At 55.3% G+C, this 57,671-nt stretch carries 52 protein-coding genes (2 of these 52 cut by a window edge); 32 read left to right on the top strand and 20 right to left on the bottom strand.

The features are described 5' to 3' along the window. From ftsW to dnaE, 12 genes are all read left to right on the top strand, one after another. Positions 1 to 1,261 carry the 3' portion of a putative lipid II flippase FtsW gene (ftsW, locus tag CQ018_RS00825; protein WP_105548087.1) on the top strand. Its footprint begins 44 nt before the window's first position, so the window shows 1,261 of its 1,305 coding nt (coding positions 45-1,305); its start codon lies off the left edge, out of view; the stop codon is at positions 1,259 to 1,261. Positions 1,262 to 1,356: 95 nt separating this feature from the next. Then, positions 1,357 to 2,487, top strand: coding sequence for an undecaprenyldiphospho-muramoylpentapeptide beta-N-acetylglucosaminyltransferase (murG, locus tag CQ018_RS00820; RefSeq protein WP_105548086.1), 1,131 nt, complete (start codon positions 1,357 to 1,359; stop codon positions 2,485 to 2,487). A gap of 4 nt (positions 2,488 to 2,491) precedes the next feature. After that, on the top strand, positions 2,492 to 3,892 hold the full coding sequence (gene murC / locus CQ018_RS00815; protein ID WP_105548085.1) for a UDP-N-acetylmuramate--L-alanine ligase: 1,401 nt from the start codon (positions 2,492 to 2,494) through the stop codon (positions 3,890 to 3,892). Further along, positions 3,893 to 4,645, top strand: coding sequence for a cell division protein FtsQ/DivIB (locus CQ018_RS00810; RefSeq protein ID WP_105548084.1), 753 nt, complete (start codon positions 3,893 to 3,895; stop codon positions 4,643 to 4,645). It begins immediately after the preceding gene. A 200-nt stretch (positions 4,646 to 4,845) separates the two neighbouring features. Then, positions 4,846 to 6,006 (top strand): cell division protein FtsZ, encoded by a 1,161-nt coding sequence (gene ftsZ, locus CQ018_RS00805; RefSeq protein WP_105548083.1) that lies wholly within the window; start codon positions 4,846 to 4,848, stop codon positions 6,004 to 6,006. A 40-nt stretch (positions 6,007 to 6,046) separates the two neighbouring features. Beyond that, positions 6,047 to 6,751 carry a polyphenol oxidase family protein gene (locus tag CQ018_RS00800; RefSeq protein ID WP_105548082.1) on the top strand — a complete coding sequence of 235 codons (705 nt, stop codon included), beginning with the start codon at positions 6,047 to 6,049 and terminating at the stop codon, positions 6,749 to 6,751. 194 nt (positions 6,752 to 6,945) lie between these two features. Then, positions 6,946 to 7,479, top strand: a complete 534-nt coding sequence (locus tag CQ018_RS00795) for a cell division protein SepF (RefSeq protein ID WP_105548081.1) — start codon at positions 6,946 to 6,948, stop codon at positions 7,477 to 7,479. A 21-nt stretch (positions 7,480 to 7,500) separates the two neighbouring features. Continuing rightward, positions 7,501 to 7,794 (top strand): YggT family protein, encoded by a 294-nt coding sequence (locus CQ018_RS00790; protein ID WP_105548080.1) that lies wholly within the window; start codon positions 7,501 to 7,503, stop codon positions 7,792 to 7,794. Between the two features lie 226 nt (positions 7,795 to 8,020). Then, positions 8,021 to 8,698 carry a DivIVA domain-containing protein gene (locus CQ018_RS00785; protein ID WP_105548079.1) on the top strand — a complete coding sequence of 226 codons (678 nt, stop codon included), beginning with the start codon at positions 8,021 to 8,023 and terminating at the stop codon, positions 8,696 to 8,698. Between the two features lie 87 nt (positions 8,699 to 8,785). Further along, positions 8,786 to 9,394: a signal peptidase II gene (lspA, locus tag CQ018_RS00780; protein WP_105548078.1), complete on the top strand. Its 609-nt coding sequence runs from the start codon at positions 8,786 to 8,788 to the stop codon at positions 9,392 to 9,394. Next, positions 9,391 to 10,329 carry an RluA family pseudouridine synthase gene (locus tag CQ018_RS00775; RefSeq protein WP_105548077.1) on the top strand — a complete coding sequence of 313 codons (939 nt, stop codon included), beginning with the start codon at positions 9,391 to 9,393 and terminating at the stop codon, positions 10,327 to 10,329. The genes lspA and CQ018_RS00775 overlap by 4 nt, the downstream gene beginning before the upstream one ends. Before the next feature lie 101 nt (positions 10,330 to 10,430). Next, on the top strand, positions 10,431 to 13,997 hold the full coding sequence (gene dnaE, locus CQ018_RS00770; RefSeq protein ID WP_105548076.1) for a DNA polymerase III subunit alpha: 3,567 nt from the start codon (positions 10,431 to 10,433) through the stop codon (positions 13,995 to 13,997). A gap of 106 nt (positions 13,998 to 14,103) precedes the next feature. On the opposite strand, the gene CQ018_RS00765 is transcribed toward dnaE, so the two are convergent. Further along, on the bottom strand, positions 14,104 to 14,607 hold the full coding sequence (locus CQ018_RS00765; protein WP_105548075.1) for an SRPBCC domain-containing protein: 504 nt from the start codon (positions 14,605 to 14,607) through the stop codon (positions 14,104 to 14,106). Between the two features lie 164 nt (positions 14,608 to 14,771). Between CQ018_RS00765 and hisD the strand changes: the two genes are divergently transcribed. After that, positions 14,772 to 16,130: a histidinol dehydrogenase gene (gene hisD, locus CQ018_RS00760; RefSeq protein WP_105548074.1), complete on the top strand. Its 1,359-nt coding sequence runs from the start codon at positions 14,772 to 14,774 to the stop codon at positions 16,128 to 16,130. A 147-nt stretch (positions 16,131 to 16,277) separates the two neighbouring features. Continuing rightward, a complete protein-coding gene (gene nrdR, locus CQ018_RS00755; protein WP_105548073.1) occupies positions 16,278 to 16,766 on the top strand; it encodes a transcriptional regulator NrdR in 489 nt (162 codons plus the stop codon). A gap of 91 nt (positions 16,767 to 16,857) precedes the next feature. On the opposite strand, the gene ppgK is transcribed toward nrdR, so the two are convergent. Beyond that, positions 16,858 to 17,652: a polyphosphate--glucose phosphotransferase gene (ppgK, locus tag CQ018_RS00750; protein ID WP_105548072.1), complete on the bottom strand. Its 795-nt coding sequence runs from the start codon at positions 17,650 to 17,652 to the stop codon at positions 16,858 to 16,860. 40 nt (positions 17,653 to 17,692) lie between these two features. Next, the gene (gene map / locus CQ018_RS00745; protein ID WP_105548071.1) at positions 17,693 to 18,568 is read right to left on the bottom strand and encodes a type I methionyl aminopeptidase; all 876 of its coding nucleotides are present in this window, start codon (positions 18,566 to 18,568) and stop codon (positions 17,693 to 17,695) included. Between the two features lie 130 nt (positions 18,569 to 18,698). Here map and CQ018_RS00740 point away from each other — a divergent pair, with 130 nt between their 5' ends. Further along, positions 18,699 to 18,890: a hypothetical protein gene (locus CQ018_RS00740; protein WP_105548648.1), complete on the top strand. Its 192-nt coding sequence runs from the start codon at positions 18,699 to 18,701 to the stop codon at positions 18,888 to 18,890. Between the two features lie 15 nt (positions 18,891 to 18,905). Here CQ018_RS00740 and panB read toward each other — a convergent pair whose 3' ends face one another. Next, entirely contained in the window at positions 18,906 to 19,760 is an 855-nt protein-coding gene (panB, locus tag CQ018_RS00735; protein ID WP_105548070.1) for a 3-methyl-2-oxobutanoate hydroxymethyltransferase, read from the bottom strand. A gap of 124 nt (positions 19,761 to 19,884) precedes the next feature. On the opposite strand from panB, the gene CQ018_RS00730 reads away from it, so the two are divergent. The 4 genes from CQ018_RS00730 to CQ018_RS00715 all read left to right on the top strand — a co-directional run bounded on the left by CQ018_RS00730 (position 19,885) and on the right by CQ018_RS00715 (position 24,955). Beyond that, positions 19,885 to 21,225: a glutamine synthetase family protein gene (locus CQ018_RS00730; protein ID WP_105548069.1), complete on the top strand. Its 1,341-nt coding sequence runs from the start codon at positions 19,885 to 19,887 to the stop codon at positions 21,223 to 21,225. A 10-nt stretch (positions 21,226 to 21,235) separates the two neighbouring features. Next, the gene (locus tag CQ018_RS00725; RefSeq protein WP_105548068.1) at positions 21,236 to 24,274 is read left to right on the top strand and encodes a bifunctional [glutamine synthetase] adenylyltransferase/[glutamine synthetase]-adenylyl-L-tyrosine phosphorylase; all 3,039 of its coding nucleotides are present in this window, start codon (positions 21,236 to 21,238) and stop codon (positions 24,272 to 24,274) included. Positions 24,275 to 24,328: 54 nt separating this feature from the next. Further along, a complete protein-coding gene (locus CQ018_RS00720) occupies positions 24,329 to 24,658 on the top strand; it encodes a hypothetical protein (protein WP_105548067.1) in 330 nt (109 codons plus the stop codon). A gap of 93 nt (positions 24,659 to 24,751) precedes the next feature. Continuing rightward, positions 24,752 to 24,955, top strand: coding sequence for a transcriptional regulator (locus CQ018_RS00715; protein ID WP_105548066.1), 204 nt, complete (start codon positions 24,752 to 24,754; stop codon positions 24,953 to 24,955). A 114-nt stretch (positions 24,956 to 25,069) separates the two neighbouring features. On the opposite strand, the gene glnA is transcribed toward CQ018_RS00715, so the two are convergent. Further along, positions 25,070 to 26,494 carry a type I glutamate--ammonia ligase gene (gene glnA, locus CQ018_RS00710; protein WP_105548065.1) on the bottom strand — a complete coding sequence of 475 codons (1,425 nt, stop codon included), beginning with the start codon at positions 26,492 to 26,494 and terminating at the stop codon, positions 25,070 to 25,072. Between the two features lie 259 nt (positions 26,495 to 26,753). Here glnA and CQ018_RS00705 point away from each other — a divergent pair, with 259 nt between their 5' ends. Continuing rightward, the gene (locus tag CQ018_RS00705) at positions 26,754 to 27,188 is read left to right on the top strand and encodes a hypothetical protein (protein ID WP_105548064.1); all 435 of its coding nucleotides are present in this window, start codon (positions 26,754 to 26,756) and stop codon (positions 27,186 to 27,188) included. A gap of 96 nt (positions 27,189 to 27,284) precedes the next feature. Here the strand turns inward: CQ018_RS00705 and CQ018_RS00700 are convergent, their stop codons facing one another. From CQ018_RS00700 to lipB, 3 genes are all read right to left on the bottom strand, one after another. Next, entirely contained in the window at positions 27,285 to 28,046 is a 762-nt protein-coding gene (locus CQ018_RS00700) for a DUF4191 domain-containing protein (protein ID WP_105548063.1), read from the bottom strand. 389 nt (positions 28,047 to 28,435) lie between these two features. Next, entirely contained in the window at positions 28,436 to 29,437 is a 1,002-nt protein-coding gene (gene lipA, locus CQ018_RS00695; protein ID WP_105548062.1) for a lipoyl synthase, read from the bottom strand. Then, positions 29,434 to 30,114 carry a lipoyl(octanoyl) transferase LipB gene (lipB, locus tag CQ018_RS00690; protein WP_105548061.1) on the bottom strand — a complete coding sequence of 227 codons (681 nt, stop codon included), beginning with the start codon at positions 30,112 to 30,114 and terminating at the stop codon, positions 29,434 to 29,436. The genes lipA and lipB overlap by 4 nt, the downstream gene beginning before the upstream one ends. A gap of 103 nt (positions 30,115 to 30,217) precedes the next feature. On the opposite strand from lipB, the gene CQ018_RS00685 reads away from it, so the two are divergent. Next, positions 30,218 to 31,810: a protein kinase gene (locus CQ018_RS00685; RefSeq protein WP_105548060.1), complete on the top strand. Its 1,593-nt coding sequence runs from the start codon at positions 30,218 to 30,220 to the stop codon at positions 31,808 to 31,810. 84 nt (positions 31,811 to 31,894) lie between these two features. On the opposite strand, the gene CQ018_RS00680 is transcribed toward CQ018_RS00685, so the two are convergent. The 5 genes from CQ018_RS00680 to CQ018_RS00660 all read right to left on the bottom strand — a co-directional run bounded on the left by CQ018_RS00680 (position 31,895) and on the right by CQ018_RS00660 (position 38,058). Continuing rightward, the gene (locus CQ018_RS00680) at positions 31,895 to 32,329 is read right to left on the bottom strand and encodes an OsmC family peroxiredoxin (protein ID WP_105548059.1); all 435 of its coding nucleotides are present in this window, start codon (positions 32,327 to 32,329) and stop codon (positions 31,895 to 31,897) included. Between the two features lie 190 nt (positions 32,330 to 32,519). Then, a complete protein-coding gene (locus CQ018_RS00675; protein WP_105548058.1) occupies positions 32,520 to 32,882 on the bottom strand; it encodes a hypothetical protein in 363 nt (120 codons plus the stop codon). Positions 32,883 to 33,033: 151 nt separating this feature from the next. After that, complete coding sequence (gene sucB / locus CQ018_RS00670) at positions 33,034 to 34,713, bottom strand: 2-oxoglutarate dehydrogenase, E2 component, dihydrolipoamide succinyltransferase (RefSeq protein WP_105548057.1); 1,680 nt, start codon at positions 34,711 to 34,713, stop codon at positions 33,034 to 33,036. Positions 34,714 to 34,860: 147 nt separating this feature from the next. Continuing rightward, positions 34,861 to 36,240, bottom strand: coding sequence for a dihydrolipoyl dehydrogenase (gene lpdA, locus CQ018_RS00665; protein WP_105548056.1), 1,380 nt, complete (start codon positions 36,238 to 36,240; stop codon positions 34,861 to 34,863). A gap of 303 nt (positions 36,241 to 36,543) precedes the next feature. Next, positions 36,544 to 38,058 (bottom strand): leucyl aminopeptidase, encoded by a 1,515-nt coding sequence (locus tag CQ018_RS00660; protein WP_105548647.1) that lies wholly within the window; start codon positions 38,056 to 38,058, stop codon positions 36,544 to 36,546. A gap of 379 nt (positions 38,059 to 38,437) precedes the next feature. Between CQ018_RS00660 and CQ018_RS00655 the strand changes: the two genes are divergently transcribed. The 4 genes from CQ018_RS00655 (at position 38,438) to CQ018_RS00640 (ending at position 43,492) form a co-directional block, all read left to right on the top strand. After that, positions 38,438 to 39,373: a proteasome assembly chaperone family protein gene (locus CQ018_RS00655; RefSeq protein WP_105548055.1), complete on the top strand. Its 936-nt coding sequence runs from the start codon at positions 38,438 to 38,440 to the stop codon at positions 39,371 to 39,373. Continuing rightward, positions 39,373 to 40,716, top strand: coding sequence for a nitrate/nitrite transporter (locus CQ018_RS00650; protein WP_258142350.1), 1,344 nt, complete (start codon positions 39,373 to 39,375; stop codon positions 40,714 to 40,716). Before CQ018_RS00655 ends, CQ018_RS00650 begins: the two co-directional genes overlap by 1 nt. Before the next feature lie 122 nt (positions 40,717 to 40,838). After that, entirely contained in the window at positions 40,839 to 41,996 is a 1,158-nt protein-coding gene (locus CQ018_RS00645; RefSeq protein ID WP_181149675.1) for a DUF4192 domain-containing protein, read from the top strand. 296 nt (positions 41,997 to 42,292) lie between these two features. Further along, on the top strand, positions 42,293 to 43,492 hold the full coding sequence (locus CQ018_RS00640; protein WP_105548053.1) for an RNA polymerase sigma factor: 1,200 nt from the start codon (positions 42,293 to 42,295) through the stop codon (positions 43,490 to 43,492). 194 nt (positions 43,493 to 43,686) lie between these two features. Here CQ018_RS00640 and CQ018_RS00635 read toward each other — a convergent pair whose 3' ends face one another. Then, on the bottom strand, positions 43,687 to 43,911 hold the full coding sequence (locus CQ018_RS00635) for a hypothetical protein (protein WP_105548052.1): 225 nt from the start codon (positions 43,909 to 43,911) through the stop codon (positions 43,687 to 43,689). 200 nt (positions 43,912 to 44,111) lie between these two features. Here CQ018_RS00635 and CQ018_RS00630 point away from each other — a divergent pair, with 200 nt between their 5' ends. Both CQ018_RS00630 and CQ018_RS20400 read left to right on the top strand, forming a co-directional pair. Beyond that, positions 44,112 to 46,217: a type IIA DNA topoisomerase subunit B gene (locus CQ018_RS00630; protein ID WP_105548051.1), complete on the top strand. Its 2,106-nt coding sequence runs from the start codon at positions 44,112 to 44,114 to the stop codon at positions 46,215 to 46,217. Between the two features lie 269 nt (positions 46,218 to 46,486). Next, a complete protein-coding gene (locus tag CQ018_RS20400; RefSeq protein WP_258142349.1) occupies positions 46,487 to 46,609 on the top strand; it encodes a hypothetical protein in 123 nt (40 codons plus the stop codon). Between the two features lie 65 nt (positions 46,610 to 46,674). Here the strand turns inward: CQ018_RS20400 and CQ018_RS00625 are convergent, their stop codons facing one another. Continuing rightward, a complete protein-coding gene (locus tag CQ018_RS00625) occupies positions 46,675 to 47,634 on the bottom strand; it encodes a M56 family metallopeptidase (RefSeq protein WP_105548050.1) in 960 nt (319 codons plus the stop codon). Between the two features lie 24 nt (positions 47,635 to 47,658). Further along, complete coding sequence (locus CQ018_RS00620) at positions 47,659 to 48,033, bottom strand: BlaI/MecI/CopY family transcriptional regulator (RefSeq protein ID WP_105548049.1); 375 nt, start codon at positions 48,031 to 48,033, stop codon at positions 47,659 to 47,661. A 201-nt stretch (positions 48,034 to 48,234) separates the two neighbouring features. On the opposite strand from CQ018_RS00620, the gene CQ018_RS00615 reads away from it, so the two are divergent. The 3 genes from CQ018_RS00615 to cydD all read left to right on the top strand — a co-directional run bounded on the left by CQ018_RS00615 (position 48,235) and on the right by cydD (position 54,282). Beyond that, positions 48,235 to 49,812, top strand: coding sequence for a cytochrome ubiquinol oxidase subunit I (locus tag CQ018_RS00615; protein WP_105548645.1), 1,578 nt, complete (start codon positions 48,235 to 48,237; stop codon positions 49,810 to 49,812). A gap of 27 nt (positions 49,813 to 49,839) precedes the next feature. After that, positions 49,840 to 50,862, top strand: coding sequence for a cytochrome d ubiquinol oxidase subunit II (cydB, locus tag CQ018_RS00610; RefSeq protein WP_105548048.1), 1,023 nt, complete (start codon positions 49,840 to 49,842; stop codon positions 50,860 to 50,862). A gap of 87 nt (positions 50,863 to 50,949) precedes the next feature. Beyond that, the gene (gene cydD / locus CQ018_RS00605; RefSeq protein ID WP_105548047.1) at positions 50,950 to 54,282 is read left to right on the top strand and encodes a thiol reductant ABC exporter subunit CydD; all 3,333 of its coding nucleotides are present in this window, start codon (positions 50,950 to 50,952) and stop codon (positions 54,280 to 54,282) included. 69 nt (positions 54,283 to 54,351) lie between these two features. Here cydD and CQ018_RS00600 read toward each other — a convergent pair whose 3' ends face one another. Next, on the bottom strand, positions 54,352 to 54,825 hold the full coding sequence (locus CQ018_RS00600) for a DUF1990 family protein (RefSeq protein WP_105548046.1): 474 nt from the start codon (positions 54,823 to 54,825) through the stop codon (positions 54,352 to 54,354). A gap of 268 nt (positions 54,826 to 55,093) precedes the next feature. Next, the gene (locus CQ018_RS00595) at positions 55,094 to 55,591 is read right to left on the bottom strand and encodes a GrpB family protein (protein ID WP_181149674.1); all 498 of its coding nucleotides are present in this window, start codon (positions 55,589 to 55,591) and stop codon (positions 55,094 to 55,096) included. A gap of 148 nt (positions 55,592 to 55,739) precedes the next feature. Here CQ018_RS00595 and CQ018_RS00590 point away from each other — a divergent pair, with 148 nt between their 5' ends. Both CQ018_RS00590 and CQ018_RS00585 read left to right on the top strand, forming a co-directional pair. Next, on the top strand, positions 55,740 to 56,405 hold the full coding sequence (locus CQ018_RS00590) for a phosphotransferase (RefSeq protein WP_181149673.1): 666 nt from the start codon (positions 55,740 to 55,742) through the stop codon (positions 56,403 to 56,405). Between the two features lie 48 nt (positions 56,406 to 56,453). Then, entirely contained in the window at positions 56,454 to 56,675 is a 222-nt protein-coding gene (locus tag CQ018_RS00585) for a hypothetical protein (protein WP_105548044.1), read from the top strand. A 135-nt stretch (positions 56,676 to 56,810) separates the two neighbouring features. Here the strand turns inward: CQ018_RS00585 and CQ018_RS00580 are convergent, their stop codons facing one another. Continuing rightward, a complete protein-coding gene (locus CQ018_RS00580; protein WP_105548043.1) occupies positions 56,811 to 57,299 on the bottom strand; it encodes a GNAT family N-acetyltransferase in 489 nt (162 codons plus the stop codon). A gap of 167 nt (positions 57,300 to 57,466) precedes the next feature. Further along, positions 57,467 to 57,671 carry the 3' end of a DNA topoisomerase (ATP-hydrolyzing) subunit A gene (locus CQ018_RS00575; protein ID WP_105548042.1) on the bottom strand. Its footprint extends 2,438 nt past the window's final position, so only the last 205 of its 2,643 coding nucleotides appear in the window; its start codon lies off the right edge, out of view; its stop codon occupies positions 57,467 to 57,469.

The raw sequence follows: 57,671 nt of genomic DNA, 5'->3' as shown, positions 1-57,671 counted from the left end.
CGATAAAGCGGCAAAGCCCGGCCGGGGCTCTGCGCCGCGCGGATTAGCTAAGTGGTTTTCAAATATTGAAGACCCAACACTTCGTGGTGCCCAGATCAACTACTACGTTGTTCTTGGCACCACACTGGCCCTGACATTCATGGGTCTGATCATGGTGCTCTCTTCGTCTTCTGTTGAAGCAATTGCCGCAAATAAGTCTCCCTTTGCTGATTTCCAAAAACAAGCAATGTGGGCGGTAGTCGGGCTAGCGTTCATGGTTGGATTGCAGATTCTGCCCACCGGAAAGCTGAAGGCACTTGCCTGGCCGGCCCTGGTAATTGCAAGTGGCCTTTTGGCCGCTGTGCTGGTTTTCGGTAGTGAAACCCTGGGAAATACAAACTGGATTTATATCGGTGGATTTTCCATGCAGCCTTCCGAATTTGCGAAAGCCGCTTTGGTGTTGTGGAGCGCTGCAATAGTTGAGCGCAAGGCTCACCTGATGAATGACTGGAAACATGCGGTAGTCCCTTTGGCAATACCCGGCGGTCTGGTCATCATCGGATTGGTGATGGGCGGCAAAGACCTCGGTACCGCATTGGTCTTGATGTTAATTCTCGTCGTCGTGATGTTCGTTGGCGGCGCACCCCTGAAACTCTTTGCCATTGGTGGCGGAGCAGTCCTCGTTGGTCTGGTTGTTGCGGTGTGGGTAGCACCGACCCGACTAGGTCGTGTGACCGCCTGGCTCTTTGGCTGTGCTGAGGGGCCGCCAGCAGCCGGCACACTTGACTTTTGCTATCAGTCACAACAAGGCCTCTACGCGCTGGCCTCCGGTGGCTGGATTGGCGTGGGGCTTGGACAATCGCGCCAAAAATGGTCACACATTCCCGAAGCACAGAACGACTTCATTTTTGCTGTATTGGGCGAAGAAATGGGTCTGCTTGGAACACTCTTTATTGTCTTGCTTTACACCATGCTGGCCATCGCCATGTTCCGCATCGCGGTTCGATCCAAAACCTTCTTCGGACGAGCCGCAGTAGCCGGGGTCATGGCATGGATTATCGGCCAAGCGTTCGTAAACATCGGAATGGTCATTGGCCTACTTCCGGTCATCGGCGTTCCGCTACCCTTTATTTCCTCCGGTGGCTCTGCCTTGCTTGCCACTTACCTCGGTATTGGCGTGGTGCTTGCCTTTGCTAGGGAACAACGTATGGGCAAGAAGAGCGCGGCTCCGCGCGGCTTGCGTCAGGTCTTTAAGAATGCCAAGGCAGCCCAAACAAAGTAGTCACTAACAATTTATGCAGCCCCTTTTACCGCTGCATCGCATAGAAATGGCAGCAATGCCACAATCCTCAAGAATTGAAAGTAGTACACGGCGACATGTCTGAAGAATTACGTGTGGTGATCGCTGGTGGCGGTACCGCCGGCCATATTTCACCGATGATTGCCATTGCCGATGCCTTGGCGCTCCGCGCGCCCGGAACAAAGATTACTGCCATAGGCACCCAATCGGGGCTTGAGACTCGTTTGGTTCCCGAGGCTGGCTACGAGCTGCGCACCATTGCCAAGGTTCCCATGCCCCGACGCCCATCAATTGATTTGATCAAGCTTCCATTCCGCTTTGCTGCGGCGATCAAGGATGCAGGGAAAATTCTTGATGATGCACGTGCCCAGGCAGTGTTGGGTGTCGGTGGGTATGTGTGCACCCCCGTCTATTTAGCCGCTAAAAAACGGAAACTACCAATTTTTGTCCATGAGGCAAATGCTCGGGCAGGGCTAGCTAATAAGGTTGGTGCAAAGCACGCGGCAGGAGTTGGCGCAGCATTTAGTGGTACCGGGTTACCAGGTGCCAAGGTAGTTGGTATGCCAATGCGTGGAAACGTGGCAAGCATGAACCGTAGCGAGCAAAACGAGCAAGCTCGTGCCGCCCTGGGATTCACCCCCGGGGTGCCGGCTCTCGTGGTCACGGGTGGTTCTTCCGGCGCTGCATCACTCAACGCAACGATTGCCGTGAGCCTTCCGGCGCTTCAAGAAGCAGGAATCGAGATCCTACACATCACCGGCCGCGACAAGATCGTTCTAGATGATGCTGGTGCACCATTGGTTGCCTCTGGTTACCGCCAGATTGAATACGTAGATTCCATGGAACAGGCATACGCTGCTGCGGATCTAATGGTTGCGCGTTCCGGAGCAGGAACCGTGTGTGAACTTGCTGTTGCCGGTACCCCAGCGGTATTGGTTCCGCTTCCGATCGGAAACGGTGAGCAGCGTCTGAATGCAGCGGATCTTGTTGTCGCGGGAGGCGCGTTGCTGGTGTCAGATGACCAATTCACCCCCGAATTCGTAAGTACCACGGTGATTCCGCTACTTAAGGACAGCACGGCACTTGAAACAATGAGTGCTGCCGCATTGGGCCAGGGACGCAATGATGCTGCCGAGGTCATGGCGGCAATGATCATTGACTCACTGGGACACCAAGTCCATCCGCACGCTACCGACATGGGAAACTAGTCACATGCAGGAATTACATACTCTTGACCAGCTCGGTAAAGTCCACCTGATGGGCATTGGCGGTGTTGGTGTCTCGGCAGTTGCACGGTTACTGTTGGCGCGTGGAATCACCGTCTCGGGCACCGATGCTAAGGAACTGCCTGTCCTTGATGATTTGCGGGCAGCAGGCGCACGGATCAATGTCGGCTACGCGGCGCAGAACCTTGGCGATGCCAACACCGTGGTGATCTCCTCAATCATCAAACCGGGGAACCCAGAGTACGACGAGGCGGTCTCCCGCGGCCTGCGCATTCTGCACCGCTCACAAGGCCTCGCGGCAACCATGGAAGGTCACCACGTCATCACCGTGGCAGGCACTCACGGGAAGACCACTACCACTTCGCTCATTGCCTTTATGCTCCGTGAAGCCGGAATGTCACCAACGTTCGCCATTGGTGCGAATATCGCGAGCCTTGGCGTGAATGCCGAATATGGCGAAGGTCGAGTATTTGTTGCCGAGGCCGATGAATCAGACGCCTCATTTTTGAACTATGAGCCAGATGTCGTTGTCATTACCAACATTGAAGCCGATCATCTTGATCACTATGGTTCGGTGGAGGCGGTGCATCAGGCGTTTTATGAATTTGCCTCGCTGTTGCCGGAAGATGGTTTGCTGATCTGCTGCGCGGACGATGCAGGTTCACGTGCACTAGCACAACGAATTCGGCGTGAACGTCCCGATCTACGCGTGCAGACCTATGGTTTTGCCGAGGATGCAGATCGCCGCCTGAACGATCCGCATCCACGCGGTCACCGCTTCGCCTGCACCCTGGAATGGGGTAACGGCCAGGAAATTGAGCTTGAAATAGCTCTTCCCGGAAACCACAACCTACTTAATGCTGCTGCGGCGTTTGCCATCGGCTTAGATTCTGGTTTGGAGCCAGAAGCGGCAGTTGCGGGCCTGAATGCCTTCACCGGTGCTGCTCGTCGCTTTGATTTTCGTGGGGAAGTTGGGGGAGTGAAGGTGTATGACGACTACGCTCATCACCCCACCGAAGTCTTGGCAGCGTTACGTGCAGCACGTGCAGTAGCGGGCAGTGGCGCAGTTCACGTGCTCTTCCAGCCACACCTCTTTAGCCGCACCAAGGAATTCCACAGGGAGTTTGGTCAGGCTCTGTCACTTGCCGATACAGCGCATGTCTTGGAGATCTACCCCGCTCGCGAAACTCCGATTCCAGGGGTCACCAGTGAACTTGTTGTAAAAGCCCTTGAAACCGCCGGTGGGCTTGTCTCGACGGGGCAGGCCGCACACGTTGTCGCGGCAACAGCTGAGTCGGGAGATGTCATTATGACAATTGGTGCAGGCGATGTGACCGAACAGGGCGAGGCAATTCTTCGTGCGCTGGGCGAACGCTTAGGTAAGTAGATGACCCCAGCAGAAGCCAGCCAAAGTAAATCTAATGTTCTAGACTTGCCACCCGATCCACGTAAGCGAAACCGAAAACGCTGGATCATTGGCCTGTCGACGTTTGTTGCGCTGATCATTACGCTGGTGCTTGTATTGAGTTTTTCGCCGATTCTTGCCATCAAGAATATTCAGGTGGAGGGAAATTCCTTGGTGAAAGACAAGGAACTTGATTCGGCTTTGGAGCCTTTGCATGGGGTTCCCTTAGCCCGGGTTGGCACGGGTACTGTGATGGAACTTCTGCAGGATCTTCCGGCGGTTAAGGATGCGATTGTCCAGACGGAAATACCTAGCACGCTGAACATTAAGATCGTTGAGCATCAGCCTGTTGCCATCCTTATTGATGGTTCGAAACGGTCTCTTGTTGGAGCGGAGGGACAGACGCTTGTCACTCTTGGAGCCAAAGATAAGCCCAAGCTTCCAGAGGTGAAGGCAACGAAGGCAATTAAGGATCCAAAGGTTTTTTCGATGCTCACCCGGGTTCTCTCAGGACTACCAGATAAGCTATTGGCCAGCGTGGATCATGCAACGGCAACTAGCAAGGATTTCGTTGAGTTGAATCTCAAAAATGGAGTCAAGGTTATTTGGGGAAATGATCAAGAAATAGCATTGAAAACCAAGGTCCTCGAGGCTCTACTCGGGGCCGAAAAGGATAAAGAGTCACCGATCAAGGTGTACGACATTTCTTCTCCACAACACCCGGTGGCCCGATAATGGACCATCAAACGTACTAAACACGTAAAAATCAGCGACTTTGACGCGACACGCGGGCTTGGTCGTTGCATGTGTGGGGTACGAAACATAGCGTTTTAATAGCGGTTGCTTGACATAACTATAACCTTCGAGTTGAGGGTTAACGTTGGTCTGGTTGAGCTTCCTCGGTCAGCAGCACATCGAACAAGGGAATCAAGGACGTGGCAGCTCCACAGAACTACCTCGCCGTCATCAAGGTCGTCGGCATCGGCGGTGGCGGCGTAAACGCCGTCAACCGCATGATTGAAGTTGGCCTGCGAGGCGTCGAATTTATTGCAATTAACACGGATGCGCAGGCGCTGCTCATGAGTGATGCGGACGTCAAACTTGACGTTGGCCGCGAACTTACGCGTGGGCTTGGCGCAGGCGCAAACCCAGATGTGGGACGCCAAGCGGCAGAGGACCACGCCGAGGAGATTGAAGAAGTTCTCCGTGGCGCAGACATGGTCTTCGTTACCGCTGGTGAAGGCGGTGGCACCGGTACCGGTGGCGCACCGGTTATCGCCCGAATTGCTCGTGGTCTTGGCGCACTGACCATTGGTGTTGTCACTCGTCCGTTCACCTTCGAAGGTCGCCGCCGCGCAACCAGCGCCGATAACGGCATTGAAGCGCTACGCGACGAGGTCGACACCCTGATTGTCATCCCAAACGATCGCTTGCTTTCGATCTCCGACCGCAACGTATCGGTTCTTGACGCATTCCGTCAGGCGGATCAGGTTCTGCTCCAGGGCGTTCAGGGTATTACCGATTTGATCACCACCCCGGGTCTGATCAACTTGGACTTCGCCGACGTAAAGTCGGTTATGCAGGGTGCCGGTTCGGCACTCATGGGTATTGGCTCGGCGCGCGGTGAAGACCGTGCTGTCAAGGCAGCCGAGCTGGCAATTGCCTCACCACTGCTCGAGGCCTCGATTGACGGAGCCCACGGCGTGCTGCTCTCGATTCAGGGCGGCTCGGATCTGGGACTGTTCGAAATCAACGAGGCGGCTCGCCTGGTGCAAGAAGTCGCACACCCGGAGGCTAACATCATCTTCGGTGCCGTCATTGACGATGCCCTCGGTGATGAAGCACGCGTCACGGTGATCGCAGCAGGTTTCGATCAGGTCGATGCCACAAGTGCACCTCAGGTGGCAGCACCTGCTCGGAGCATTCCAGCAGCGCCATCTGCAGCACCGGTGGCGCCGCCGGTAGCTCCGATGCGCGAGGAGCCACGCGTTGCAATTGCTACTGTCGAACCAGGCTTTGAAGAACTTCCAGCAATCGTTGAACCCGATCTTTCGGCTACCAACGACGATCTGGACGTTCCGGATTTCCTGAAGTAAAAAGTAGGCCCAAAGCCTAGAAGAGGGTAACCAAAATTCCATGCTGAGATATCAATCGTTAGTGGCCCCGGCCCTACGCATTGCTTTCACTTCGGTGGACCAAGGAAACCTTGCCCTCCACGTTTTGGATGATCGCGACGCCGTGCTGCTGCGGCGTCGCGATCTGGAACGTGGATTAGGTCTTGGCACTGCCGAATTCACCTATATGAATCAGGTGCATTCGGCAGATGTCATAACACTTGCAGAGCATCCTAGCCCCAAAAAGATATATACCGGGGACGCTTTACTTTCCCCGGATGCCTCGATTCCCCTAGCAGTCATGGTTGCTGACTGTGTCCCAGTGGTTTTTGCTGGAAAAACAAGTGCGGGCCCTATAAGTGCTGTTGCACATGCGGGGCGGCGCGGGCTACTCGACGGCATCCTCTCGGGCACCGTTACTGCAATGCGAGAGCATGGCGCACAAAGCATTGAAGCTTGGATCGGCCCCTCAATATGCGGATCATGCTACGAGGTTCCGCCGGCGATGGCCGAAGAGTCCGAGAAGATCCGACCCGGAATTAGCTGCGAAACCAGGTGGGGGACTCCCGGACTGAACCTGCCGGAAGCCGCGCGCGTTGAACTAAGCGCACTTAATGTCACAGTCAGCGACAGCAATAAGTGCACCATGGAAGACGAGAAATACTTTTCCTACCGTCAGGATCCGCAAACCGGGCGACTGGCCGGACTTATCTGGACAGATGGCTAGGAACTTTTCGTGATCGTACTGGAATACAGAACAAGAAGTATTACTTGACCGATGCCGTGAGCGAGCCCCTATGAGCGACACACCCGGGCAAAATAACAGATGTACTCCGGTGCCATCGAATGGTGCTGTAGCGTCGAACTAGCGGAGACTTGCGGCCGGTAATGCCGACCGCGCACGACAATAAGGAGAAGACCATGGCTGGCGCACTGCGCAAGACAATGATCTACCTCGGACTCGCCGAAGGCGACGAGAACTTCGAGACGGAACGGCGTGACATCGAAGAACGCGAAGAAGTGCGCCTTGTCGAGCCTCTTCACGACGAGCCGGTTGCCGTTCAGCCGGCACCGGTGGCACCAGTTGCCCCACGACCTGTCATCGAAAACGAATACCGGGCACCGGTAACACCCATCAAGCGCGCGCCTTCAGCACGGGACGAGGACGATTCATTGCGTCAGATCACCACCGTTCACCCACGGTCATACAATGATGCGAAAATCATTGGTGAAAACTTCCGTGATGGCATCCCTGTCATCATGAACGTCACGGACATGGGCGAAGCAGATGCCAAGCGCCTTGTCGACTTCTCGGCTGGCCTCGTTTTTGCACTCCACGGAAGCATTGAACGCGTCACTAACAAGGTTTTCCTGCTTTCTCCGTCAACCGTTGAGGTTTTGGGCGAGGACAAAAAGCAGTCGGAAGATCAAGCCACCTTCTTCAACCAAAGCTAAGCATAAAGGTTCGAATTTCACGTGGATCTAATCTTCGCACCGATCTATATGGTGCTAACAGTGCTACAAGTCATGCTCATCATGCGCATCGTGCTGGATATCACCGAATCGTTTGCTCGCTCATGGCGACCGCGCGGTATCTCACTTGTGGCGGTATCGCTGATTGTACGCACCACTGACCCACCTATGCGTTGGCTCCGTTCGCGTATTAAACCGCTAGAAATAGGTGGACTCCGCCTAGATCTGGCATTCATTATCTTGTTCTTGGCGGTCATGCTTTTAAAGTTCATCGTCATCAAACTAGCTGCTGCGTAAAAGTTTTGTAAACGCTTCTTTTGAAGCACAGTTGCTCGCTGGAACTAGAAACTAATGACATTCACCGCGTTACACCGCCTTGAATTTAGCCATTAGTGCGATAGTCGTTATAGTGTTGTCACATTAGGCGCAATGACTATAGTTGTCAGCGTGTCAATGTAACGGTAAGTGTACTCGGGCCGCACATAGGCGGTTCGAGGAGAGAACCAAGTATCGAGGTGACCAGATGGCTCTCACGCCAGAAGATGTAGTCAACAAACGATTTCAGCCAACTAAGTTCCGCGAAGGCTATGACCAGGATGAAGTTGACGATTTCTTAGACGAGATCGTTGTCGAGCTACGTCGTCTGACGCAGGAGAACGAAGAACTGCGTCGCCGTCTCGGCGAAGCCGGTAGCAGCGCGGGTGAGCAGGCAGTGCCCGCTCCAGTTGCAGCAGCTCCGGCAGCTAAGACAGCAGAAGCTGAAAAGCCCAAGGCTAAGGAAGCAGAGGTCAAGAAGGAAGAGACCCCAGCTGCCGCAGCCCCGAAGGCAGCAGAACCAGCCAAGGTCGTCGCAGCAGCTCCTGCAGCAACGACGTCAACTGCCGAATCGGCAGCCGGCGTTCTCGCCATGGCACAGCGCCTACACGACGAATACGTCTCAGCAGGTGTTGAACAGCGCGACAAGATTATTGCCGAGGCACAGGTCGAGGCCAACAGCCTTGTATCCGACGCCGAGGAAAAGAGCCGCAAGACCCTTTCGGCACTCGAGCAGCAGAAGACTGTTCTCGAGCGCAAGGTCGAGCAGCTGCGTGGTTTCGAGCGCGATTACCGTGCTCGCCTGAAGACCTACATTGAAGGTCAGCTACGCGATCTTGAGGCCAAGGGTTCCATGGATACTGCAGAATCCAAGGACAACGGCTAATCTGCCGCTACTTGCCTCACAAATTGATGGCTTAGGATTGTTGGCGGTCGGGATTTCCCGGCCGCCAACAATGTGTTAAAGGACATGATGGAAAACAGCTCCGTATCACCAGTACCGCAGGACACCCCGGCGGTAACACCTAAGGTCCGTAATACGAGGGTCTTGGTTCTGGTGACCATCAGCTTGGCTATATTTGCCTTGCTGATGGACCAAATTACCAAACGCATCGTTGAAACACAGATGTTTGAGGGCCAAGTCATTGACGTGTGGCCCCCACTCTTGCGCTGGTTTTACATCAAGAACTCCGGTGCGGCATTTTCCATGGGTGAGTCGGTCACCTGGATCTTTACAATCATCCAAGCAGCAGTGCTACTTTACGTAGCCATCTTCTTGGTCCGCAAAATTGCTTCGTGGCGTTGGGCACTTGCGCTGGGTGGACTCATGGGTGGAGTCGCAGGAAACCTCACCGATAGGCTTTTCCGCCCCCCTGCCTTTGGCCACGGTCACGTCGTTGACTTCATTGCGCTACCAAACTTTGCGATATTCAATGTTGCGGACATTTTCATCGTCAGTTCGATGATCGGGATCTGCTTATTGCTCTTTACCGGCCATGAAGTTGATGGAACAAAAGTAGTGCACAGCAAAACCCCAAAAAATATTCAGAAGAATCACACCGAAGACCCGGAGCAAGATTGAACCAGGGACGCAGCGAATCATTAGTCGTTCTCTTAGATGAAGCAAAGCAGCGTACCGATGCGTTTCTTGCCGACCGTCTTGAACTATCCCGTGCGCAAGCCGCTTTGCTGTGTACCGAAGGCAATGTAACAAGTGCCGGAAAACCACTGGGCAAATCGCGCAAGGTGCTGGCCGGGGAACAGATCGATGTTTATCTTCCGGTTCGTCCGGATCCATTAGAGATCAGGGTGGAACTCGTGGAAGACCTCAAAATTATTGCCGACGATGACGAATATGTTGTTATCGACAAACCGGTGGGCGTGGCAGCACATCCATCCCCGGGCTGGGTAGGGCCAACCGTAGTTGGTGCATTGATCGCAGCAGGCTACCGGATCTCAACTTCGGGTTCTGCTGAACGACAGGGAATCGTGCACAGGCTCGATGTAGGAACCAGCGGGCTGATGGTGGTGGCAAAGACCGAGCGCGCCTATACGGCGCTGAAGCGTGCGTTCAAGGAACGTACTCCGAAGAAGATTTACCACGCCGTCATCCAGGGTCTTCCCGATCCGCTCGAGGGAACCATCGATGCCCCACTGGGTAGGCACCCGGGGCACGACTGGAAATTTGCCGTCATCGAAGACGGCCGCCCCTCCGTCACTCATTACAAGGTCATCGAAGCGTTCGGACGTGCCTCCCTGGTTGAAGTGAATCTTGAAACCGGGCGCACACACCAAATTCGAGTGCACTTCTCCGCTCTACGACACCCCTGCGTGGGAGATCAGACCTATGGTGCTGACCCGAAGCTCGCTGCGGCACTGGGCTTAACACGCCAATGGTTGCACGCCCAACGCCTTGGGTTTTTCCACCCGGTCAGTGGCGAATGGGTCGAATACACCAGTAGCTACCCGATTGACCTGAATAATGCATTAGAAATGTTGCGTGACGGACAGTTCTAATAATGGCAAGAAGCGGCACCCACCCTCGCAGGGTAGGTGCCGCTTTTCACATCCCCAACGGACTTCCGGCAACACTCATAAAAACCGCCTAGACTGGGTCGGTGGCTAGCTCTAATCGCGATGGATTCGTACACCTTCATACGCACACCGAATACTCAATGCTTGACGGTGCTGCACGTCTAACCGAACTCTTTGAAGAGACAAACCGCCTGGGCATGAATGCCTTGGCAACAACAGATCATGGTTATCTTTTTGGTGCCTTCGATTTCTGGAACAAGGCAACCCAAGCAGGCGTCAAGCCCATCATTGGAATTGAAGCCTATGTAACTCCGGGTACAGCACGCGATGATAAGACCCGCGTGAAATGGCGAACCGAAGAATCGCAACGCCGCGACGATGTCTCGGGTGGTGGGCTATATACCCACATGACGTTGCTGAGCTACAACAACACCGGCATGAAAAACCTGTTCAAGGCATCCTCCCTGGCCTCCCTAGATTCTGTATTTGGAAAGTACCCACGCCTAGATCGGGACCTGCTAAACACGTATCACGAGGGGATCATTGCAACCACCGGTTGTCCCTCAGGTGAAGTACAAACCAAGCTTCGACTAGGCCAGTACAACGAAGCCAAGGCAGCCGCAGCGGAATTCCAGGATCTCTTTGGTAAGGAAAACTATTACTGCGAGATTATGGACCACGGCCTGGAAATTGAACGTCGGGTTACCCATGACCTATTGCGTATTTCCAAGGAGCTCAATATTCCGTTGGTTGCCACCAACGACCTGCACTACACCCACGAGCATGACGCCTCAGCACACGAAGCCTTGCTTGCCATCAACTCCGGCTCCACACTTGATGAACCAACCTATGATCAGGGCGGTTCACGCTTTGCTTTCTCCGGCTCCGGCTATTACCTAAAATCCCCACAGGAAATGCGCCATCTTTTCCGTGAGATGCCAGAAGCCTGCGATAACACTCTTGTCATTGCCGAACGTGCTGAGGTTTCCTTTGATACAAACGCCAACTACATGCCACGCTTCCCCTGCCCGGAGGGTGAAGACGAGACAAGCTGGCTGATCAAGGAAGTCAACTCGGGACTTCACTACCGTTACCCCAACGGCATCTCCGATGCTGTACGCAAGCAAGCCGACTATGAACTTGATGTCATCATCAAGATGGGCTTCCCCGGCTACTTCCTAGTGGTTGCCGACTTTATTAACTGGTCAAAGGATAACGGTATCCGCGTTGGACCGGGACGTGGCTCGGGTGCCGGTTCCATGGTCGCCTACGCCATGCGCATTACCGACCTGGACCCACTGCACCACGGACTGATCTTTGAACGCTTCCTGAACCCGGAACGTGTTTCAATGCCCGACTTCGACGTGGACTTCGATGATAGGCGCCGCTCGGAAGTCATTAGATATGTGACCGAGAAATACGGTGATGAACGTGTCTCAATGATCGTGACCTATGGCTCGATCAAGACCAAGCAAGCGCTCAAAGACTCCTCGCGTGTGCTTGGCTACCCATACTCTATGGGTGAATCCCTCACTAAAGCGCTCCCACCTGCAGTGATGGCCAAGGATATCGAGCTTAACGACATTGAAAACCCCAAATCCAAGCGTTATTCAGAAGCAGGGGACTTCCGTCAGCTGGTTGCCACCGACCCGGAAGCCGCACGAGTCTTTGAGACTGCCAAGGGCCTAGAAGGCCTGAAACGCCAGTGGGGCGTGCACGCCGCAGGTGTGATCATGAGTTCTGACCCGATCATTGATGTCATCCCGATCATGCGACGCATTCAGGATGGACAGGTCATCACCCAGTTCGATTACCCAACCTGTGAAGGCCTGGGGCTAATCAAGATGGACTTTTTGGGGTTGCGCAACCTGACGATCATTTCCGATGCCCTAGAGAATATGAAAGCCAACCAGGGAGTCGACCTGGACCTAGAGCGCCTAGATCTGGACGATCCGGGCGCCTACGAACTGATGGCCCGCGGCGACACCCTTGGCGTGTTCCAGCTTGATGGCGGGCCCATGCGCTCGCTGCTCAAGCTCATGCGCCCGGATAACTTCGAGGACATCTCCGCGGTGCTGGCGCTCTACCGCCCGGGGCCAATGGGCGCGAACTCGCACAACAACTATGCGTTGCGCAAGAACAAGCTTCAGGAAGAAACACCGATTCACCCGACCCTGGAGGAACCTCTACAGGAAATCCTCGGCGGCACCTACGGCCTGATCGTGTACCAGGAGCAGGTCATGTCCATTGCTCAGAAGCTTGCAGGCTTCTCGTTGGGCCAGGCAGATATCCTGCGCCGCGCCATGGGCAAGAAGAAGAAATCCGAGCTGGACAAGCAGTTCGCCGGCTTCTCTCAGGGCATGATCGATAACGGGTACACCATGGAGGCCGTCAAGGCCCTTTGGGATATCTTGCTTCCGTTCTCCGACTATGCCTTTAACAAGGCTCACTCGGCAGCCTATGGAGTCATCTCCTACTGGACCGCTTACCTCAAGAACCACTACCCGTCCGAATACATGGCCGCGTTGCTCACCTCGGTGGCGGACGACAAGGACAAGACGGCCATGTACCTTAACGAATGTCGACACATGGGAATCACCGTGTTGGCCCCGGATGTGAACGAATCATCACTGAACTTCACACCTGTGGGGACAGATATTCGTTTCGGTATGGGTGCCATTCGAAACGTGGGTGCCAATGTCGTTAACGCCTTGGTTGATGCGCGCGCGGAAAAGGGGAAGTTTGAAAACTTTGCTGATTTCTTGCAAAAGGTTCCGGCGGTGGTCTGCAACAAGCGAACCATCGAATCCCTGATCAAGGCGGGTGCCTTTGACTCGATGGGTCATGCTCGACGCGCTCTGGTAGCGATTCACGAAGAGGCAGTTGACTCGGTCATTGCGGTAAAGCGCAATGAGGCAGCCAACCAATTTGACCTGTTCAGTGCCATTGAAGATCCAGACGCGGCATCTAGTATGACCGTTGCAGTTCCTGACATGCCCGACTGGGAGAAGAAAGACAAGCTCGCTTTCGAGCGAGACATGCTCGGCCTTTATGTTTCGGACCACCCGCTCAAGGGGCTTGGTGGGATGCTGGAACAAAACGCAGATATGTCAGTGACCCAGGTGCTCTCGGATGATGGGCCGCAAGACGGACATACCGTCACCATTTGCGGAATGATCACTTCCTTGCAACGACGCATCGCCAAAAAATCTGGTAACCCCTATGCGCGCTGTGAGATCGAAGATCTTTCCGGTTCCATGGAAACGATGTTCTTCGGTAATGCCTATGCACCAATTGCCAACGTGCTGGCCGAGGACTTGATTGTCGTGGTCAAGGGGCGCGTACAGAAGCGCGATGATGGTTCAATTACCCTCAACGCGCAGGAGCTCACGGTTCCGGAAATCAGTGAAGATGGAGTCAGCGGCCCGGTGGTCATATCCATGCAGCACCACAAGGCTACCGAAGACGTGATCTCGGCCCTGGGCGATGTGCTGCGTGTGCATCAGGGAACCACCGAAGTGCGAGTGAAGCTATCAGGCCCGCGCGGCATGACATTAATGGGTTTGGGTTTGAACTATCGAGTGACACCAAACTCCGCTCTCTTTGGTGACCTGAAGGTACTTTTGGGTCCAACCTGCCTTGATGGCTAAGGGCATTTGAAGCATAGTCAATGGGATGGCAGCGATTTTCTCTCAAGAGAAATACCGACGGCCACCCCATTGGCTATCTCAGCGTTGAAAGAGAAGTATGCGGAAGTTACTTCTCAGGTGATTTCGGCGTGTAATGCCCGGCAAGAGCCGGGTAGAAATCATCCCATACCAGTGCATCAACACTCTTGTTTCCTAGCGCCAAGATGACTCGTTCCATATAGTATTCCCAGCCGGGTCCAATATTGCGTGGATCATCGGACGCACCCAAATCATGGAAAAATTTAAGGGAACTTTCCTCGCCGCGGCGGGAAAGCTGGATACCGAGATGCCAATTCCCGTACTCGCTCTCGGTACTCAGCGAGAGGTCATAAGGCGCGCGACAGCGATGAATGTTCACAGTTGCTGGATTGGCTTCCTTCCCCTGATCAACCATGGCAAAGCTTAAGTTTGCTGACGCTTGGCTGCCACGTAAAATACCAATCCACTTCTTGAGGCCTGCCGGGGTAGTGAATGCCGCCCAGATTTCCTCAACGCTGTAGGGAAGAGTGCGCTCAACAACAACACGCAGTCCCGACTCGAGTTCTTCGATGTGTCCATACGCCTGTGCCATAGAGGAGTGTTTCCCTTCACAATATTTTCCGGTTGCCACTTGTAGAGTACTGGACCGAGTCGAAACCTGGAATGGGCCACCGGAACTGCTCTGAGAACAATATATTAAGTGCCGGCGACTTCACCGATCATCGCGTGGGGCGGGCCTACCTATAAACTAGGACTGTGACTAGCAATGCCAGCCCCCAGACCTTTTCCGAGCTACAAACCCTTGACCTGCGGGGTGCAGCTCTAGACCATGCCGGTCTCAAAGCCGTCTTACCGCGTCCGGAACTCAACTTTGCCACGGCAGCAGAAACAGTTGAGGAGATTATCTCCCGAGTGCGCACCGAAGGCTTTGCTGCACTGTGCGATCTTGCCGCACGTTTTGATGGCGTCACCCAGACTCATACGCGAGTTCCCGCCCAAGCCATGACCGACGCACTGGCAAATCTTGACCCCGAGATTAGGGCAGGGCTTGAAGAATCAATTGCGCGGGCACGCAAATTTGCTGCAGCACAGGTGCCGGCGGCAACCGAGGTCAGCTATGGGGTCGGTGCTACGGTAACCCAGCGCTGGGTTCCTGTGCGCCGAGTAGGTCTATATGTTCCCGGTGGCCTTGCCGTCTACCCAAGCTCGGTTATCATGAATGCTGTTCCTGCTCTTGCCGCTGGCGTTGGCTCTCTGGCTATTGCCTCACCACCGCAAAAAGAATTTGGTGGGTTACCGCACCCAACCATCCTCGCCGCGGCGCAGCTGCTCGGCGTGGAAGAAGTCCACGCCATGGGCGGTGCCCAGGCGATTGCCGCATTCGCATACGGAGTGCCGGTGGCACCGGGTGAAGACATCGCGTTGGCCATCGAACCCGTTGATGTAGTGACAGGTCCCGGCAACCTTTTTGTTGCAACAGCCAAGCGTCTGGTCAAAGGCGTTGTCGGAATCGATGCAGAGGCCGGCCCCACCGAAATCGCTATCCTGGCGGACGGGAGTGCAAACCCGGACTTTATTGCGGCGGATATGATCTCTCAGGCCGAGCACGATCCCAATGCCGCGGCGGTGCTGATCACTGATTCCCCCGAGTTGGCACAGCTGGTTCGTGAGGCACTTGAAAACCAGTGCAATACAACAAAGCACTCGGAGCGGGTGCGTATAGCTCTTTCCGGAAAACAGTCGGCTATCATCCTTGTTGATGGGCTCGAAGCAGGAATTTCAGTGTGCAATGTTTACGCGGCCGAGCACCTAGAAATTCACACAGAAGAAGCGGCCGAGGTGGCTTCCCTGATCACCGCCGCAGGTGCCATCTTTGTTGGCTCAAATGCACCGGTGAGTCTGGGGGACTACTGCGCAGGATCCAACCACGTGCTTCCCACCAGTGGAACTGCGGCATTTGCATCCGGCTTGAATGTCAACACGTTCCTCAAGGCCATCCAGATCATTGATTATGACCGCACGGCGCTCAATGAAGTTGCTGGACACGTGATTGCCCTTGCAAACGCCGAAGATCTTCCGGCGCACGGAGACGCTGTAGCAATACGCTTCAACTAAAGAGCTCGCTAACATATCACCCAAGCGCCGCAACGTGTTGCAAACCACAACATATGGTAATGACAATGTTGTGATTAGGCCATATGTAGTTCTAAACTGAACCGGAGCACTATTGTGCTCCGGTCAATTTTCCGAGGAAGGAGTGCCGTGTACTGTCCTTATTGCAGGCACACCGATTCGCGTGTGGTGGATAGCCGGCTGACAGATGATGGCACAGCGATTCGACGTCGACGCCAGTGCTCAGCCTGTGGGCGCCGCTTCACCACTGCAGAAACCGCAAGCCTGAACGTGCTCAAACGTTCAGGTGCTGCCGAACCATTTAGCCGAACCAAGGTCATCAATGGTGTGCGCAAAGCCTGCCAAGGCCGCCCCGTCACAGATGATGATCTTGCAATGCTTGCGCAAGAGGTTGAAGAGGCAGTACGTTCATCGGGTAGCGCCGAAATTGATGCGCACCAGGTAGGGCTGGCCATTTTGGCTCCGCTACAGCGTCTGGACGAGGTTGCTTACCTGCGTTTTGCCAGTGTTTATCAGGACTTTGAGTCACTTGAAGATTTTGAGCTAGCAATCGACACGCTACGCAGGGAACGTGAAACACGTCCGGTTGGTAAACAGCGACCTCTGGGTGCGATCTAGAGGACCATAGAAATACGCATCAAAGAATGGTGGGGTTGGTTGGACCGAGCGTGAGCTCAGTCCAACCAACCCCACCATTTTGCTTTGAAGCTTACTCGGCCAATTGCTCGGAAATTAGTGATTGAAGGGCCGAGCCAACGATTCCCGCATTGTTCTTTGACGATGCAGTAATCATTGGGGTGTTGACTGAAATCTTTGGCAGAAAGTCATCTGCACGCTTTGAAATGCCGCCACCAATGACAAAGAGTGATGGTGACATCAGAAATTCGACATGTGAGAAGAAACGCTGAAGGCGTGCGGCATACTCATCCCATGAAAGATCATCGCGTTCACGCGCCGAAGCGGAGGCCTTAGTCTCGGCAACAGCGGAATCGATTTCAAGGTGGCCAAGTTCAATATTGGGAACCAACACACCATTATGGATCAGTGCCGAGCCAATTCCAGTGCCTAGGGTAATCACCAAAACAGTTCCATCAACACCCTTGCCTGCACCGTAACGAACCTCTGCCAAACCAGCGGCATCTGCATCATTCATGACGTGAACTGGTCGACCCAAGCGTTCGGTCAACAGCCCATCAACATCGGTGCCAATCCATGACTTATCAACGTTGGCCGCCGAACGGGCAACACCGCGGTGAATGATCGCCGGGAAGGTCACTCCCACCGGGCTATTGGCTTCCGGAGCTTCGGGGCGGGCCGAGAGTCCTTCGACGATCTGGGCTACAACTTCTGCCACCGCGGCCGGGGTTGCCGGCTTTGGAGTGTCAATGCGGAGGCGTTCGCCGAGCAGGGTGCCGGTGTCAAGATCGACAATGCCGCCCTTGATGCCCGTGCCACCAATGTCGATACCAATGGCAATATTGGGCTGCTGCGATGTTTTAGACATGTTGATCGAAGGTTCTCTCTCGTGCGTAATATTTCCTGCCCTATGGCAAGGTGAGGATTTCGGCGCCGTCCTCATTGACGAGCAGAGTATGTTCAAACTGTGCGGTGCGTTTGCGGTCCTTCGTGGTGGCTGTCCACCCGTCATCCCACATGTCCCATTCGATGCTGCCAAGAGTTAGCATCGGCTCGATGGTAAAGGTCATACCCGGTTCGATGAGCCTGTTGTAAGCAGGAGCCGCATCATAATGAGGGATGATCAAACCCGTGTGGAATGATTCGCCGACACCATGGCCGGTAAAGTCCCGCACAACACCATAACCGAATCTTTTCGCGTAAGCAGAAATTGTTCGCCCTATGACGTTTATTTCCCGACCTGGCATGACCGATTTGATGGCGCGACGCAACGATTCCTCGGTGCGTTCAACGAGCAGACGTGATTCCTCATCAACGTCACCACAGAGGAACATCGCGTTGGTATCCCCGTGGACCCCACCGATGTAGGCGGTGATATCAATGTTGATGATGTCGCCATCCTCAACCACAGTGCTATCCGGAATTCCATGGCATATGACCTCGTTGATTGAGGCACACAGTGACTTGGGGAAACCCCTGTAACCCAAAGTTGATGGGTATGCGTTGTGATCAAGAAGGAATTCATGCCCAACTCGGTCCAACTCATCGGTTGTCACCCCCGGTACCACGGCCTTGCCAACCTCGGCCAGCGCCTGAGCAGCAATCTTGGAGGCAATACGCATTTTATCAATGACTTCGGCGCTGCGGACCTCCGAAGCATCGGATTTGCGTGGCGCCGGGCGCCCCACATACTCTGGGCGCACTATCGATGCGGGGACTGGACGTTCTGGGGACTGGATACCGGGTTTCAGGGACCCGACTGGTGCAGTTGAAGCAAGAGGCATAAGCCCTAGTCTAGCGGTGCACCCCGGTCTGCCGACACCTGCCGCAGCTGGAATTTGGTCGTACAACAAGCTACGCGCTGTAGTGTTGACACTGTCTAACGAAGATGAGCTGCGGAAGGTGGGCAAACAAATGAGTGAAGCACTCCCAGGCGAGGGCGAGTATTGGTTCAACATCGTCACCGGTACCGTAGAGTCCGGTCCACAATCGGATTGGTCCCAATTGCTAGGCCCCTATAATTCACGTGCTGAGGCCGAAGCGGCAATGACAAAGGTTCGTGAACGGAACGAGCAGTGGGACGCCGAAGACGAAGACGACGACTAATACCGAGAAGATCGGCTAGTTTTCAAATTCGTGTTCGTGAGCAGGGAACGATCCATTGAGCACGTCACTGTGATAATCGCTAGCAGCCCGCGCAACAACCGAGCGTAGGTCTGCATATTTCTTGACAAAGCGTGCGCTTTTACCGGATCCCAATCCCAGCATGTCCTGCCAGACCAGTACCTGGCCAGTGGTCACCGCGCCGGCACCAATGCCCACAGTCGGTACATGCAGCGTTTCATCGACGCGCTGGGCAGCGGCTGTGGGAACCATTTCCATGAGCACGGCAAATGCGCCGGCTGCCTCAAGTGCCTGAGCGTCCGTAATCAAAAGTTCCGCCCCGTCACCTCGACCCTGCACCCGGTATCCACCCAGTGCATGTTCTGACTGCGGAGTGAACCCAATGTGCGCCATGACGGGAACGCCGGCAGCTACCAACGCACGAACATGGGGGACAAAGAACTCACCGCCCTCAAGCTTCACCGCTTGGGCACCACCCTCCTTCATCAAACGCACAGCGGAGGCCACGGCCTGTTGCGGGGAAACTTCATAGGAACCAAACGGAAGGTCGCACACCACAAGCGCGCGTTTAGCTCCGGAGGTTACCGCCTTGGAAAACATAATCATTTCATCCAGGGTGATCGGGAGGGTTGAGGTGTAACCGAGCACAGTATTGGCTGCGGAATCACCCACGAGTAATAATTCGATCCCCGACTCATCAAAGATGTTAGCCATCATGGTGTCGTAGGCGGTGAGCATCGCAAACTTGCGACCCTCATCCTTAGCCTTTTGAAGATGATGGATGCGCACGCGTGCGACACTGACGGGGGTTGAAGCATTAGTTTCTGGTGTTGGTGAAGGATGAGCACTCATGGGCAAGAGACTAATGCACAATGCTCCAACACGTAGCACCGTGTCATGTGGGCAAAAGCGTATAAAGTGAGTAAAGCGGAACTTACCGCCGACAAAAATGTAGTTGTTGTGGAAGGAACCCGCAGTGGATCGCCAGCAGGAATTCGTCCTCAGGACCATCGAAGAGCGCGATGTACGATTCGTTCGCCTATGGTTTACCGACGTTGTCGGTTCGCTAAAATCCGTTGCCCTGGCGCCGGCAGAGGTCGAGGGGGCCTTCGATGAAGGCCTGGGCTTTGACGGTTCCTCCATTGAGGGGCTCTCGAGGATCTATGAATCGGATATGCTCCTGCAACCGGATCCCTCAACATTCCAAATTCTGCCGTGGCGCGGTGAAACAGAACCCACCTCAAGAATGTTTTGTGACATCCTCACACCCGATGGGCTCCCTGCGGCTGCCGACCCTCGCCACGTGCTCAAACGACAGTTAGCCGTTGCCTCGGAGATGGGATTCACCTGTTACACCCACCCGGAAATCGAATTCTATTTGCTCAAGTCCAGTGAACTTGGACCAGAAGGCTATCCGGTACCCGTGGATCGTGCGGGATACTTTGACCACGTCACAGGCGGTGTGGCCCAAGATTTCCGGCGTACTGCGGTAACCATGCTCGAATCAGTGGGCATTTCGGTTGAATTTTCACATCACGAAAATGGGCCGGGACAAAACGAAATTGACCTGCGTTACGCAGATGCACTGCAGACAGCAGATAACGTGATGACCTTCCGCACGGTGATCAAGGAAGTGGCAATCCAACAGGGGATCTACGCCACCTTCATGCCCAAGCCGTTCTCCGATGAGCCCGGCTCGGGAATGCACACCCACTTCTCCCTCTTTGAAGGGGACACCAACGCATTCTTCGAAGCAGGACGAGAGTTCCAGCTTTCGGATACCGCGCGTCAATTCATTGCCGGAATCTTGCGCCACGCACCGGAATTCACCGCAGTGACAAACCAGTTCGTGAACTCCTACAAGCGTCTGTGGGGTGGCGGGGAAGCCCCGAGCCACAGGTCTTGGGGGCACAACAACCGTTCGGCCCTGGTGCGCGTTCCGCTGTATAAGCCCGGCAAGGGACAAAGCGCACGTGTTGAATACCGTGGCATCGACTCGGCAACCAACCCATACCTCGCCTACGCATGCCTCTTGGGTGCCGGACTGAAGGGCATCCAAGAAGGTTACGAACTCGAGCCACACGCAGAAGACGACGTCTGGGGTTTGAGCAGCGCCGAACGCCGAGCCTCGGGACACGACCCCCTGCCAGGGTCCTTGCATGATGCAATCCGAGCCATGGAAGAATCCGAGCTGATGCCCGAAATCCTTGGCGAACAGGTATTCAACTCATTCTTACGCAACAAGCGAGATGAATGGGAAGCCTACCGGCAGAACGTGAGCCCCTTTGAGCTACGCCGTTACCTCGGGATTCTTTAGGGGTAGCTAAGTGAATCCCACGCGGCGACTGATCTCCGCAGGTTTTGATGATCTTGAACGTGCCCGACGGTTCCTAGCTGCCGAGGAGCTGAGCGGAATAGACCTCGGCGCGCTGATCGAAGATCTCGCAAATGCCGCTGACCCGGACATGGCCTTACTCTCGCTGATACGCCTGATTCCACACGCACCAGCTGCCAAAACACTTGTCGCTAATCCGCTGGTAGCTCCGGGATTCCTGCGAGTTCTTGGTGCATCCGATGCATTGGCAACCTTCATGATCCGAGAACCTGAAGCGTTGAGCGTGTTTGAAACCCCACCGGCCGCGCGGATGCAAGCGGTTGCACCCCAGATACTTCGTGCGACCCTGCTCAATGCGGTGGGTGCCGACCCGCAGGGCACCGCAGCTCCAGTTGCTGCATGCGGTGGACCCGAGGCATACCGTGCCTTACGTGCAAGCTATCGGTTTGCCCTACTCTCGTTGGCACACCGGGACTTGGGTGCTACCAATGCAGTTGATGCAATGCCAGCGGTGGGCCGGGAACTTGCCGACCTAGCCGCGGCGGCGATCGAGGCGGCCCTTGCCATCAGCCGTTTCGAAGCTGCCGAACGATTTGATCCACGTGAGATTGCCGCGGTTCGTTTGGCAGTTATTGGGATGGGTAAATGTGGTGCAGCGGAGCTGAACTACGTTTCGGATGTGGATGTCATTTATGTTCATGAATCGCTGGAGCTTGATGAGCAACAGGCATCGAGCATTGCCATAGTTTTAGCAGCAGGAATATCTAAGGCCATCGACTCGGTGGGTATCGAACCGGGTCTCTGGGAAGTAGATGCAAATCTTCGCCCGGAGGGCAAGGACGGCGCCTTATCACGGACCCTAGAATCGCACGCCGCATACTACAAACGCTGGGCCGCATCGTGGGAGTTTCAAGCTTTACTTAAAGCTCGGGCCATTGCCGGGGACCCAGAGCTGGGTGCTGCCTACGAAGCGATGGTTGCACCCATGATCTGGGCTTCCTCGGAGCGCGAAGGATTTGTTGAATCGGTGCAGAAGATGCGCCGCAGAGTCACCGCCAACATTAAACCAGAAGAGCTGCCCCGCCAGCTGAAGTTGGGCCCCGGCGGTCTGCGCGATGTTGAATTTACTGTCCAGTTATTGCAATTGGTTCATGGCCGGGTCGACGAGAATCTTCGGGTTCGCACCACGACTACGGCGATTAATGCACTGAGCGCAGCCGGTTATATAGGCCGCGATGATGCTCAGGTATTTGATGATTCATATCGTTTCTTACGTGTCCTTGAGCATCGCATCCAGCTTGTTCATTTGCGCCGTACCCACCTGATGCCTCACAAGGAGTATGGCCAACGAGTTCTTGCTCGTGCTGTTCGCTCAACCGTGGGGGTTGAGCTGGCCAGTGCCAAAAAACTATTGGAGCGCTGGGGTGAAACCAAGCGCACGGTACGTTTGCTGCATGAAAAGATTTTCTACCGTCCACTGTTGAGTACCTCAGCAAACCTTTCGCGTGCCGAAGTTCGGCTGAGCCCGGAAGCGGCGCAGGCCCGATTGCGTGCCCTAGGCTATGTGGATCCCAAGGCTGCAATGCGGCATATTGAGGCGTTGACTTCGGGAGTGAAACGGCGTGCTGCATTGCAACGCCAGTTACTCCCCGTCTTGCTCGGCTGGATAGCAGAGGGTGTTGATCCGGATGCCGGGCTATTGGGCTTTAGACGGCTGAGCGAATCGTTGGGGGAATCCCACTGGTATTTGGGCATGCTGCGGGATTCAAATGCGGCTGCCGAGCGACTGTGCAAGATTCTTTCGAACTCACGGTTCATTACTGACCTACTGGAAGTCTCGCCCGAATCCACTGCATGGTTGGGCTCGGATAAGGATCTGGAACCCTTGAGTTTTGAGGCCTTGTGGGCAGAAATTTCCTCAAAACTTAAACGGAATTTGGGGACCGATCCCGCGATTCGTCTCATCAGGGTGATTCGGCGGCGTGAAATGCTGCGCATTGCACTTGCCGACGGAGCGCAAGTCCTTGATCAAGACGGCGTGGGTAGGGCTCTAGCCGATAACGACAGGGCGGCGGTGCTTGGCGCATTACGGGTGTCTCAAGACCAGGAATATGCGGTAACACCTAAGCTCTGTGAGATCTTGGTGGTTGCCATGGGGCGTCAGGGTGGCCGGGAAATCGGTTACTGTTCGGATGCCGATGTGATGTTCGTGCAGAGGGTTCTTGAGGATGCAGATCCGCAGGCGGCTACCGAACAGGCCAAACGAATCGTCATTGCCATTGGAGCGTTATTGGGCAAGGCGGTGACTCCGGCTATTCAGGCCGAGCCGCGCTTGGAGATCGATGCCTCGCTGCGCCCCGAAGGCAAGAGTGGACCGTTGGTGCGTTCAATGGATGCCTATGGCGAATATTACAAGCGGTGGTCCGATGTGTGGGAGATTCAAGCTCTCTTGCGGGCAGCTCCGATGGCGGGCTCGGAGGCTTTGGCCGAGGATTTCATGGCCATGGTTAATCCGTTGCGTTATGAGAGTCCCATTGACGAAGACCAGGTACGCGAAATCCGCAGGATCAAGGCGCGGGTGGAAGCCGAGCGCTTGCCCCGTGGCGCGGATCCGGCCCGGCATCTCAAACTTGGGCGCGGATCACTGAGCGATGTTGAATGGTTGGTCCAGTTACTGCAACTGCAGCATGCTGCAACGATTCCTGCCCTGCGCACCACCTCCACCCGGCCGGCGCTGAGCGCAATTGCCGAGGCCGGCTTGATTCCCGAACATGACGTAATGGTGCTTGATGATGCGTGGGCGTTAGCCAGTCGGATACGTAGTGCGGGAGTTATTTGTACCGGGCGTGTCACCGATGTGTTGCCACACTCGTGGCGGGACATGGAAGCGGTGGCTCGTTGGTGTGGTTATCCACCCGGAGAGGCTTCGGTCATGGAGGGGGATTACCTCAAGGCGACAAGACTGGCACGGGCAGTTTTTGAAAAGTATTTCTTTGGTTTTGAAGATCGAGACTATGGTTCAGGTGCATAGTTGATGCAGATGGACCCCTCCGATGCTTTTATGATGAAAGGTTGATGTATTTCCATGCATATCACTCAGGCAGAACTCGATGATCTTGTCACCCGCGAACTCACCAAGGCGCAGGCGGCATCCAACGGGCGTAGCGCTGTGGCTGTGCTCAAAGACGGACGGTTACGGCACACACTTTTGGCCATGACCGCCGGTGCAGTCTTGAGCGAGCATCCGAAGCCCGAATCGGCAACGCTTTTGGTGCTGCGTGGAACCATAATTGTGCGCTGGAACGGGGAGTCGGTAACTATCTCACACGGCGGACTATATGTGCTGCCTGATGCCCTGCACGGTGTGCTTGCCGAAACCGATTGCGCGTTCCTGCTGACGACTATCGCTGGCTAGGTTTCGACTGGGAGTTACCCCAAGTGGTGTCAATAAGTATTGACACGTCTTTATTTGTCAAGATAAATTGACACTTGAAGGGAGTAGCTACTCATGACAAAGACAAAACTTGGACAAGATGAAGATGGAGTGCTTGACGCGCTTGGTGCCCTTGCCGCTGCCCAGCGCGAGGCACGCCAACGCGAAGCGGTACTAGTACGTAGGGCCAGAACCGAAGGATTCCCTTGGGAAGCGATCGCGCTATCTCTTGGGGTGAGCCGGCAAGCCGTGCATCAGCGCTACGGCAGGAAAACCTAAACACGGTGACATGACAGAGGGGTCCATGTGCTCGCGTTGGTTCTGTTGAACCACCGGCGATCACATGGACCCCTCTATGCCTTGCTGATCTGCTGAGAGATCAACGAGTACTTATTAACAGCCGTAGTACAGCTCGAATTCGTACGGGTTCGGGCGCAGTGCTAGCGGCTTGATTTCGTATTCGCGCTTGTATTCGATCCAGGTGCGGATCAAGTCCTCGGTGAACACATCGCCTTCGAGCAAGAACTCGTAGTCCTCTTCTAGTGCCGCAAGTGCCTCTTCCAAGGACGCCGGAGCCTTCTGGATGTCCTTGGCTTCCTCGGCCGGCAGCTCGTAGAGGTCCTTATCGATCGGGTCTGCCGGCTCGATGCGGTTCTTGATGCCGTCAAGGCCTGCCATCAGCTGTGCTGCGAAGGCAAGGTACGGGTTGGATGCGGCATCCGGTGCGCGGAATTCAATGCGCTTGGCCTTCGGGTTTGAGCCGGTGACAGGGATACGGATACCTGCCGAGCGGTTGCCCTGCGAGTACACCATGTTCACCGGTGCCTCGTAGCCCTTGACCAGGCGGCGGTAGGAGTTCACTGTGGGGTTGGTGAAGGCAAGAACGGCCGAGGCGTGCTTGAGCAGGCCGCCAATGTACCAGCGAGCGGTATCCGAGAGACCGGCGTAGCCCTTCTCATCGTAGAACAATGGTGTTCCGTTGGACCACAGCGACTGGTGGCAGTGCATACCCGAGCCGTTGTCACCAAAGATTGGCTTAGGCATGAAGGTTGCTGACTTGCCCCACGCATCTGCAACGTTCTTCACGATGTACTTGAACTTCAGCAGGTCATCTGCCGAGTGAGTCAGCGTGTTGAACTTGTAGTTGATTTCGGCCTGGCCGGCGGCACCAACCTCGTGGTGCGAGCGCTCAACTTCGAGGCCTGCGGCTTCGAGTTCCAGGCAGATGGCGTCACGCAGGTCGGCCTGCTTGTCGGTGGGGGAGACCGGGAAGTAGCCGCCCTTGAAGGGGGTCTTGTAACCCTGGTTGCCGCCTTCTTCCTTCTTGCCGGTGTTCCATGGTGCTTCGATGGAATCTACTTTGTAGAAGGAGCCCTGTGGCTTTGATTCGTACTGCACGTTATCGAAGATGAAGAATTCGGCTTCCGGTGCAAAGAAAGCTGTATCCGCGATGCCCGTGGAGGCCAAGAAGGCTTCTGCGCGTTCCGCAACGCCACGCGGATCGCGGTGGTACGGTTCCCCGGTGCGTGCATTGACGATCGAGAAATTGAATGCGAGGGTCTTTTCCAAGCGGAACGGATCGATGAAGCCGGTCTTTACATCCGGAATCAGCTGCATGTCGGAGTCGGCAATTCCGGCGAAGCCGCGAATTGAGGAAGCGTCGAAGAGCTGGCCGTTGACGAAGAAATCGGCGTCTACCGTGCGTGCTGGGACGTTGAAGTGCTGCTGAACGCCGGGCATGTCGGTGAAGCGAATGTCAACGAATTTGACGTCTTCTTCAGCGATGTACGCGATTACTTCTTCTGGACTCTTGAACATAGTCAGGGACTCCTGTTTGATGTCTTAGATGACGACTGGGGGGATGTCGTTGAAAGGCTTAAGAACGTAGCCTTGCCTTTCCTTCTTTAACAACCATAGTCCCAAGGAGTTACTCTCCTGTGTCTCGATTGTTTCGGGTACGTTACATACCCGGGCCAATGGCCAATAATTGCGTTAGCTGAATCACAGAGTGGTGGATGGGGCGTGAGACTTTGTGATTCTCGGGGAGGATTTGGGTGCTCCCGGTAGTCTTAGGGGTGTGGAAAGAAAAGATTTTGGCTCGTGGCTTGAAGGCCCGCCGCAACTGAGTAACCAGGAATGGCCAGGCAAACGGCTCGGACGCCCCGAAAGCGGCCCCGGGTCTGTGGCCCGTATTGGCCGCCGCATCGGGGCGCTAGTGATTGACTGGGGGATTGCGATGCTGATCTCCATGTTCTTCTTCAAGTCGGATCCCACAGCAAACCTAATCATTTTTGCGGCAATGCAAATGATCACCGTTGGCGTCACCGGTCATTCAATTGGCCACCGCATCTTCGGTATGCAGGTTCAGGGCATGGACGGTAAGGCCATCAAGCCGCTGACCGGAATTATCCGTACGCTGCTGATCTTGTTGGTAGTTCCACCGCTCATGAGTGATTCGGATCAGCGCGGATATCACGACCGCATTGGCAAGACGATCTTGGTGCGGATCTAAACTGACGTCATCGCCTGTTAGGTGAATAGTTCTTAAACGTCTGAGGGGCAGAACCATGTGGTTCTGCCCCTCAGACGTTTAATGAGAAGTTATTGCTTAGCGGCCACGTGATGACTTGCGGTCCGGACGAGCGCGGTTTGGATCAATCCCCTTGGGAATTGGCAAGCGTGCGCTGCCTAGCGTGCTCAAACGCTTATCGACGGCGCCAACCTCAAGTTTGGTGATCGACTTCGGGTACTTCTTCATGACCTTGCCGACCTGTGCCAAAGGCGTCTGGCCTTCTTCACTACCGGCATTGATGACATGAATCGGAACATTTGGAAGTACACGACCCATGCGCTTGCGCTCGGCGTCTACCAGCGTGCGTACACGGGTGGTTGGACCTTCGGTCACCAGAACCACGCCAGCACGGCCAATGGCGAGGAACACAAGGTCCCTAGTCCGAGGGTTCACGGCCACTGGTTCGTCCTTGAGGATCCAGCCACGGCGAAGCACACTCATTGCTGCACCTGCAGCGCCGGGGCGACCCTCAAGTTGTACGAAGGCTGCCTTTTCGGCACGGCGGGAAAGGATCATTGTTGCTGCCAACAATGCCAAAGGGATCGAGATCAGTACCGCGGTGATCCAGTTTTGGATGAGCAAGCCAATGATGAGGCCTACTGCAATAATGCCTAGGGCTGCCAGAAGCATGAGCCAAACGACCATCGGGTCGTTTTTGCGGGTCATCTGGAAGACCTGGCCCAGCTGTTTCAGCCGGCCTGGTTCCTTGGTGGCCTTCTCGGCCTTTGGCTTGCGCGAAAAGAGTCCGCGCTTGGGGCTTGCAGCCTCGCTCGAGGCATTATCGGTGTTTTTGGCCATAGTGATTCAATTCTACTATGTATTAGCAAGCGCGCCCGTCCCATCGCGAGATGACCCGCGGCCGAGTAATATTCCTACCCGATTTGCTGCCTTGGAAGCAACGCTGCACCGAATCGGTATTGAGCTAATAGCTGGAGCGCGCTTAGGAATGGGGCGATTGATAAACCGTTTCAAGGTGTTGATCGATAGCTGGATGAAGCCTGGATCTCAACTACCACAGGCGCAACCGGAGTAAAAGAAATCAAAGCCTGGGGCGGGGTCTGATCTTGTGACACAACACCGTGCTCACTGCCCGCTCGGCGCGCGAAACCTCGTCAACCCTATGGTTGAAAGTGTGGGCTTTTGCCCACACCTTCAACCATAGGTAATTCACGCGCTTGTGCGTCAGTCTAGGCGCCGACCAGTGACGAGGCCTCCTGGCGCGTGTCACCGGAGCTTTCGATGTGTGCAAGTGCCTCTGGGATCGGGAGACCCTTCTTGCGCATTGCGGCTGCCCACAAACGACCGGCACGGTACGAAGAGCGGACCAACGGGCCACTCATGACGCCCAGGATGCCAAGCTCCTCGGCCTCCTGCTGCAATTCAACGAATTCCTGTGGTTTGACCCAACGCTCCACCGGGTGGTGACGCTCGGTGGGGCGCAGGTATTGAGTGATGGTCAGCAGGTCGCAGCCAGCTGAGACCAGGTCCTTGATGGCTTCGGATATTTCTTCGCGTGTCTCACCCATGCCCAAGATCAGGTTGGATTTGGTGATCATCCCGTTGGCGCGACCCTGCGAAATAACATCAAGGGAGCGCTCGTAGCGGAAAGCAGGACGAATGGATTTGAAGAGGCGCGGGACCGTCTCAAGATTGTGTGCATAAACTTCCGGGGCCGAGGCGCAGATCTCGTCAAGGTATTCCGGCTTGCCGGAGAAGTCGGGGATCAGTAGCTCAACACCGGTGCCAGGATTCAGCTGGTGGATGCGGCGTACGGTTTCTGCGTAAAGCCAGGTGCCCTCGTCTTCGAGGTCATCGCGGGCCACACCGGTGACTGTTGCATAGCGCAGGCCCATCTTCTTCACGCTCATGGCGACCTTGAAGGGTTCGGCGCGGTCGATGGCCTGTGGTTTGCCGGTGTCGATCTGACAGAAATCGCAGCGGCGGGTGCATTCGGAGCCGCCGATGAGGAAGGTTGCTTCCTTGTCTTCCCAACATTCAAAGATATTGGGACAGCCTGCTTCTTCGCAGACGGTATTTAGCCCCTCGGACTTCACAAGCTTTTTGAGCCCGACATACTCGGGACCTATATTGACCTTGGCCTTGATCCAAGCTGGTTTACGCTCAACCGGGGTTGCCGAGTTGCGTTGTTCGATGCGTAGTAGGCGGCGACCTTCGGGTGCTGCGCTCATCGGGTGGCTCCTTCTAGGGTGGTTGCGGTCAATGCCACGGCGGGACTCAAGAGGGTCTCGAGTTCTTTTTCGACGCGGTCAAGGACATCTGCTGGAGTGATGGTGGTTCCAGTTTCGGCGCTGAGGCTCGTGACCCCGGCGTCGGTAATCCCACAGGGGATGATTTGGGCAAAGGGGGCGAAATCGTTTGAACAATTCAGGGCGAAGCCATGCATTGTCACTCCGTGGTCAACCCGGATGCCGATGGCGGCGAGCTTGCGGTCTTGGGCTCCTTTGAGTCCTTTGACCCAGACGCCACTACGTCCCTTGATTTGTACTGTTTCAACGCCGAACGCTGCAGCAGAGTTGATCAGGGCTTGTTCTAAGATGTCTACGTACTCGCGAATACCCTTCATGTCCCGTAAACGCACGATTGGGTAGCCAACCAGCTGACCCGCGCCATGCCAGGTGAGCTTTCCGCCGCGGTCCACATCGACCACTGGTGTGCCGTCGGTTGGAAGGTCTATTGCTTCGGTGCGCCGTCCTGCCGTATACACATTTTCGTGTTCCAACAAAAAGACGATGGGTCCTCGTTCGCCGGCTGCGACTTCGTCGTGTGTCCGGCGTTGTAAATCCCAAGCTTCTTGATAGTCGACGAGGTTGGGTGAGAAACCTAGGCGGTCGAATTCAATGCTCATGGGCAATACCGTACGCCTTTGTCTAAACGCCTTCGAATTCGCGAAGTCATATTGCTTGTGTATATCTTCTGCCAAATATTTCTATGAAGCGTAGAACTAATACATGGAAACGTATGACACGCGTAGCGAAGAGCCGCAAATTGATGGATATGACATCAACCGATACCTAGGTGCCGGTGGAAACAGTTCAGTGTGGGTGATTATTGACCCAAAAACCGGGGATGAGTTGGTATTAAAGACCCTTGGATATGACGAAGCATTGCGCCGAACTGGAATTCGCGCCCCGGAACTGCGTCACGAATTTCTCGTTGAAGAGGTGGCTTTCGTACAGACTTCGCAGGGCCCGGGACTAGTGATGGAATACTGTCCGGCGGGAAGCGCCGCCGCGGTTGTTGCCTCCCGTGGCCCGATGAGTGTGGGTGAAGTGCTTACGGTGATTGCACCTCTGGGGGAGGCTCTGGAGTTCTTACATGATCGCGGCATCACACACGGAGATGTCAGTCCACGGAACATTCTATTTACGGCAGAAGGCAAGCCCAAGCTTGCTGATTTTGGCACCCAAACAATGCGCGGACAGAGCCAAAGCGACTATGGGACCAGTGGTTTTTGCGCTCCCGAAGTTAGTGATCCAGCAACATTGGGTATCTTGGAACCTGCTCGCGATGTCTATGCGCTAGCCGCCTGTACCTGGTATTTACTCACCGGGCGGGCCCCTGCATCAACGGTGAATCGGATCCCCATCGGGGCCATGGTTCCGGAGGTAAACGATGAATTTGCACAATTGCTTGAGGACGCTCTCGCCATCGATCCAGCACTACGCCCCAGCGCCGCAGAATTTACCCAACGTATCTTTGTGGCAGGTACACCTACTGCGGTTGAACTTGGTGATGCGGTTGCGTCAGCGGCACTGAAACACATGCTCACCACCAAACAAGTTGATCACCGCAGCCTAAGAGTTAGAATCGCTAACCTAGGTGTCCAACGTGGGAATAGGAAAGCCACAAGGCATGCCAAAAAGCTTGGCAAACGTGCAAGCCAGCCACAAGCTCCGGATGTTCAGGAAATGCCCGAAAATGAACAACAGTGGGCCAATGCTCACAAGATTCATTCCGTGCCCGGTTCGCGCAAAAAATTCACAATCGCTGTGGCACTTGGCGTGGCTTTGGTCCTGACCGGGGGATACGCGGCTCAAAATCTTCTTCTCGGTGAGCCAAAGGTGGCGGCCAGCGCGTTAACACCCGAAGACAGCTCCGAAACAAACCCCAACGGTCAGGACGCACCATTGCGTGCAAACTCCGATGAGGAGGTTTTGCTTGCTGCCGCACGGCTAACTCTTGAACGTGATCGCATCTTAATGTCGGGTCAGTCTGCCGCATTGGAACAAATCTACTATCCGGGGTCGGAGGCGCAGAAGCGTGATCTCCAGATGCTCGCGCTGATGAAGCAAAAGAACTTGAAACTGGGTTCCTTGAAAACTGTTCTGAGCGAGGCTCGGGTCATCGCGTCATCTGCGACAAGCTCACTCATTGTTGAAGCACTGAGCGCACAGGATGAATATAACTACAAGGACAACTCTGGGCGCGTGATCTTGAGTTCACACAAGACCCAACGCCAACGCGTGCTCATTGAACTGCGGCAGTATCAGGGAACTTGGAAGATCTGGAATGTTAGTACTGCAGGGGAGGCCGCGGCCTAGCCGGGCACCGGCGGCCCGCAAAAGCGTAGGTGCGCGGTGTTACTTGGATGCGAAGATCCATGACGCACCGCGCATTACAAATGTTTAGCTTAGCCGTGCATCGAGCGTGATTGACGGGACGGCAGCCAAGGCAGCGGAGACCGGGCAACCGACCTTGGCAGCTGCCGCAAGCTCTTGGAATTGAGCATCTTCGATGCCGGGAATCGTGGCAACTAGCGTCAGCCGAATCTCGGTAATTTTTGCTCCATCACTGGTATCAAAATCGACCTCTGCGGTGGTATTTAACGTTTCGGCCACGTGGCCGGCTTCCTTGAGCATATTGCTCAAGGCCATGCTGTAACACGAAGCATGGGCCGCAGCAATTAGCTCCTCGGGGCTCGTCTTGCCCTCCGATACCTCGGCCCGCGCTCGCCACGTAATGGGGAAGGTGCCGATGCCTGAGGTCTGAAAAGTCGTTTCACCGGAGCCAGAGACAAGGTCTCCGCTCCATTGGGTACGTGCGCTTCGTGTTACAGCCATGATGATGACTCCCTTGGAAATTGCAACGGATAGGTGATCTTGGCACCCAAATCCATCCTATGACTGCCCCGACGCTCTGCCTAGGGGAGCGAGGGAGACGGGTTAAAGACTAAGGACTGTGTGTTTCCCTCGCGGGAAACACACAGTCCTTACAAGTTGTTAGGTGTCTAAGTTATAGCCCCTCGAGGGTTTAGACCCAGAGTGCTGCAACGGCGATGGCGATCAGCGCGGTACCGCCGGTGCCGTGCGCGAGACCGGTAGGTACTTCCTGACCTGCCTTGACGCGCTTGCGGCCCAGCAAGGCTGCAACGAAGACACCAATGGCCAGCAGGAGCTTGACAGCGATCTTCATGTGGTTCAGGCCGTCGCCACCATCGCCCTTGGTCATTTCGGCAAGACCAACCAGGAGCAGCCCGGTGACCAACTGGGCAGTGGCACCGTAGAACTGCCATTGGGTAACCGTTGGGGTCTTGAAGTTGGCGAGCCAGCCGCCAAAGATTGCTGCTGCACCCAGAATGTGCAGGAAAACAAGGAATGCATGCAAGAAAGTCATGGCACCAGCCTAATGGAAATTCGACCTCATGTAGAATTCGCCGGAGCAAAAGTGTTCGATGACATGTTTAAGGAAGCAAAACTCGCCAATTAACGCCTTGGGCGGCACCCCACACTCGTGGAGTACCGCCCAAGGTTTAGCTTGATGAGTCTTAGAGACCCAAGTCTGCCTGGAAAGCGCCTTCTTCAAGGCGTGCCTTCAGCGTCTGCAGGAAGCGACCTGCATCGGCGCCGTCAACCAAACGGTGATCGTAGGTCAGCGACAGGTACATCATGTGGCGGATGGCAATGGTGTCATCACCATCTGCGTCGGTAACCACTACTGCGCGCTTGACGATTCCACCGGTGCCAAGGATTGCTACCTGTGGCTGGTTGATGATCGGGGTGTCGAACAATGCGCCAACCGAACCAATGTTGGTGATCGAGAAGGTACCGCCGGAAAGCTCGTCCGGACCAATCTTGTTGGTGCGGGTGCGGTTTGCGACATCTGCGATCTTGCCGGCTAGGCCGGCAAGGTTTAGATCCCCAGCGTTGGAAATAACCGGAACCAGCAGACCCTTATCGGTGTCTACAGCAATCGCCAGGTGTTCGGCGTTGTGGTAGGTGATTTCCTGCTTGGCCTCATCGTATTCGGCGTTCAGCTTCGGGTGCTGCTTCAAGGCCTCGGCAACAGCCTTGGCAATGAACGGCAGGTAGGTCAGCTTGGTGCCGTTAGTTGCCAAGAAAGCATCCTTGGCCGCGGTGCGTAGCTTGACGATGCGGGTCAGGTCGACCTCGTGTACCTGGGTCAGCTGGGTTGAAACGTCCAGCGACTCGCGCATGCGGCGAGCGATAACCTGGCGGATACGCGGAGCCTTCTCAACGGTGCCACGCAGTGAGGAAGCAACAACTGGTGCCGCTGCCTTAGCTGGTGCTGCCGCCGGAGCTGCGGCAACCGGGGCTGCAACAGTCTTGGCTGCTGCTGCGTCGACGACATCCTGCTTGCGGATGCGGCCACCAACGCCGGTGCCTGTCACGGTGGACAGGTCAACGTTGTTCTGGTTTGCCAAGCGGCGAACCAGCGGGGTGACGTAGCCGTCGTTGCCAGCAGTCGGAGCTGCTGCGGCTGCAACCGGAGCGGGTGCTGCTACCGGTACCGGGGCCGCTACTGGTGCCGGAGCGGCAACAGGGGCTGCCGGAGCCGGAGTCGCAACTGGAGCGGCAGGTGCTGCAGGTGGAGCGGCGGGTGCTGCCGCGCCGGCTGCACCGATGATGGCAAGAACCGCGCCAACTTCGGCGGTCTCGTCTTCGGCAACACGGATTTCCAGCAGGGTGCCGGCAACCGGGGAAGGAACCTCGGTGTCGACCTTGTCGGTGGAAACCTCAAGCAGCGGCTCGTCGACTGCAACGTCGTCGCCAACTGCCTTAAGCCAGCGGGTGACGGTGCCTTCGGTGACCGATTCGCCAAGAGCAGGCAGGGTGATCTCGGTGCCAGCGGTCGGAGCTGCCGGTGCGACTGCTGCAACTGGTGCTGCTTCAACGACAGGGGCGGCTGCCGGGGCTGGAGCCTCGACTGCTGCTGGTGCCTCGGCTGCCGGGGCTGCGCCAGCGCCGGAGCCATCACCAATGCGAACCAGTGCGGCTCCAACATCGGCGGTCTCGTCTTCGGCTACGAAGATCTCCTCGATAACGCCGGCAACCGGCGACGGGATCTCGGTGTCGACCTTGTCGGTCGAAACTTCCAGCAACGGCTCGTCGACCTCTACGCGGTCGCCAACCTGCTTGAGCCAGCGTGTAACGGTGCCTTCGGTGACGCTTTCACCCAGGGCGGGCAAGTTCACGGTTTCAGACATCTTGTTCCCGTTCTCCTAAAAACTAAATTTGTGTGCGAGAGATCGAGCGGGGTTTTCCCGCACATCTCGTGGGAGGCGTTGCCTCCGAGCTTAGTGCACCGGGCACGTCTACCCATGGGTAAACGTGCCCGGTCATGCTAAATGTGACTAACCGTGCAGCGGCTTGCCGGCCAAAGCCATGGCAGCCTCGCCGAGCGATTCGTTCTGTGTCGGGTGGGCGTGGATGAGCTGAGCAACATCCTCCGGGTAGGCTTCCCAGTTCACGATCAGCTGTGCTTCACCGATTTGCTCACCGATGCGGCCACCAATGCCGTGAACGCCGACGATTGGGCCGTTCTTGACGCGAACCATCTTGATCAGGCCGCTTGTGCCAAGGATCGAGGACTTGCCGTTGCCGGCAAGGTTGTACTCGGTGGTCTCGATCTGATCTGCGCCAAACTTTTCCTTGGCAGCAGGCTCGGAGTAGCCAACCGAAGCGATTTCCGGCTCGCAGAAGGTGACCTTCGGGATGTTGATGTCCTCGACGATGACCGGGTTCAGGCCACCGATTTCCTCGGCGACGAAGATACCGTGCTGGTAGCCGCGGTGTGCAAGCTGGACGCCCGGGACGATGTCACCGATGGCGTAGATGTTGCCCACGCCGGTGTGGCAGCGCTCATTGGCAAGTACAAAGCCGCGATCCATCGGGATGCCCTGCTCTTCGTAGCCAAGGTTTGCGGTGACCGGGCCGCGGCCAACTGCAACGAGCACGATGTCTGCTTCGAGGGTCTTGCCGTCGGCCAGGGAGACCTTGACGCCGTTGGCATCCTGCTCAACCTTTTCGAAGAAGACACCGGTGTTGAACTTGATGCCACGCTTCTTGAAGGAACGTTCAAGAACCTTGATGATTGCAGGATCTTCGTTCGGAACCAGCGAAGGCAGGCCCTCAACGATGGTGACCTCGACGCCGAAGGACTTCCAGACGGAAGCGAATTCGACGCCAATGACGCCGCCACCGAGCACGATGGCGCTCTTGGGCAAGGTGTCCATGTTCAGTGCTTCGGTGCTGGTAAGCACGCGTCCGCCGATTTCCAGACCGAAGGTCTTGGACTCCGAACCGGTGGCCAAGATGATGTTCTTGCCCTTGTAAGGCACTCCATCAACGTCGATGGTGTCCTGGGAAACCAGGCGACCGTTACCTTCGATAACGGTGACCTTCTTCATCTTCAGCAGACCCGAAAGGCCCTTGTGCTTGCCGGCAACGATTCCATCCTTGTAGCTGCGCACAGCACCCAAGTCGATTGACTCAAGGGTGGTGTTGATGCCGTACTTGGCACCTTCGCGAGCATTCTCGGCCAATTCTGCCGAGTGCAGGTATGCCTTGGTCGGGATGCAACCGGTGTGCAGGCAAGTGCCACCGACCTTGGCCTTCTCAATCAGACCAACGGTGAAACCCAGCTGAACGGCGCGCAATGCTGCCGAGTAGCCAGCGGATCCGCCGCCGAGAATGAGGATGTCGAATTCTTGCGTTGCTGCCGATTCGGCCACGTGAACGCTCCCTCGTTATGAGTTGTGGCCAACGTGAGTGGTCGGCCATGGTGTGTGGGGGTGTGTTTCTCAAGTCCCGGATAACGAGACACAAAAAACTGTATTACTAGTGATCTATCAGAATTACCTTAGCCCCCCAAATCGCACTCGGCCACATGAGGTGTGGCAGATTGCATGCGGTTGTGACCGGATGCACAGCGGTAGCGGCGCCTTTGGGTATCAAATGTGCCGCCACCGCGTATCCGCGCGCTTTTCTACTACAAAGAGTAGAAAAGCGTCAGGGGTATTAAGGTATAAAGAGTGCTACTTTGCGCTGACCATGTCCTCTGCCAATGCCACCAGTGTGCGTACGGATGCGCCAGTAGCATTCTTGTGCGTGTAACCATAAGGTGCGCCTTCGTTGAAGGCCGGACCCGCAATATCCATGTGGGCCCACGGAATTTTTACGCCATCGGCTTCGCCAACGAATTCATCGAGGAACGCTGCGGCCGTCATCATGCCGCCCATGCGCTCACCAATATTGGCAAGATCTGCGACCTGTGAGTCCAAGCTCGGACGCAGTTCTTCGGGGATAGGCATAGCCCAGGTTGTTTCGCCGGCGCGCTCCGCGGCCGCTACAACAGCATCACGCAGGGTGTCATCGCCCATGATGCCAGCGGTGCGGGTACCCAAAGCCACTACCTGTGCACCGGTCAAGGTTGCCACGTCGATGATTGCATCCGGCTTCTCGGCACTTGCTGCCACTAGGCCATCTGCCATGACCAAGCGACCCTCGGCATCAGTGTTCAGTACCTCAACGGTCTTGCCACCAAACATGGTGATGACATCGCCCGGACGGGTGGAGCCGCCACCTGGCATGTTTTCTGCAAGGCAGAGCCACGCAGTGACCTTGATTGGTAGGCCAAGCTCGGAGATGGCAACGATTGCCTGGTGAACCGTTGCAGCACCGGCCATATCGTTCTTCATGGCGTGCATGCCAGCCGCGGGCTTGATGGAGATGCCGCCGGTATCAAAGGTAATGCCCTTGCCCACAAGGGCCAGGTGCTTGGCGGCCTTGGCGGGGGAGTACTCGACCTTGACCAAACGTGGCCCACGGTCCGAACCGCGACCAACACCGATCAGACCGCCGTAGCCATCCTTTTCGAGCTTCTTGTCATCGAGCACCGTGACCTTCAACGGCAAACCCTTGACCGAATCCTTCACCGCAGTGGCAAATGACTCGGGGAACAAAACATTCGGGGCGGTGTTGACAAGGTCGCGGGTTGCGCGGACCGCGCGGCCAAGTACTGCTGCACGCTTCATTGCTGCGGGCAGATCCTTGTCCGCGGAGGCGGCCGTTGCGATGATGCCTTCGCTCAGCGGCAGCTTCTTGGCTGGGGTGGAGCGGTGGTTAGAGAAATCGTAGGCTGCGATGGCGATGCCTTCGGCGACTGCGCCGGTCTGTGCGACGGTTGCTGTTGGTAGCGCGAAGATCACAGTAGCGTTTCCGGCGAGCTGACGCGTTGCCGCACCGGCGCCGCGGCGCAATGCTTCCTCAGTGATTGTTGCTTCTTCGAAGGCACCCAAGCCCACAAAGGCAAGGAATGTTGCCTTTGATTCATCTGTTGCCGGAAGGCGGGTCAGCTCATCGGCTGCGCCGGTGGCATTGAGTAGGGCGAGGGTTGCCTGCAGCGATTCGGTCAGCTTGGGGCTGAAGGGCGAGGCAACCAGCTGGGGGCCATCGGTGCCCTTCACTACACCAAGGACAAGTGCGTCTGCACCGATGCGCTTGATGTCTGTGGAAACGGCTGTCAGCTTGAGATCGCTTGAGTTGATCACGGAACGATTCCTGTTTCTGTAGATTTTGTGGGTGAGCATCTTGGGTTTTGCTGCACCCCGGCGAACTTCTTCGGTACCGGTAGTGCCCGTTTGGGGCACACCAAATACTGATTGGTCTTCATCGATCGTATCCCTGAGACGGAGCACACACAGCATTTGGGGACAAGACGGCCTAGAATTGAAAGCCGTACGGGAAGAAACCACGCCTGCTGTTGGTTGAACCTTCTGTAGCCGGTAGAAAACCCGGCAAGAGGGAATAATTCCCCAGCCACCAACAACGCTTGAGCTTAATTTACTGTTGCCCACGAGGTAACGGGGGCTAAGAACTCAGCTACTGAGTGTGGTGGTGCTAGGCAGCAACCTGAAAGGAGCAGCGGCAATGCTTGATTATCAATCCTTGATCAGGTTTGAAGACATCGATCTCGATGCACCGAAACTTCAAGGACTGGATCTGCTCGTTGGCATGCGTGGACACGCTGATGCCGGGCATGTGGTCTCCCAAGTGCGCACCGAACTCCTGGATTCGCTAAACCCTCGCCTAATTGCCTCGTTCGACACCGATCAATTGATCAACTATCGCGAGCGCCGACCGCAAATTTCATTCCTTGGTGATCATTTTGCTGCTTACCAGCCACCGAGCCTCGAGCTCTACTTGCTCACCGATGGGCTGGATCAAGATTTCTTTTTCCTTACCGGCCCGGAACCTGATCTTGCCTGGGAACGCGTCACTCGTGCCATCACAGCCCTCGTTGAAGCATTCAATGTAAAGCTCACGGTTTCCTTCGGGGCCATGCCAATGCCGGTTCCACATACCCGTCCCATGGGAGTGACTGCACACGGTAACCGCGCCGACCTAGTTGAAGGAATTTCTAGTTGGGCGCCAACTGCAGAACTTCCGGCAAGCTTTGTCAACCTGCTTGAAATTCGACTCAGCGAACGTGGCAATGATGCTGTTGGTTACTCAATGCACGTTCCGCATTACCTCTCCGAAGCTGAATACCCGAACGTTGCGGTAGGCGCCCTTGAATATGTGGGTGCCGCAATGGAACTTGGGCTACCTACCGACCGTTTACGGGAGGCGGGTCGTCGGCTTGAAAGCCAGATCGCGGAGCAGGTATCGGGCAATCCCGACGTACAAAAAATGGTTGAAAATTTTGAGACACGTTTTGATCAGCACGTCCCGGAGACCGAGCGTCGCTCCCTCTTGGTAAGCATTGACGCGGAAGTTCCGGATGGGGAAGAGTTAGCCAACGCCGTTGAAGCTTTCCTGTCGGGAATGGATGATCAGGGCGGTTCCGCCGTTTCCGATTCCTAGTGCACGCATCGACCCATCTGGATTCCGCACGATCCTGGCTGGTTTGGGGTGCAAGCGTTGGGGCCTACCTCATCGCCGTCACTCAGCGCACTAGTTTTGGAGTGGCTGGCCTTGAAGCTACCGAACGATTCAGCGCCACAGCTTCTATCCTTGCCACATTTTCCGTGGTGCAACTCGTGGTTTACGCCGGGCTGCAGATTCCCGTAGGGATCCTTGTTGACCGGTGGGGACCTCGAAGAATGATTGCCGGCGGAGCCGTGCTAATGATCATTGGGCAGCTCTTGCTTGCCATGGCCGGATCGGTAAGTGCCGGATTAGTTGGGCGTTTCTTTGTTGGTGCCGGGGATGCCATGACCTTTGTATCGGTCATTAGGTTGCTACCCAATTGGTTCTCCGGCTATCGAATTCCCATGCTCACTCAGGTCACTGGCATGGTGGGTCAACTGGGTCAATTGCTTTCGCTCATTCCCTTTGTTGCACTACTCCACCTGTGGAGTTGGACCCCAGCGTTTCTTAGCCTCGCGGCGCTTTCTGTGCTCGCGTTGGTCATGACCCTGGTTTTGGTGAGCGACGGTCCGAAAAATGATAAGCCCAAGGCCGCCCCACACAAAGTGAAGGTCCTACTTTCCCAGGCATGGAAAGAACCCGGTACCCGATTGGGATTTTGGACTCACTTCACCACGCAGTTCACCGTGAACGTTTTCTTGCTTACCTGGGGATACCCATTCTTGGTTTCTGGCCAGGGTGTCTCCCCAACCATGGCTTCCGGGTTGCTTTCAATCTTTGTCGTCGTTGCGATTGTCTGTGGACCAATTCTTGGGGCCTCTGTTGCCCGCTACCCGAATCAACGGTCTAATATTGCCTTCGGGATTATTGGTGCCATTGCTGCAACCTGGCTGATAGTTATTCTGTGGCCCGGTCAGACCCCGGTATGGATGCTGACTATTCTGATCGTATGCATGGCAGTGGGTGGGCCGGCTTCAATGATTGGGTTCGATTTTGTTAGAACGTTTAATCCTCCACACGTCATAGGCACCGCCACAGGAATTGTGAATGTTGGCGGGTTCTTGGCCGCGCTGGTCTCTGTATACGTCATTGGATGGCTGATGGATATGCAGCAACAGATGGCCGGGCAGGGAACCGAACTCTACACCTTGGATGCCTTCAGAATTGCCCTATCCTTTCAATTTTTGGTGATGCTCATCGGTGTTACAGGCATGATCATTACCCGTAGCAAGGCGCGTAAGAAAAAGGCTGCCTTGGCTCAGGAATCACGTGACACGCAGGGCGGCGAAAGTGCTCAGCCTGATCATATGGATGCGATTGAGGACGACAACGCATAATTGCGTCTTGCCACGCTGAGACTTTCCCACACAGCTAGCTCGCTGCGGTATGGGCTTTCGAGAATCCACAGCCCGTCGCGGGCACCAAGATCTAGACCCGCGACCGAAGCATGCTCGGATACATGACTACTTCAGCCTCCGCACCTAATTTTTCCATGGCAACCCCCGACGAGGTGCTCGCCTACATTCCCCATGCCTTGGGGTTCTATCCACGCAATTCGGTGGTCCTACTGATCCTGCAACAAGCCGGACTGTGTGCAACCCTGCGTGTGGACCTTCCCCTGGCCAGCCACGGCAAGTCTGAAGAAGAATTATGGGTTCGCCAAATGCTAAACCTCGTTCAAAAGGTTCCCCGCGCCGATGGATTGTTCATTGTGTTTTACACCGGAGCTACCCAGATCGATGCGCAACAGTGGCCACCACGTGGTGAATTGCTCAAAAATCTGGCAGCGAGTTTCTCCGCTTCTGGGCTCAAAGTGCGCGATGGTTGGCACGTTGGTACCAAACGTTGGCACAGCTATTTCTGTATGGACGCCAGATGCTGCCCCACAGAAGGCTTCCCACTTCCCGATCTTGCCTTGACCGAAACTCACCTACGCATGGTGTTGGCGGGTTCGGCACCCGCAACCCAGCTTTGGGATGGGGGAGGAGTGCAGGACTGGGAGAACAAGGACATAATCCGGGACGGGATTCAGGCGAAGCTTGAAGGAATTTCGGAGCTTGGCGGCAGGGAGTCCTTGATTGCCTCTTGGGCCGATCTGCTCGGCGATGATCCAGCCATTGCGGAGAAGAAGATTCGTTTCCAAGCCTCTCTTTCGGCAGCATTACTTGCCTCTTTGCACGATAAGACATTGCGTGATTTGCTCCCGTATCTAGCAGGGCGGGGCGAGAAATCGGCATTTACGGCTATGGACGAGATCCTGCGTGCCACGGAATTCGGTGAGGCTTCACAAGACTTCTCGGAGTTCTTGTTGGGAACCTCGCAGCTCTGCCCAGATTGGGAACGCTTGGAACGGCTCTGGTATATCTGCCGGGATCTGTTAGGTATTGCTGCGGGTACGGATCATGCTGCCCTGCTGTGTCTATTGGGATGGATTGAATGGGCCAAGGGTCGTGGTAGTAGTGCGCTTGCCTTGTTCAGGGCCGCACTGCGGATTGACAACGAGTATCGCTTGGCACAACTACTCATGAGACTACTTGAAACCGGGGAAATGCCACTGTGGGTCGCGGATCCGGTGAAGGCTTGGCATCGCAAACTCGACGGGCAAATGAGCGCTTGACGGAAAACACAGTGCTTTGTCGGGTAAATCTCTTGGCAAAAATGCCCGTGTGTGCAAGTTGCGGCCGGTGAAACGTGAGACACTATTAAGCAGCAGACCCGGTTGGGTTCGTGATCCATTGCTTAGCGGCAGTACCCTTCGATAACTCGTAAGGGAACAAATGGCGGGATTAGGGCGTTCTATTACGCAGACCCTCTTTTCTCGACTCGCCTTCAAAGGTGGGACGCGGACTTGACAGGGTCATAGTGGTGTTACCGGTAGGTGGCATCGCGGACGAACCGTGAGAAAGGTATTTCGTGTCATCTTCTGAGACGACCACCAATAGCCAGGCTGAGGACGCTGCCGAGGCAAAGGTAGTGGCTGCCAAGGCGGCCCCTGCAAAGAAGGCTCCGGCAAAAAAGGCTCCGGCCAAGTCCCGTGCCAAGGCTGTCAAGGCCGATGTTGAGACCGAAGTCGAAGAAGCAGACTTGGACGAGGATGCTGACGAGACTCCGGCGGCACCTAAGCGTGACGAAAACTCCAAGGGCTTCGTGCTCACGGCAGACGAAGACGATGCCCCGCAGCAGCAGGTCATGGTCGCCGGTGCCACAGCAGACCCGGTCAAGGACTACCTGAAGCAGATCGGTAAGGTTGCTCTGCTTAATGCAGAGCAGGAAGTCGATCTTGCGCTTCGCATCGAAGCTGGTCTATTTGCCAATGAGAAGCTCATGGCTGACGACGGCAAGATGGAAAAGCGCTTGCGCTGGGACTATGAGCAGATCATCCATGATGGAAAGATCGCCAAGAACCACCTTCTTGAAGCCAACCTCCGACTCGTTGTATCGCTTGCAAAGCGCTACACCGGGCGTGGCATGCTCTTCCTTGACTTGATCCAGGAAGGCAACCTTGGCCTGATCCGTGCAGTTGAGAAGTTCGACTACACCAAGGGCTTTAAGTTCTCCACCTACGCAACTTGGTGGATCCGTCAGGCAATTACCCGTGCGATGGCCGACCAGGCTCGTACCATTCGTATTCCGGTACACATGGTTGAGGTTATCAACAAGCTTGCACGCGTCCAGCGCCAGATGTTGCAGGACTTGGGTCGCGAACCAACCCCGGAAGAATTGGCCAAGGAATTGGACATGACCCCGGAAAAGGTTGTCGAGGTCCAGAAGTACGGTCGCGAGCCAATCTCCCTACACACCCCGCTGGGTGAGGACGGAGACTCGGAATTCGGTGACCTGATTGAAGACTCCGAAGCAGTAGTTCCGGCGGATGCGGTTTCCTTTACCTTGTTGCAGGAACAACTTCATTCGGTTCTCGATACGCTCTCCGAGCGCGAGGCTGGCGTTGTAGCAATGCGCTTTGGTTTGACCGATGGTCAGCCCAAGACCTTGGATGAGATTGGCAAGGTTTACGGTGTTACCCGTGAACGTATTCGCCAGATTGAATCAAAGACCATGTCGAAGCTGCGCCACCCGTCGCGCTCACAGGTCTTGCGTGACTACCTCGACTAAGAGTTAAAACCCAAAACGCCGGTTGGTGGTTTCCAAACAATTATGTGGAAATCCCCAACCGGCGTTTTCGCATTAAGCCCAGCGGTATTCGTAGGCATTAAACAGGTTGGGCTCCGGCGATTTTCGCCGGAGCCCAACCTGTTTTGCTACACAGTCTTTAGTGGTGAAACGGGTACTACCGCTAAAGACGCTGATTAGTCCTCGTCGTCGTAGACAGGCTTTTCGTAAAGTCGAGCCGTCTCGTCTTGCCATTCAATGGTCAAGGGGCGAAGTTTTGCTTCAACTGCGCGAGCATGGTGACCGCAGAAGAATAGTTCGCCTCCGGAGGTCTCCAGTACCGCACGCACAAAGGCTTGTGCTCCGCAGCGGTCGCAACGATCGAGAGCATTCAACTGTCGGGTTACCGTTGTCGATGTCATGATGACCTCCTTCTTTTGATGTGTACCTAATACAACCAGTAATTTGCCGTTTTTCTTCGCCAATATCCGCTCTTTCGCTCACCGCGTAGCCCCATGGCAGGTGAGCTGTGGCTCATTGACGGGCTACGAAACGCGAATTGACAGGGATGGGCACTATTGTGGATAGCGTCGTTCCGACGTTTTTGAGGAGTACTAAAACCGTGGCCATCACCAATGACTACAACGCTCGACACCTCTCTGTCCTAGAGGGTCTCGAGGCGGTTCGCAAGCGCCCAGGCATGTACATCGGCTCCACCGACTCGCGTGGACTCATGCACTGCCTGTGGGAGATTATTGATAACTCTGTTGACGAGGCCCTAGCCGGTCATGGGCAGAGCATCAATATTATTTTGCATCCGGATGGCTCCGTGGAAATTCACGATGACGGTCGCGGTATTCCCGTAGATATCGAACCCAAGACCGGATTATCTGGTGTTGAGGTGGTTTTCACCAAGCTTCACGCCGGTGGCAAATTTGGTGGCGGCTCCTACACGGCTTCCGGTGGACTCCACGGTGTTGGTGCCTCGGTAGTGAACGCACTATCCTCCAGACTTGAGGTTCAGGTGGACCGCGGCGGCAAAACCTATGGAATGCAGTTCCGTCGCGGTGAGCCAGGACGTTTCAAGGATGCGGGTAAGCCGACACCGGATGCACCCTTTGAACCGTTCTCCGATGCTTCGGTACTTGATGTTGTGGGTAAGGCCAAACGTGGAGTTACAGGTACGCGCGTGCGTTACTGGGCTGACCGCCAGATTTTCACCCCGGATGCCAAATTTTCCTATACCGAGCTGCAGACCCGTGCTCGGCAGACCTCGTTCTTGGTGCCGGGGCTGAAAATTACCCTGCGTGATGAGCGTCGACTGCCCGATACCGAAGGCGCCGAGGGAAGCTTTGAAGAGGTATTCCACCACGATGGTGGAATCTCCGAATTTGTCGAGTATCTTTCCAACGATGCTGCAGTAACCGACATTTGGCGTTTCCATGGCTCGGGAACGTTCAAGGAATCGGTTCCAGTGATCGATGAATCAGGTCACAGTAAGATTACCGACGTTGAACGAGTCTGCGATGTTGACCTAGCCCTGCGCTGGGGAATTGGTTATGAAACCAGTGTGCGCACCTTCGTCAACATTATTTCCACGCCCAAGGGCGGAACCCACCAGACGGGTTTTGAGCAGGCTTTGCTCAAAACTTTCCGCAAGGTCATCGAAGCTAACTCTCGTAAGCTCAAGGTCGGTAATGACAAGATCGAAAAAGACGATGTGAGCGCCGGGCTGACAGCCGTACTTACTGTACGCCTTGCCGAACCGCAATTTGAAGGCCAGACCAAGGAAATTTTGGGAACCTCCGCGGTGCGCCAAATTGTTTCTAAGGTTGTTGAAAAGGCACTCACTGCGCAGCTCAATGCAACAACGCGCGGGGACAAGACTCAGGCAGCGATGCTACTTGAAAAAATTGTCAGCGAAATGAAGTCGCGAGTTTCGGCACGCGTGCATAAGGAAACCCAGCGCCGTAAGAACGCGCTGGAGACTTCATCGCTTCCAACGAAGCTTGCAGATTGCCGTAGCAATGATGTTGCGCGTTCCGAACTATTTATCGTCGAGGGTGACAGCGCCCTGGGTACTGCAAAGCTTGCGCGCTCCTCGGACTTCCAAGCGTTGCTGCCTATTCGTGGCAAGATCCTGAACGTACAGAAGGCTTCGGTTGCCGATATGCTTTCGAACGCCGAATGCGCGGCAATGATTCAGGTGATTGGTGCCGGATCGGGACGTAGCTTTGATATTTCGGCGGCTCGTTACGGCAAAGTGGTGCTGATGACCGATGCCGACGTCGATGGTGCACATATTCGTACCCTGCTTCTCACTTTGTTCTTCCGGTACATGCGCCCGATGATTGAACATGGCCGCGTGTATGCCGCGGTGCCACCATTGCATCGTATTGAAGTGATCAACCCGGGAGCTAAAGCGAACGAGATGATCTACACCTACTCGGAAGCGGAGATGCATCAGGTGCTTGATGCCCTTGCGGCTGCAGGGAAGCGTTATAAGGAGCCATTGCAGCGTTATAAGGGTCTTGGTGAGATGGATGCCGATCAGCTGGCTGAGACCACTATGGATCCGCGTCACCGCACCCTGCGTCGTGTGGGGCTGGCTCAAGCGGAAAGTGCCGAGCGTGTTTTTGATTTGCTTATGGGCTCGGACGTGGCTCCACGTAAGGAATTCATTATCGCCGGTGCCGAAGGGCTGGAACGAGACCGGATTGACGCTTAGGTTCTAGAAAAATACTAAAGGTGTGGCAGGTTTTCTGATGAAAATCTGCCACACCTTTAGTGTTTCAAACAAATCCTGGCGAGGCTTTAACTCGTGGAGGAAGCCTCAGCGAAACGTAGAGGAACGAATGAAATAAGCGGTGCTCGTGGGTATTGAGTACGCTTCTTGGGTATGCCCTTCGAACGTACCGAGAAAGCACCATGCGGAACCGCTAGTCGTACGCGTTTGAGTACAAAAAATGATCCAGCAGAATAAATAAGAAGGAACAAATGACCGAGCATAAGAAAATGGTTGTGACCATTTCATGCATTACCGTAGCCATAGTTCTTTTGGGCGGCTTCTTGCTCTCCGGCGGATTATCGGTATTCTTCGATTCCGGAGCCGAATACTGAGACTGCGTTTGAGTCGTTCGCGGTTGGTTCGCAACTATTCTGTGTCGCGGCAGTGAAGTTAGCGGCTACTCAAAGAATCCGGGGACAATAACCAGCGTGGTAGGAAGAGCTATTAAGAACAAGGCGCCTGCGATAATCGTGGCGCGCAGGCCACCACCGAGTTGTGGTTGAACGGTGAGTAAGCGCTTGAGCCTGCGTGATGACAACTCCTCGGTGGGGCCTCCCGGGGCTCCCTCCGGGGGCAGTGCGGCATTGGGTGTGGCGGGTGCGCCAAGCGCCCCGGTTGCCACGGTCAATAAGGCCCGCAAAAGCGTCTTTGGTTCAACTTCGCGTAAGGCGGCATCGTCGGCAAGCATTTCGACTAGCTCCTGAACCGCAGCCAAGGACAATTTTGAGGTTGGGAGCCAAGGCAGTGCATCATTCCAGGAGGTAAAGGCCAGCAACAATAGATCGTGCCGCTGATCGAGGTGGGCGCGTTCGTGGGCCATGACCGCACGTAACTCGTCTTCGGTCAGTTGTTTAACGAGGCCACGGGATAGAACGGTGACAGAGCCACTGAAACTTGGCAAACAGTATGCTACCGGCGTTTCATGATCCAAAACTAACGTTGTTGGGTCGGTGGGGGATTTCTCCGAAAGGAGGGAGAGGATGTGCCGGTGTTTGGCTCGTTGTCTGGTAATTCGCCATGCCGCCCGAATCAATGTCAGCACCAGGTGAAATCCCAGCAATGCCGCTGTACTCAAGGCAAAGATGTGTACGGTTCCTGGGGAATTGACGTTCGGGTCACCTAGTACGAGCTTTACGCCCGAGATCAACGAGGAGATGAGCGTATTGCCCATGGGGTTCAACCCCCAAAAAAGCAGTGCGCCGATCATCGACAGGCCACCTGCCAGTGCGATCGACTGCCAGAGAATCATTGCCGCAAATGGCGAACGCGTGCTCCAGCGGGCACGCGAAAGCATGACGGGTATAGGCCATGCCAATAAGATGGCCAAGCCCGCCAAGATGTATGAGGTCAGCAGCACCGCGCTCGGCCGTTAGGGGAGCGCTTAGGCGTTGTGCGGCGAGTCTAGAAGTTGACGCAATGACTGCGCTTCTTCGGCGGATATGCCGCCAATGAATCGTGCCAGCACTGCTTCGCGATCCAAGACGGTGCCAAGTGCTTCATTCATGAGAGCAACTGTGTGTTCTTCACGGCTAGTAACCGAGGTGTAGCGGTGTGGACGAATATCGCGTTCGCGGGCAACGAGGCCCTTTTTTTCTAAACGTGCAAGGACGGTGAGAACCGTGGTCACTGCAAGTTCTTTACCTGCGACGTCACCGGGTTCGGCGAGCTTATCGCGTAGTTCGTTGGCCGTGAGGGGGGGTACCGAGTCCCAAAGAAGATCCATTACTGATCGTTCAAGGTCGCCAAGAGTGGCCAATCTAATTTCCTAACACATTCGAAACATGAACACGGCATGATGCGCAGTGTTCGGCGTCAGGTGTTTCGAACCTTTCGCTAACCCAAGTTTACAGTGTTTGAGGAAAATGTTCTACAGTGGGTAGAAATGAACTTCTACGAGACGTAGAAGTTGGATCTCAGGTCCGGACGTTCCGGACTGATGATGGTTGAAAGGTCGGTCGTGGACCCGCTCGAAATAGCCAGATGGCAATTTGGCATCACCACCGTTTATCACTTCCTCATGGTTCCCCTGACCATCGGTCTGGGAATAGTGGTGGCGGTGATGCAAACAGCCTGGCACCGGACTGGCAAGGATGAATACCTCCGCATGACCAAGTTCTGGGGAAAGCTTTTCCTCATTAACTTCATCATGGGTGTCGCCACGGGCATCGTCCAAGAATTCCAATTCGGTATGGCCTGGAGTGAATACAGTCGCTTTGTTGGTGACGTCTTTGGTGCACCACTTGCCATGGAAGCCTTGCTGGCGTTCTTCGTCGAATCTACCTTCCTGGGATTATGGATCTTCGGTTGGGACCGGCTACCCAAGCGCGTCCACCTGGCAACCATTTGGTGCGCAACACTTGCAGCCACGCTGTCGGCATACTTCATTTTGGTAGCCAACTCCTGGATGCAGCACCCGGTCGGAACCGAAATCGTTGACGGCCGCGCCGTCATGACCGACGCCTGGGCCGTGTTTACAAATAACACAGCAATGGTTACCTTCCCACACACCATCTTTGGCGCCTTCGCGGTGGCCGGCGGATTCCTGCTTGGCATCTCCTGGTATCACCTTTACAAGCGTCGCAGTGCAGGGATCGACAGCGTTGATGCAAACGGTCGAGTCATCATTGGTGAGAGCGCTACGTTGGGTAAAAATCGCGATAAGACCGATTACAACGTCTGGATCAAATCCCTGCGCATTGGTTCGGCAGTAGCACTCGTATCTTTCCTGGGCGTCGCCTTCTCCGGTCATGCCCAAGCACAACTCATGTTTGAACAGCAGCCAATGAAAATGGCCGCAGCCGAAGCCGCCTGCCATGACGGCACCGGCTTCTCTGTCCTTTCCATTGGTGATCTGAGCTCACCGGGGAAAACCACCTGCGATGACATGGTTGCCGTCTGGGAGCTTCCAGGCCTGCTTTCATTCTTGGCACACAATGATTTCACTACAGAAATCAAGGGTGTCAATACCCTGGTTCCTGAGTACCAGGAAAAATACGGAACCCATATTCCGAATGACCCCATGTATGGCGACCGGGCCGGAACAGAAATCGACTATGTACCGGTTATGGCCGTCACCTACTGGGGGTTCCGTCTGATGATCACCCTAGGTGGTCTCTCCGCGGTAGCCGCGGGAGTTGCCCTATGGCTGACACGCAAGGGAACGGTGCCGCAGAGCAAATGGCTCTCACGCCTTGCCCTTTTTGGAATGCTCGCGCCCTTTGGGGCAAACTCCGCAGGCTGGATCTTCACCGAGATGGGACGTCAACCCTTCGTGGTGGCACCAAATCCCAGCTTTGAAGGTATTGATCAAGTCTTCATGTACACAGCAGCCGCAGTCTCCCCAGGAGTCAGCGCGGGGGAGATGCTCTTCTCATTGATCGCACTGACGCTTGTTTACGCGGTACTGCTGGTGGTCGAGGTCGTCCTATTGACCCGCTACATCCGTGGCGGTGTTGGATCAGCTATGCCAGAACTCACCGAACATCCCGACGATAAGCACAAAAAAGACGATGACGTGCTCTCCTTCGCTTACTAACGACACTGATTCAAGAGAGGAATAAACGTGGATTTCTTACCCACTCTGTGGTTCATCCTGATTGCCGTACTCTGGATCGGCTACCTCTTCCTTGAGGGTTTCGACCTTGGCGTCGGAATGCTTATGAAGACCTTTGCAAAAAACGACAAACAACGTCGAGTCCTACTCAACACCGTTGGCCCGGTCTGGGACGGCAACGAAGTCTGGCTTCTGACGGCGGGCGGTGCAACCTTTGCCGCTTTCCCTTACTGGTACGCATCGCTGTTCTCGGCACTCTACGTTCCGTTGGTACTGGTGTTGATCGCGCTGATCTTCCGCGCAGTTTCTTTCGAATACCGCGGTAAGTCCCGCACCGAAGCCGCCCGGAACTTCTGGGACTGGGCCATCGCACTTGGCTCATTCGTTGCAGCATTCGGTGTTGGTGCAATGCTCGCTTTGAGCACCACCGGCCTTCCGCTGAATGCCAATGGAGACCGTGTTGGTGGAGCATTCTCCTGGTTTAATATGTACGCGGTACTCGGTGGCCTTGGCGTAGTAGCCTTCTGCCTGATCCATGCGCTTGCCTTCCTCACCCTGAAAACAGATGGTGATATCCGAGTTCGGGCTGGTAAATTGCTGGCACGCTGGCTACCTGTAGCACTGCTCCCGTTGGCAGGCTGGGCCATCGCCGTGGTCATTCTCAACGCCTCGGGAATCGCCCTGATTCCATTGGCCTTGGCAGTGATCGTCTTGCTCTTCGCATGGAAGGCAGCAACGAAGAATCGAGAAGTGCGCACCTTTATAGCCCTCGGAGTGTTCCTGATTGCCGGTGTTGCGACAATCTTCATTGCCGCCTACCCGAACGTCCTGCCCTCCACGATTGATGCGGCATACAACCTCACGGTGTTCAACGCATCCTCCACGCCATACACGCTCAAACTCATGAGTATTGTTGCCGCATTCGGTGTACCCATGGTTCTTGCCTACCAGTCATGGTCCTATTGGGTGTTCCGTAAGCGCATCAAGGAATCGCATATTCCAGAAGCGCACGTAGTTCAGTCAATCGTCTAATTGCAATGACTTCCCGATACCCCCCCCACCGGGGTATCGGGAAGTTTGCCCGGATACGCGGGCCAAAATGAAAGAACAAAATTCTTCATGAAACCCGTACTTCCCGCAGGGACCGGATCCCGGACAGTTCTTGCCCTGCTTGCCGGCCTAGCAGCAATCAAAGCCATTGGGCTGATGCTAATAGCCGATGCCCTGGCGACCGGCATTTCACAACTTGCGGCAACCGGGAACCTCGAGGTTCGGCGTGTACTGGTCCTTGGACTCAGCGGCGTGCTTTTACGTGCGGGGGCCGTCTGGGGAACCCAATTTGCTGCTCAGCGAGCAGGGCTCGGTGCCAAGGAAACCCTACGTGGGCGTCTGATGGAAGCCGGCATGCAGGGCTCGGGTACTGCAGAACAAGGCCGCCCGGAACACGGTGCCTTGGCAGCACTTGCAAGTCGTGGACTAGACGGGCTTGATAACTACTACACCAAGTATCTTCCGGCAGTAGTTTCGGCAACGATCATCCCGGTGATGATCGTCATTCGAGTTTTGGTAGCTGACTGGGTCTCGGCACTGATCATTGTGCTGACCTTGCCACTGGTGCCCATCTTCATGATCCTGATTGGCTTACATACGGTAGAGCGCGTCAAGGCAGCTGCCGCGGGGCTCGATAAGCTTTCGAACCAATTGCTGGAACTAGCCCAGGGACTACCAGCACTCATTGGTTTGCGTAGAGCCAAGGGCAAGGGGCAAGCCCTGGTCAAGGTCTCGGAAGATTACCGCCAGGGCACCATGAAAACTTTGCGCACCGCGTTTCTATCCGGCTTGGCCTTGGAACTTATTGCAACGATTTCCGTGGCAGTTGTTGCCGTATTCATTGGTGTACGACTGGTCTACGGACACATGGGACTCGAGGCGGGCTTGCTGGCGTTGATCCTAGCTCCCGAAGCCTACCTACCACTTCGAGAACTTGGCGCCGCTTACCACGCATCAGAAGATGGCGTCGAAGCACTTGAACGTAGCGAAACCATCATTGGCTCACATCAGCAGACTCAGCCACAGCACGCCGATTTCACGCTCAATAGTTCCAACGTGCTGGAGATTCGTAATCTCAGGGTTCGTCATCAAGACCGTGCAGAACCTGTTATTAGCGAACTGAACCTGACACTGGCACACGGTGAAACCTACATTCTTGATGGAGCAAGCGGTACCGGCAAAAGCACACTATTACATGCCGTACTAGGCCAGCTCAACAAAGAAAATATTCAGGGCCAGATTTTGGTCAAGGATCAATGCGTTGGCTGGATCTCCCAGCACCCACAATTCACAGAACAGAGCGTTAGCGAAGAAATTGCCTTGCACGCCGGTGGGGCATTGAACGCGCAGAAGCTCTTCCAGATCGCTAGCGACGCGAACATAGTTCATTTACTTGAACGGAATCTTGTAGATTGCAGCCCCGGCGAACTGCGTAGGGTCGCGGTCGCCAGAGTTCTGGCCCGAGCGGCCGTGGACCCACAGCTGAAACTCGTCCTTGCCGATGAGCCAACGGCTCACCTCGATGAAGTATCGGCAACCAAGATCCGCACGGCATTGAAAGACCTGAGCACTCGCTACGCACTGCTCGTTGCCACACATGATCGTACCTTGGCAAAAACACTAAGAACAGAACACACCAACACCGCAGCTACCGCCTCGGCGCAGGCACTGACCAACGACATTTCTAGCATTGAAGCCAGCCCTGGACAGGAAACTCAGCGGCCAGTTGGAAAACGTTCCCTTGCGCACTGGTCCATTTTGCGTTCGCTGCCGTGGTTCCGCGGTGGTATGGGCCTAGGACTACTCCTTGCCACGCTCTCGGCGCTCTTCGGAGTGGGACTCACAGGAATCTCCGGGTGGCTGATCGTTACAGCTAGCCACCAACCGCCCATGCTTCACTTGATGGTCGCAGTCGTGGGGGTACGCGCCTTCGGCGTTGGCCGCTCGGTACTTCGCTATGCCGAACAACTTCGCGTGCATGACGCGGTGCTCCGATTCTCCGGAAACCTACGCCAACGACTCTGGGAATCGTTGGTTGCCCAACCGAAGATGTGGGGAAAGATCACCCGCTCGGGTGCGGCATTGGGTCACCTCGTCGCAGAGGTTGATGAAGTACGCGACGCGGTACCGCGCGTGCTGGTTCCGCCCGTAGCGGGAGTGGCTACCTGGATTGTTATCACCATAGGTATTGGCTTCTGGGCACCGCAAGCACTCTGGATTGCCTTAGTACTTGGTGTACTTTCGCTCGTGGTGCTTCCCCTGGCGGTCTTGGCTGTTGAAAAGCGGGCAACCATTGCGGTGAGCGAGCACCGGATCTGGTTAGGCTTTAGAGTCCCCACCTTGCTACGAGCCGCAAATGACCTGCGCGCCAACAACGCCCTAGATACAGCACTTAGCGTCTTCGCTCGAGAAGATGCCAAAGCCACAGCCGTATTGCGTGCCTCGGCACGTGGAGCAGGGCTAGCCCAAGGTGGAGCAGCACTACTCTCAGCCCTTGCCGCAGTTATGGCAGTAGTAGTAACCACCGGGGCGGGGGAACCAGCTGCGGTTGCCGGGCTGTTGCTATTAGCTCTGGGGGAGCCCATCGCGAACACTGCCACCTCGGTGCAGCAGCTTCCACAGCTCGATGACGTGCTCAAGCGTGTTTGGGTCAATCTCGAAGAAGCCGAAAACACCGAACAGGGAACTACCACCGCAACCACACCAGTCGAGAAAACCGAAACACCGGTGTCAATCAGGTTGGAGAACGTTACAGCGGGCTGGACACAGGACACCTCGGTTTTTGGAAACGCACACGTCGCGGTCGAATCCGGTACATGGGTAGGAATCACCGGAGAATCTGGGTCGGGCAAATCGACAATGCTCGCCACCTTCCTCGGTGCCTTGCCTCCACAATCAGGCACGCTGCAGATCAAACTCGGTACAGGGGAATGGGCAGCGGCTCAGGACGATGACCTAGCAACTATTTCGTGGTGCCCACAAGAGGCACACCTCTTTGACTCAAGCATTCGGTCAAACCTTGGACTTGGCCGAAACCTCGATGATCAACCAAGCGACACCGAACTATGCGCAGTCATCAACCAAGTTGGATTGGGGGACTGGTACGCAGCACTGCCTTTGGGCCTCGACGAGCGCATCGGTTCGGGCGGACACCACTTATCGGGTGGACAACGCCAACGACTCGCAGTTGCCCGAGCATTGGTTGCCCGCTCCAAGGTACTGCTCCTTGACGAGCCAACAGCTCATCTCGGGGCCGATGAAGCAATCGAGCTGATTGCAGACCTACGTGTCGCACTCAAGGATTGTGCGGTAGTGATCGTGACCCATGATGCTGCAGTTGCGGCGCTCGCCGATAGCACCGTTGATCTTGCGGATATGAAGAAGGTCTTGATCGGAGCATAGCGCTCAGTACGGTTGCGTATTACCTGCGGTTTGGCTGGCCTGAAAGAAAATAGGGCCAGCCAAACCTATTTAGGACAAGGACCGTAAGTATCTGCGGCGCACAATCTTTTGAATCACCAAGAGCAGGGGAAATATTGCGCGCCAAGGCTGTTGTGGGCTTGGACTGGTCAGTGATCGGATCGTCAGTCTGACTTCGTTACCGAACCGCTCCACAATAAATGCTTCTTCACCGGTAACCGGATGTCCGGGCAATGTTCCATAGGAGAATCCCACGCGATCTGGCGTCTTGATAACTTGGAGGACTTCAACGGGCTCTACAACTCGAATACCAAGCGCCCCGGCATAAACCTCGATCCTATCGCCGACTTGGACCGTGGCCGAAGAACTAACTCTAAAACCGCTAGATGTTTTCACTTTCCAACAAAGCACATCGCTAGCAGCTCGCTCCCACAGCGCATCGCCGGATCCAATAACCGCAGAAACTTCTGACTGCCGGTGCGGACCACTACGCAGTGGCCAGAGGGGAAGCTCGGGGCTTGTCATTGGTCTTTCTCCTCAGCTCATTGGCTAGAGCCAGTAGCCATAGTATGCGGCGTTGGTCTGTTCAGATCATAGCCATCAAAATAGTAGTGATTTGGTAATCGTGTCGGTTTGAGCCGGGCCCAAGCAAAGGCGGTAACAAGATCCCCACGACATGTTCGAGCTTCCTAGATGAGGTACGAATTCTGCCTAGTACGAGCATTGCTCATACGCACCACACGCCCATGAGACATCTGGGGAACTTCAACGGGCAAAATCTCCAACCAAATGCTTATTGACCAATTTCTTCTAAGAGCCCCATAACCACCGAAGTCTTAGATTGGGTATAGTCATCCCAATTATCGGTCGCTTCGGCAGCTGAAACTTTAGTGGCAAGATATTTATTCCGTGCCTGATCATCGGTGCGTAATAAGTCGCGAAACACGATTCGCCGATTCCATGCCGTTCCCGACTTTTCCAACACGTGCACGATAAATACTCGGTTCGTACGTGAAGGGGAGCTCAGCCAGCTGTGATGTGCATACTTACCTTCGAGGTCAAACCCGACGGTGGCCAACAGGTTTGCAACCTCCAAAATTCTTCCTGGTTCCACACCGATCATGAGATCAACCACTGGCTTGGCAGGTAACTGCGGCACCGAAGTTGAACCAATATGTTCGAACACTGCATCGGGTATTTGTTCCTCCAACGTTGTAATCATCGAGCGTGCCAGCTCGGCCCACTCTTCGTATCGGCTTGGAACGAGGACAACATTTTGTGCAGGGGGCATGGTTTTAGCATTGCATGTATGGCCTTGTGAGACAGATTTATTAACGTGGGGTACCCGATACAACCCGGCTACCAAGTATTCACACGAGTGTCTCGAAAACTGAGTGTTGAAAACCGCTACGCCAAATGGATCAGGAAGAATGATGGGCATGGAACCAGCATGGAGTACTCGAATTGGATGGCTCGATTTGCCAATACACGTGCGTACAGCAGTGGAAGACATCCTGGGTTCTGAGGTAGTCCAATTTGTGGGTCAGCGAGGTGGCTTTTCTCCGGGCACTGCCGATCGGGTGCTCACGAGTTCCGGGAAGCGGGCATTCGTCAAAGCCGTTAGTCGTGAGTTAAATGAAGACACCCCGAAAATCCATCGGCAAGAAGCCCACATCGCCGGGAATCTTCCTGCCACCCTGCCCATAGCTCCACTGATGGGCCATTATGATGACGGGCACTGGGTGGTCCTGGTACTCACCGATATTGAAGGCCAACCACCGCAGCTACCCTGGAAACTCGACGAAATTACCTTGGTTATCGATGCCTTGGAAAAGCTTGCACACGTGCAAATCCCTCACCCCTTGCTTGAGTTGCCAACGCTTAAGGAAGAATTAGCCGAAGCCTTTGCTGGCTGGAAAAGGGTTCGTGAGCTACTTCCGGAAGCGTGTGATCCCTGGATTGTTGAAAGACTTGATGAGCTAGAATCCCTTGCCGCGACGGGAATCGAAGAACTCGATGGCCGGTGCCTGGTACATAACGATGTTAGAGCCGACAACATCTTGATCACTGCTCAGGACCAAGCGATTCTTGTGGATTGGCCCTGAGCCTGCATCGGCGTTGGCTGGTTTGATGCACTGAGTGTTCTGGTCAATGTGCGTGCATTTGATCCAAACTTCAACGCCGAAGCGGTGCTTGCTACCCATCCGGTCTTCGCAGAAGCCACCGCGCAGCAGGTTGATGCGGTACTTGCTGGGTTGGCCGGTTACTTTATCGACGTGGCACGCACTGTTGCGCCAGTCGGACTACCCACCGTCAGGGCCTTCCAAAAGCAACAGGGTGATGCGGTGATCAAGTGGTTAAAGGAACGTTTGTAAGCCTTGTGGATCTAGTCTTTTGCGGTTCGCGTGGCCTGCGTCAGTAACTAGCTAATCCCTATGCGGCAAGTGACTCAACCTCACTCTGTGCGAGATGGCCGCAGATTGCCAAACGAGCCAACATAAATTCAGGAGTTATATCTTGAACTTGAAGCCCGTATGGGAAGCGGTAAATCCAAGTTGTTCGTAGAACTGGTGCGCTCGTGTACGAGTATTGTCGCTGGTTAGCTGGACCAATGATGCCCCACGACGTTGTGCCTCGGCGATGGCCCATAAGATCATCGACGAACCTATTCCCTTGCCGCGCAGGGATTCATCCACCTGGACGGCTTCGATGAGCATGCGCGTGGTGCCACCGCGGGAAAGGCCCGGAATAATCGTTAGCTGCATGGTCGCGACCAGTTCATGGCGCGAATCTTTGACAGCGACTAATAGCTGGGCCGGGTCTGCATCGATGGCCTGGAACGCTTGAAGATACCCAGGTGAATTTTCGTGAGGTTCAGGGTAGTCGGCCTGCCGCAGCGGGTCGTTAGACATGAGTTCAATAATGGGCAGCACATCGGTCTCGGTGGCTTTGTACAAGCCAAAAGTCTCACCGTCGGCGCTTAACGAAGTCAAGAACATGTGTCCCATCCTTACACGCCCGGAAGCAAACCAATCGGTAGAAACAACGGCCGGACAGCTCGCGGCCAAAAACTGTCTTGATCCTGGGCTAAAACAATCAGGCGTCGTCCCCTGAGCATGATTGCTTGGGGGACAACGCCTGATCATAGAGTTAGACGAACAAATTCCTACTCATCGAGCAAAGAGTCCTGGATCACTACTCGTTTGGCCTTTTCAACCTCGACCACACCCGAATCAGCGAATGGCTTCGAATCTTCCTCCGGGGTTACCCGAGGTGCTCGCTTGGTTGGTTCCTGAAGCGCAGGTGGCAGTGCCACCGGTTCTGCAGGCTGGGTTCCAATCGAGCCGCCGAGCACATCAATGCCCTGTGCC

This window comes from Arthrobacter sp. MYb227 (assembly GCF_002975435.1).
Taxonomy (GTDB): Bacteria; Actinomycetota; Actinomycetes; order Actinomycetales; family Micrococcaceae; genus Paeniglutamicibacter.
This window is presented reverse-complemented; position numbering and strand designations above follow the sequence as displayed.

What these genes read in the sequence shown, in the direction of transcription:
- murG (WP_105548086.1), top strand. Translation starts at nt 1,357, where the DNA reads ATGTCTGAAGAATTACGTGTGGTGATCGCTGGTGGCGGTACCGCCGGC.
- murC (WP_105548085.1), top strand. Translation starts at nt 2,492, where the DNA reads ATGCAGGAATTACATACTCTTGACCAGCTCGGTAAAGTCCACCTGATG.
- CQ018_RS00810 (WP_105548084.1), top strand. Translation starts at nt 3,893, where the DNA reads ATGACCCCAGCAGAAGCCAGCCAAAGTAAATCTAATGTTCTAGACTTG.
- CQ018_RS00800 (WP_105548082.1), top strand. Translation starts at nt 6,047, where the DNA reads ATGCTGAGATATCAATCGTTAGTGGCCCCGGCCCTACGCATTGCTTTC.
- CQ018_RS00795 (WP_105548081.1), top strand. Translation starts at nt 6,946, where the DNA reads ATGGCTGGCGCACTGCGCAAGACAATGATCTACCTCGGACTCGCCGAA.
- CQ018_RS00785 (WP_105548079.1), top strand. Translation starts at nt 8,021, where the DNA reads ATGGCTCTCACGCCAGAAGATGTAGTCAACAAACGATTTCAGCCAACT.
- lspA (WP_105548078.1), top strand. Translation starts at nt 8,786, where the DNA reads ATGGAAAACAGCTCCGTATCACCAGTACCGCAGGACACCCCGGCGGTA.
- CQ018_RS00765 (WP_105548075.1), bottom strand. Translation starts at nt 14,607, where the DNA reads ATGGCACAGGCGTATGGACACATCGAAGAACTCGAGTCGGGACTGCGT.
- ppgK (WP_105548072.1), bottom strand. Translation starts at nt 17,652, where the DNA reads ATGTCTAAAACATCGCAGCAGCCCAATATTGCCATTGGTATCGACATT.
- map (WP_105548071.1), bottom strand. Translation starts at nt 18,568, where the DNA reads ATGCCTCTTGCTTCAACTGCACCAGTCGGGTCCCTGAAACCCGGTATC.
- CQ018_RS00740 (WP_105548648.1), top strand. Translation starts at nt 18,699, where the DNA reads ATGAGTGAAGCACTCCCAGGCGAGGGCGAGTATTGGTTCAACATCGTC.
- panB (WP_105548070.1), bottom strand. Translation starts at nt 19,760, where the DNA reads ATGAGTGCTCATCCTTCACCAACACCAGAAACTAATGCTTCAACCCCC.
- CQ018_RS00720 (WP_105548067.1), top strand. Translation starts at nt 24,329, where the DNA reads ATGCATATCACTCAGGCAGAACTCGATGATCTTGTCACCCGCGAACTC.
- CQ018_RS00715 (WP_105548066.1), top strand. Translation starts at nt 24,752, where the DNA reads ATGACAAAGACAAAACTTGGACAAGATGAAGATGGAGTGCTTGACGCG.
- glnA (WP_105548065.1), bottom strand. Translation starts at nt 26,494, where the DNA reads ATGTTCAAGAGTCCAGAAGAAGTAATCGCGTACATCGCTGAAGAAGAC.
- CQ018_RS00700 (WP_105548063.1), bottom strand. Translation starts at nt 28,046, where the DNA reads ATGGCCAAAAACACCGATAATGCCTCGAGCGAGGCTGCAAGCCCCAAG.
- lipA (WP_105548062.1), bottom strand. Translation starts at nt 29,437, where the DNA reads ATGAGCGCAGCACCCGAAGGTCGCCGCCTACTACGCATCGAACAACGC.
- lipB (WP_105548061.1), bottom strand. Translation starts at nt 30,114, where the DNA reads ATGAGCATTGAATTCGACCGCCTAGGTTTCTCACCCAACCTCGTCGAC.
- CQ018_RS00685 (WP_105548060.1), top strand. Translation starts at nt 30,218, where the DNA reads ATGGAAACGTATGACACGCGTAGCGAAGAGCCGCAAATTGATGGATAT.
- CQ018_RS00680 (WP_105548059.1), bottom strand. Translation starts at nt 32,329, where the DNA reads ATGGCTGTAACACGAAGCGCACGTACCCAATGGAGCGGAGACCTTGTC.
- CQ018_RS00675 (WP_105548058.1), bottom strand. Translation starts at nt 32,882, where the DNA reads ATGACTTTCTTGCATGCATTCCTTGTTTTCCTGCACATTCTGGGTGCA.
- sucB (WP_105548057.1), bottom strand. Translation starts at nt 34,713, where the DNA reads ATGTCTGAAACCGTGAACTTGCCCGCCCTGGGTGAAAGCGTCACCGAA.
- CQ018_RS00655 (WP_105548055.1), top strand. Translation starts at nt 38,438, where the DNA reads ATGCTTGATTATCAATCCTTGATCAGGTTTGAAGACATCGATCTCGAT.
- CQ018_RS00645 (WP_181149675.1), top strand. Translation starts at nt 40,839, where the DNA reads ATGACTACTTCAGCCTCCGCACCTAATTTTTCCATGGCAACCCCCGAC.
- CQ018_RS00635 (WP_105548052.1), bottom strand. Translation starts at nt 43,911, where the DNA reads ATGACATCGACAACGGTAACCCGACAGTTGAATGCTCTCGATCGTTGC.
- CQ018_RS20400 (WP_258142349.1), top strand. Translation starts at nt 46,487, where the DNA reads ATGACCGAGCATAAGAAAATGGTTGTGACCATTTCATGCATTACCGTA.
- cydD (WP_105548047.1), top strand. Translation starts at nt 50,950, where the DNA reads ATGAAACCCGTACTTCCCGCAGGGACCGGATCCCGGACAGTTCTTGCC.
- CQ018_RS00600 (WP_105548046.1), bottom strand. Translation starts at nt 54,825, where the DNA reads ATGACAAGCCCCGAGCTTCCCCTCTGGCCACTGCGTAGTGGTCCGCAC.
- CQ018_RS00595 (WP_181149674.1), bottom strand. Translation starts at nt 55,591, where the DNA reads ATGCCCCCTGCACAAAATGTTGTCCTCGTTCCAAGCCGATACGAAGAG.
- CQ018_RS00590 (WP_181149673.1), top strand. Translation starts at nt 55,740, where the DNA reads ATGGAACCAGCATGGAGTACTCGAATTGGATGGCTCGATTTGCCAATA.
- CQ018_RS00580 (WP_105548043.1), bottom strand. Translation starts at nt 57,299, where the DNA reads ATGTTCTTGACTTCGTTAAGCGCCGACGGTGAGACTTTTGGCTTGTAC.